Annotated in this window: 43 protein-coding genes and 4 pseudogenes; 21 read left to right on the top strand and 26 right to left on the bottom strand. The window is 74.0% G+C overall.

The features are described from left to right. The coding region (locus MW084_RS02205) for an ATP-binding protein (RefSeq protein ID WP_275563444.1) at window positions 1-2,590 on the top strand (2,590 nt) is incomplete at its 5' end. A 100-nt stretch (window positions 2,591-2,690) separates the two neighbouring features. Here MW084_RS02205 and nucS read toward each other — a convergent pair. Continuing rightward, window positions 2,691-3,362 (bottom strand): endonuclease NucS, encoded by a 672-nt coding sequence (nucS, locus tag MW084_RS02200; protein WP_010474583.1) that lies wholly within the window; start codon window positions 3,360-3,362, stop codon window positions 2,691-2,693. A 220-nt stretch (window positions 3,363-3,582) separates the two neighbouring features. On the opposite strand from nucS, the gene MW084_RS02195 reads away from it, so the two are divergent. Then, a complete protein-coding gene (locus MW084_RS02195; RefSeq protein ID WP_010474584.1) occupies window positions 3,583-3,975 on the top strand; it encodes an SCO5389 family protein in 393 nt (130 codons plus the stop codon). 110 nt (window positions 3,976-4,085) lie between these two features. Here the strand turns inward: MW084_RS02195 and MW084_RS02190 are convergent, their stop codons facing one another. Beyond that, a complete protein-coding gene (locus MW084_RS02190) occupies window positions 4,086-5,120 on the bottom strand; it encodes an LLM class flavin-dependent oxidoreductase (protein WP_255129310.1) in 1,035 nt (344 codons plus the stop codon). A 231-nt stretch (window positions 5,121-5,351) separates the two neighbouring features. Between MW084_RS02190 and MW084_RS02185 the strand changes: the two genes are divergently transcribed. Further along, window positions 5,352-5,684, top strand: coding sequence for a hypothetical protein (locus MW084_RS02185; protein WP_010476678.1), 333 nt, complete (start codon window positions 5,352-5,354; stop codon window positions 5,682-5,684). A 13-nt stretch (window positions 5,685-5,697) separates the two neighbouring features. Here the strand turns inward: MW084_RS02185 and MW084_RS02180 are convergent, their stop codons facing one another. From MW084_RS02180 to mce, 7 genes are all read right to left on the bottom strand, one after another. Continuing rightward, a complete protein-coding gene (locus tag MW084_RS02180) occupies window positions 5,698-6,513 on the bottom strand; it encodes an ABC transporter permease subunit (RefSeq protein WP_010476680.1) in 816 nt (271 codons plus the stop codon). 132 nt (window positions 6,514-6,645) lie between these two features. Further along, window positions 6,646-7,671 (bottom strand): ATP-binding cassette domain-containing protein (locus tag MW084_RS02175; RefSeq protein ID WP_275563443.1); only part of this gene is annotated, 1,026 nt, incomplete at its 3' end. Between the two features lie 119 nt (window positions 7,672-7,790). Then, window positions 7,791-8,570, bottom strand: coding sequence for an ABC transporter permease (locus tag MW084_RS02170; RefSeq protein WP_010472442.1), 780 nt, complete (start codon window positions 8,568-8,570; stop codon window positions 7,791-7,793). Between the two features lie 3 nt (window positions 8,571-8,573). Continuing rightward, window positions 8,574-9,518 carry an ABC transporter ATP-binding protein gene (locus MW084_RS02165; RefSeq protein WP_010472443.1) on the bottom strand — a complete coding sequence of 315 codons (945 nt, stop codon included), beginning with the start codon at window positions 9,516-9,518 and terminating at the stop codon, window positions 8,574-8,576. A gap of 146 nt (window positions 9,519-9,664) precedes the next feature. Further along, window positions 9,665-10,600 carry a coiled-coil domain-containing protein gene (locus MW084_RS02160; RefSeq protein WP_010472445.1) on the bottom strand — a complete coding sequence of 312 codons (936 nt, stop codon included), beginning with the start codon at window positions 10,598-10,600 and terminating at the stop codon, window positions 9,665-9,667. Window positions 10,601-10,715: 115 nt separating this feature from the next. Then, entirely contained in the window at window positions 10,716-14,681 is a 3,966-nt protein-coding gene (scy, locus tag MW084_RS02155) for a polarized growth protein Scy (RefSeq protein ID WP_010472448.1), read from the bottom strand. A 175-nt stretch (window positions 14,682-14,856) separates the two neighbouring features. Next, window positions 14,857-15,297 (bottom strand): methylmalonyl-CoA epimerase, encoded by a 441-nt coding sequence (gene mce, locus MW084_RS02150; protein WP_010472449.1) that lies wholly within the window; start codon window positions 15,295-15,297, stop codon window positions 14,857-14,859. A gap of 149 nt (window positions 15,298-15,446) precedes the next feature. On the opposite strand from mce, the gene MW084_RS02145 reads away from it, so the two are divergent. Continuing rightward, window positions 15,447-16,658: an acetyl-CoA C-acetyltransferase gene (locus MW084_RS02145; protein WP_010472450.1), complete on the top strand. Its 1,212-nt coding sequence runs from the start codon at window positions 15,447-15,449 to the stop codon at window positions 16,656-16,658. A 15-nt stretch (window positions 16,659-16,673) separates the two neighbouring features. Further along, window positions 16,674-17,630, top strand: coding sequence for a methylmalonyl Co-A mutase-associated GTPase MeaB (gene meaB / locus MW084_RS02140; RefSeq protein ID WP_010472452.1), 957 nt, complete (start codon window positions 16,674-16,676; stop codon window positions 17,628-17,630). Between the two features lie 115 nt (window positions 17,631-17,745). On the opposite strand, the gene MW084_RS02135 is transcribed toward meaB, so the two are convergent. From MW084_RS02135 to MW084_RS02120, 5 genes and pseudogenes are all read right to left on the bottom strand, one after another. Next, window positions 17,746-18,222 (bottom strand): MarR family winged helix-turn-helix transcriptional regulator, encoded by a 477-nt coding sequence (locus MW084_RS02135; RefSeq protein ID WP_010472453.1) that lies wholly within the window; start codon window positions 18,220-18,222, stop codon window positions 17,746-17,748. A gap of 133 nt (window positions 18,223-18,355) precedes the next feature. Beyond that, window positions 18,356-18,457 (bottom strand): annotated as a pseudogene (locus tag MW084_RS24440) (AIM24 family protein); the annotation flags it as partial. 1 nt (window position 18,458) lies between these two features. Then, window positions 18,459-19,149 (bottom strand): AIM24 family protein (locus MW084_RS02130; RefSeq protein WP_275563442.1); only part of this gene is annotated, 691 nt, incomplete at its 3' end. Continuing rightward, window positions 19,146-19,796, bottom strand: coding sequence for an AIM24 family protein (locus MW084_RS02125; protein ID WP_010472458.1), 651 nt, complete (start codon window positions 19,794-19,796; stop codon window positions 19,146-19,148). The genes MW084_RS02125 and MW084_RS02130, both read right to left, overlap by 4 nt. After that, a complete protein-coding gene (locus MW084_RS02120; protein WP_010472460.1) occupies window positions 19,796-20,434 on the bottom strand; it encodes an AIM24 family protein in 639 nt (212 codons plus the stop codon). The genes MW084_RS02125 and MW084_RS02120 overlap by 1 nt, the downstream gene beginning before the upstream one ends. 152 nt (window positions 20,435-20,586) lie before the next feature. Between MW084_RS02120 and MW084_RS02115 the strand changes: the two genes are divergently transcribed. The 5 genes from MW084_RS02115 (at window position 20,587) to MW084_RS24690 (ending at window position 25,679) form a co-directional block, all read left to right on the top strand. Continuing rightward, window positions 20,587-20,931, top strand: a complete 345-nt coding sequence (locus MW084_RS02115; protein ID WP_010472462.1) for a DUF3817 domain-containing protein — start codon at window positions 20,587-20,589, stop codon at window positions 20,929-20,931. Continuing rightward, window positions 20,928-21,218: an MTH1187 family thiamine-binding protein gene (locus MW084_RS02110; protein ID WP_010472465.1), complete on the top strand. Its 291-nt coding sequence runs from the start codon at window positions 20,928-20,930 to the stop codon at window positions 21,216-21,218. The genes MW084_RS02115 and MW084_RS02110 overlap by 4 nt, the downstream gene beginning before the upstream one ends. Window positions 21,219-21,350: 132 nt before the next feature. Continuing rightward, a complete protein-coding gene (locus tag MW084_RS02105) occupies window positions 21,351-23,150 on the top strand; it encodes a glycosyltransferase family 2 protein (protein ID WP_010472466.1) in 1,800 nt (599 codons plus the stop codon). 4 nt (window positions 23,151-23,154) lie between these two features. Continuing rightward, window positions 23,155-25,134 (top strand): radical copper oxidase GlxA, encoded by a 1,980-nt coding sequence (glxA, locus tag MW084_RS02100; RefSeq protein ID WP_010472468.1) that lies wholly within the window; start codon window positions 23,155-23,157, stop codon window positions 25,132-25,134. 362 nt (window positions 25,135-25,496) lie between these two features. Further along, window positions 25,497-25,679: a hypothetical protein gene (locus MW084_RS24690; RefSeq protein WP_476718366.1), complete on the top strand. Its 183-nt coding sequence runs from the start codon at window positions 25,497-25,499 to the stop codon at window positions 25,677-25,679. On the opposite strand, the pseudogene MW084_RS02090 reads toward MW084_RS24690, so the two are convergent. From MW084_RS02090 to MW084_RS02060, 7 genes and pseudogenes are all read right to left on the bottom strand, one after another. Continuing rightward, window positions 25,663-25,911 (bottom strand): annotated as a pseudogene (locus MW084_RS02090) (IS110 family transposase); the annotation flags it as partial. The gene MW084_RS24690 and the pseudogene MW084_RS02090 overlap by 17 nt on opposite strands. Before the next feature lie 43 nt (window positions 25,912-25,954). Next, window positions 25,955-27,154, bottom strand: a complete 1,200-nt coding sequence (locus MW084_RS02085; protein ID WP_106428095.1) for an aminotransferase class I/II-fold pyridoxal phosphate-dependent enzyme — start codon at window positions 27,152-27,154, stop codon at window positions 25,955-25,957. Further along, window positions 27,144-27,881 carry an alanyl-tRNA editing protein gene (locus MW084_RS02080; RefSeq protein WP_010472475.1) on the bottom strand — a complete coding sequence of 246 codons (738 nt, stop codon included), beginning with the start codon at window positions 27,879-27,881 and terminating at the stop codon, window positions 27,144-27,146. Before MW084_RS02080 ends, MW084_RS02085 begins: the two co-directional genes overlap by 11 nt. Next, on the bottom strand, window positions 27,874-28,857 hold the full coding sequence (locus MW084_RS02075) for a pyridoxal-phosphate dependent enzyme (RefSeq protein WP_010472477.1): 984 nt from the start codon (window positions 28,855-28,857) through the stop codon (window positions 27,874-27,876). The genes MW084_RS02080 and MW084_RS02075 overlap by 8 nt, the downstream gene beginning before the upstream one ends. Then, a complete protein-coding gene (locus MW084_RS02070; RefSeq protein ID WP_010472479.1) occupies window positions 28,854-29,858 on the bottom strand; it encodes a DMT family transporter in 1,005 nt (334 codons plus the stop codon). The genes MW084_RS02075 and MW084_RS02070 overlap by 4 nt, the downstream gene beginning before the upstream one ends. Beyond that, a complete protein-coding gene (locus tag MW084_RS02065) occupies window positions 29,855-30,754 on the bottom strand; it encodes a GHMP family kinase ATP-binding protein (protein WP_010472480.1) in 900 nt (299 codons plus the stop codon). The genes MW084_RS02070 and MW084_RS02065 overlap by 4 nt, the downstream gene beginning before the upstream one ends. A 238-nt stretch (window positions 30,755-30,992) precedes the next feature. After that, window positions 30,993-32,084, bottom strand: coding sequence for a glycoside hydrolase family 6 protein (locus MW084_RS02060; protein ID WP_010472482.1), 1,092 nt, complete (start codon window positions 32,082-32,084; stop codon window positions 30,993-30,995). Window positions 32,085-32,299: 215 nt separating this feature from the next. Between MW084_RS02060 and MW084_RS02055 the strand changes: the two genes are divergently transcribed. The 5 genes and pseudogenes from MW084_RS02055 (at window position 32,300) to MW084_RS02035 (ending at window position 36,386) form a co-directional block, all read left to right on the top strand. Continuing rightward, window positions 32,300-32,788: a hypothetical protein gene (locus tag MW084_RS02055; RefSeq protein ID WP_029553637.1), complete on the top strand. Its 489-nt coding sequence runs from the start codon at window positions 32,300-32,302 to the stop codon at window positions 32,786-32,788. Window positions 32,789-33,059: 271 nt separating this feature from the next. Beyond that, window positions 33,060-33,565: pseudogene (locus MW084_RS02050) on the top strand (MarR family winged helix-turn-helix transcriptional regulator); the annotation flags it as partial. Between the two features lie 59 nt (window positions 33,566-33,624). Next, entirely contained in the window at window positions 33,625-33,957 is a 333-nt protein-coding gene (locus MW084_RS02045) for a DUF3817 domain-containing protein (protein ID WP_078571879.1), read from the top strand. A 173-nt stretch (window positions 33,958-34,130) separates the two neighbouring features. Next, window positions 34,131-35,831: a coenzyme B12-dependent isobutyryl-CoA mutase large subunit gene (locus tag MW084_RS02040; protein ID WP_275563440.1), complete on the top strand. Its 1,701-nt coding sequence runs from the start codon at window positions 34,131-34,133 to the stop codon at window positions 35,829-35,831. 48 nt (window positions 35,832-35,879) lie between these two features. After that, window positions 35,880-36,386: a GNAT family N-acetyltransferase gene (locus MW084_RS02035; protein WP_255114381.1), complete on the top strand. Its 507-nt coding sequence runs from the start codon at window positions 35,880-35,882 to the stop codon at window positions 36,384-36,386. Between the two features lie 63 nt (window positions 36,387-36,449). Here the strand turns inward: MW084_RS02035 and MW084_RS02030 are convergent, their stop codons facing one another. Further along, window positions 36,450-37,088, bottom strand: coding sequence for a TetR/AcrR family transcriptional regulator (locus MW084_RS02030; RefSeq protein WP_029553940.1), 639 nt, complete (start codon window positions 37,086-37,088; stop codon window positions 36,450-36,452). A 228-nt stretch (window positions 37,089-37,316) separates the two neighbouring features. On the opposite strand from MW084_RS02030, the gene MW084_RS02025 reads away from it, so the two are divergent. The 4 genes from MW084_RS02025 to MW084_RS02010 all read left to right on the top strand — a co-directional run bounded on the left by MW084_RS02025 (window position 37,317) and on the right by MW084_RS02010 (window position 41,573). Continuing rightward, entirely contained in the window at window positions 37,317-38,288 is a 972-nt protein-coding gene (locus tag MW084_RS02025) for a tetratricopeptide repeat protein (protein ID WP_010476363.1), read from the top strand. Between the two features lie 597 nt (window positions 38,289-38,885). Beyond that, window positions 38,886-39,566 carry a DUF6230 family protein gene (locus MW084_RS02020; RefSeq protein WP_010476361.1) on the top strand — a complete coding sequence of 227 codons (681 nt, stop codon included), beginning with the start codon at window positions 38,886-38,888 and terminating at the stop codon, window positions 39,564-39,566. 95 nt (window positions 39,567-39,661) lie between these two features. Beyond that, the gene (locus MW084_RS02015; RefSeq protein WP_010476359.1) at window positions 39,662-40,168 is read left to right on the top strand and encodes a DUF6114 domain-containing protein; all 507 of its coding nucleotides are present in this window, start codon (window positions 39,662-39,664) and stop codon (window positions 40,166-40,168) included. After that, window positions 40,158-41,573, top strand: coding sequence for a hypothetical protein (locus MW084_RS02010; RefSeq protein ID WP_010476357.1), 1,416 nt, complete (start codon window positions 40,158-40,160; stop codon window positions 41,571-41,573). Before MW084_RS02015 ends, MW084_RS02010 begins: the two co-directional genes overlap by 11 nt. A 63-nt stretch (window positions 41,574-41,636) precedes the next feature. Here the strand turns inward: MW084_RS02010 and pyk are convergent, their stop codons facing one another. From pyk to pta, 3 genes are all read right to left on the bottom strand, one after another. After that, window positions 41,637-43,067 carry a pyruvate kinase gene (gene pyk, locus MW084_RS02005; RefSeq protein WP_010475553.1) on the bottom strand — a complete coding sequence of 477 codons (1,431 nt, stop codon included), beginning with the start codon at window positions 43,065-43,067 and terminating at the stop codon, window positions 41,637-41,639. 115 nt (window positions 43,068-43,182) lie between these two features. Then, window positions 43,183-44,385, bottom strand: a complete 1,203-nt coding sequence (locus MW084_RS02000) for an acetate kinase (RefSeq protein ID WP_010475554.1) — start codon at window positions 44,383-44,385, stop codon at window positions 43,183-43,185. A 72-nt stretch (window positions 44,386-44,457) separates the two neighbouring features. Further along, window positions 44,458-46,542 (bottom strand): phosphate acetyltransferase, encoded by a 2,085-nt coding sequence (pta, locus tag MW084_RS01995; protein WP_010475555.1) that lies wholly within the window; start codon window positions 46,540-46,542, stop codon window positions 44,458-44,460. A 294-nt stretch (window positions 46,543-46,836) separates the two neighbouring features. Here pta and MW084_RS01990 point away from each other — a divergent pair, with 294 nt between their 5' ends. After that, window positions 46,837-47,862, top strand: a complete 1,026-nt coding sequence (locus MW084_RS01990) for an ATP-dependent 6-phosphofructokinase (protein ID WP_010475556.1) — start codon at window positions 46,837-46,839, stop codon at window positions 47,860-47,862. 180 nt (window positions 47,863-48,042) lie between these two features. Further along, window positions 48,043-49,346: pseudogene (locus MW084_RS01985) on the top strand (cation:dicarboxylate symporter family transporter); the annotation flags it as partial. A 177-nt stretch (window positions 49,347-49,523) separates the two neighbouring features. Here the strand turns inward: MW084_RS01985 and glgB are convergent. After that, window positions 49,524-51,801: 1,4-alpha-glucan branching enzyme (gene glgB / locus MW084_RS01980; RefSeq protein ID WP_275563439.1), on the bottom strand; the 2,278-nt coding region annotated here is incomplete at its 5' end.

The raw sequence follows: 51,801 nt of genomic DNA, 5'->3' as shown, positions 1-51,801 counted from the left end.
CCGCACCCCCGAGCAGCGCGCCGAGCGCGAGCGCGCCGCCGCCCCGCCCGTCCCGGCCGGGCCCGCCCTGCTCCCGCCGCTCCTGAACCGCGCCGAACAGCGCGAGCGGCTCGTCCAGTTCCTCTCCCGCGGCCGCTCCGTGCGCCTCACCGGCCCCGCCGGCTCCGGCCGCACCCGGCTCCTCGACGCCGTCGCCGCCGACTGCGCCGACCTCGCGCCCGACGGCGTGATCCGCCTCTCCGGCCACCGCCACACCGTGGGCGACCTCCTGTACGACCTCTTCGCCGCCGTCCACCAGGCGCGCGACCACCGCCCCGACCGCGCCGGGCTGCTCGCCCTCGTCCGCGAGATCGGCGCCGTCGTCCTCCTCGACGACCTCGAGTTCGGCGGCGCGGCCCTCGACGAGCTCCTCGACGCCGCACCCGAGTGCGCGTTCCTCCTCGCGGCCGGCCCGGACACGCCCGCACCCTCCCCGGACGCCTCCGTGGAGGAGATGGCCCTCACCGGCCTCGACCGGTCCACCACCCTCGAACTCCTCGAACACGCCGTCGACCGGCCCCTCACCGACGAGGAGGCCAACTGGGCGGGCGACCTCTGGTTCGAGTCCGAGGGCCTGCCCCTGCGCTTCGTCCAGGCCGGCGCCCTGCTCCAGCAGCGCGACGCCCTGCGCGCCCCCGCCCCGGAGGACGGCGACCGGGACCCGGACGACGCCGCCGGCGCCGACGCCCACGACGCGCCCCTGCCCAGCGTCGGCGAAGCCGCCGCCCCCGCCGCGCTGCTGGCGTCCCGGCTCTCCGAGGCCGCCCGCGAGACCCTCCGCTTCGCCGTCGCCCTCGGCGGGGAGGTCCCCCACCAGGCGCACCTGCCCGCCCTCATCGGGGACACCCACGCCGACGCCGCGCTCGGCGAACTCCTCCGCTGCGGTCTGCTCACCCCCGTCGGCCCGCGTCACCGCCTGGCCCCCGGCGTCGCCGAGCAGCTCGCCGAGGACGGCTACGGCGAGGGCGCCCCGGCCCGCGCCCACACCGCCGCCCAGCACTACGCCTGGTGGGTGGGCCACCCGTCGGTCGCCCCCGAGCGGGTCGCCGCCGAGGCGGACGCGGTGCTCGCCGCGCTGCACGCCCTCGCCTCCAGCCAGGAGGCCGGGCACGCCAGCACCGCCGTCCTCCTCGCCCGCAGCGCGGCGCCCGTCCTCGCGGCCGGCCTGCGCTGGGGCGCCTGGGAGCGGGCCCTGCGCTCCGGCCAGGCCGCCGCGCGGCTCGCCGGCGAGGTCGCCGAAGAGGCGTACTTCCACCACGAGCTGGGCGTCCTCGCCCTGTGCCGGGGCAACCTCGAACGGGCGCGCGCCGAGCTGGAGGCGTCCATCGCGCTGCGCGGGGCCCTCGCCGACAAGCGCGGCACGGTCGCCGGCCGCCGCGCCCTCGCCCTGGTGGCCGACTGCGAGCGGGGCGCCCGGCAGTCCTCCCCGTACGACGTCCCGGCCGTGCTGCCGCCCGGCGGCCTCCGCGCGGGCGGGGCGAGCCGCACGGCCCCCGTTCCGGGCCCCGGGCGCGCGGAGGCCGCCGGTACGAGGCCGGCCGCCGCGACCGGCGCGGACGCGGACACCGGCCCGGACCCCGCCCCGGGCGGGCACGCCTCCCCGGCCGTGACCGGCGGACGGGCGGGCGGCACCGGCCTCGGGACCGGGGCCGCGGGACTCGGCGCGGCCTTCGGCATCGGACCGGGCGCCCCCGGCGGCCCCGGGGCGGACTTCGACGCCACGTACGGCGCCGTCGGCGCGGGCACGGGGACCGGCGCGGGCACGGGGGCGTACGCGTACCCCGGCCGGGAGCGGCCCGCCCGGAAGGGGACCCGGAGCCTGCTGCTCGCCGGCACCCGGCGCAACCTCGTCGCGGCCGGCGCGGGCGCCGTCCTCGCGGCGGTGCTCGGTACGGTCGTCACCCTCGGCGCGACCTCCGGCGACGGCACGGGCGGCCCGGCCGGCGACAAGGTCGTCACCGAGCGCTCGTCCGAGGCCGGCGGCACCGGGGGCTCCGACGGCGGCTCCGACGGCGGGACCCCCGACTCCGGCGGCGCCACCACCGGCACCTCCGGCGGCGGCGACGCGGACGACCCCGCCGGCGGACCGACGGACGACGGCCCCGGCCCGTCCGAGCGGCCCGGTTCGCCCGACCCCACGGAGGAGGTCCCCACCGGCCCGGCGACCGGCCCGTCGACACCGGGCGGCGGCGCGGACGCCGGCGGTACCGACACCGGCGGCACCAGCGGCGGCACGTCCGGCGGCACCACCGGCGGTACGTCCGGCGGCACGGCGCCCGGGGACTCCACCACCTCCCCGGGCACCACGGGCTCCCCGACCTCGGGCGGCTCGACCACCACCGGCCCCGGCCCCTCGGGGTCCACGACGACCGACCCGTCGCCCACGGAGACGTCGACCGAGCCGCCCACGGAGACCCCCGACCCGGGCGGCGCCGCGGGAGGCGCCACCGGCGACAGCAGCAGCGGCGGCTCCACCGCGGGCGGCACGTCGTCCAGCGCCAGCGGCGCCCTCGTGCCCGGCGAGCCGTCCCCGGCCGGTTCGGCCGCCTGAGCCGGGCCGGGCCCACCCGGGCCCGCGCCCGCACACCACGACGGCCCCGGGCCTGCCGCCCGGGGCCGTACGCGTGGGATCCGGTGGAGCCGGCGGACCGTCAGAAGAGGCGCAGCTTGTCGTCCTCGATGCCGCGCAGCGCGTCGTAGTCCAGCACCACGCAGTCGATGCCCCGGTCCGTCGCCAGCACCCGCGCCTGCGGCTTGATCTCCTGCGCGGCGAACACGCCCCTCACCGGCGCCAGGTGCGGGTCCCGGTTCAACAGGTCGAGGTAGCGCGTCAGCTGCTCCACGCCGTCGATCTCCCCGCGCCGCTTGATCTCGACGGCGACCGTGCCGCCGTCGGCGTCCCGGCACAGGATGTCGACCGGGCCGATCGCCGTGGGGTACTCGCGGCGGATCAGCGTGTACCCCCCACCCAGTGTCTCGATCCGGTCGGCGAGCAGCTCCTGCAGGTGCGCTTCCACGCCGTCCTTGACGAGACCGGGGTCCACGCCCAGTTCGTGGGACGAGTCGTGGAGTATCTCCTCCATCGTGATGATCAGTTTCTCGCCCGCCTTGTTGACGACCGTCCAGACGCCGGAGGACCCGCCCTCGCCCTCCCTGAGGGTGCACGGCGGAGACATCCAGTTGAGGGGCTTGTACGCCCGGTCGTCGGCGTGGATCGAGACGCTGCCGTCGGCCTTGACCATGATCAGGCGGGGGGCGGAGGGCAGGTGGGCCGTGAGCCGGCCCGCGTAGTCCACGGAGCAGCGGGCGATGACGAGACGCATGGTCGGCAACGCTACTCGACACACGAGGTTCCGCGCGATTCGGTGCCAAACGGCCGTGAACACATGGCCTGTTGTGGGTCAATCTCCTGGTGCCGCCGGGGCGGCGCCCCTACCGTGGAAGCGGGAGGTCGTCACTCGTGCACACAGCGTGTGCGCACGGGGGCTCCTCCTTCCCTGCCCGTAGGACCCCGCTCCCGGCGGGGTCACGAGAGGAGAACCCATGTCGCTCGACGTCTCACCGGCCCTGTTGGAACAGGCCGAGCGAGGCGAGGTCGACGAAGCGGCCTTCGTCGACTGCGTCCGGACCTCCCTGCCCTTCGCATGGGAGATGATCAGTTCTCTGGTGGCACGGCTGAGGGAGGACGGGGGAGCCTTCGCCGACAACCAGACGCCTCCGCCGGACGAGCAGGCGCGCGGACAGCTGCTGCGCGCGCTGGCGAGTGACGCGATACGGGGGGCGCTGGAGCGCCACTTCGGCGTCCGGCTGGCCTTCCAGAACTGCCACCGCGTGGCGGTGTTCCCCCTGGACCCGTCGGCCGACGAGCGGCTGGCCCGCTTCACCTCCGTACGGGCCCAGCTCCTCAACCAGTCGCCGGTGCTGCGCGACTGCTGACGCCGTGCGTGTTGCCGCCCCGGAACCGCCGCCGAGGCACGGCGGACGCAGGGGCGGCAGCAGGCCGGACGGGACCCGGCCCCGCGCCGCCGGACCGGCGCCCGTACGCCTCACCGCAGCAGCGGCAGGACCTCCGCGCCCAGCCGGCGCAGGTTCTCCTCCGTCGCCCCGACCTGACCCGACCCCTCGGCCAGCAGCGCGAACCGCCGGATGCCCGTCCGCTCCGCGGTGGCGGCCAGCCGGTCCGCGGCCAGCCGGGGCGTCCCCACCGGGTGCAGCCGGCACAGCAGTTCCGTGTACGCGTACGGGTCCCGCATCGACCGGTGCCGGCCGTCCACCGTCACATGGGCGTCGAGCCCCTGCCGCAGCCAGCCGGGCATCGTCTTCAGCAGCGTCTCCGCCGCGTCCGCGGTGTGGTCGGCGATCTGCACGACGCCCGCCGACACGTGCCGCCCGGCGATCCTCGCCACCTCGTCCGGGGCGTGCCCGGCGGCGAGGGCCTCACGCCGCCACAGGGCGGTGACCTCCGCCTTCTCCTCGTCGCCGCAGTGCATCCCGAGCAGCATCGGCAGGGCGCGCTCCGCGGCGAGCCGGACGGTCCCCGGCGAGGTGCAGGCGAGGACCGTCTCCGGCGCGGACGCCCCGTCGACCAGTTCGTCCGGCCGGGGCACCACCGCGACCTCCCGGAAGCGGTGCCGCTCGCCGTCCGCCGCGACGCGGTCCTCGCGCAGCCAGCGCAGCAGCACGTCCAGCGACTCGGGGAAGTGCCGCTCGTACGCCTCCAGGCCCGTGCCGAACACCTCCAGGTCGACCCAGGGGCCGCCGCGTCCCACTCCGAGCGTGAACCTCCCGCCCGACGCGATGTGCAGCAGCGACGCCTGCTCGCCCAGCGCGACCGGATGGGCCGTCGGCAGCACGCTCACCGCCGTGCCGACCCGGATGCGGCGCGTCCGGCCCAGCAGCAGCGCGGCCAGCGTGACGGCGGAGGGGCACACCCCGTAGGGGACGAAGTGGTGCTCCGCGAGCCACACCGAGTCCAGCCCGGCCTCCTCGGCGACCTCGGCCGAGCGCACCGCGCGGTGCAGCGCCTCGCTGTGCCCCTGGCCGGGGAACCCCGCCGCCAGCACGAAAGTCCCCACACGCATCGCCCTGTGCCTCCTCGACCGCCGACGCCGCTCTCCCCCCACGCCGACAACGCCCGACCCGTGGCGGAGGCAACGGCGCACGGCCGGGTTCTTGCGATTTTCGGCCGACCGCCCCCGGACGGGGGGCGGATCGCACGGGTGCCCGAGGGCGGGCNGGGGTGTGCCGGAGGCCGTCGCGGGGCCCTTACGCTGGACGGGACATCCGCCCCGTCCGCCCTGTGAGGTGCTCCCGTGTCCCCGCGCCGCAACCGGCCCCACAAGAGGGGCGGAGACAAGTCCCCCGAGACCGGCGACGGCGGCGGTCGCTACGGCGGGTTCCAGCGGACGGAGGCGTGGCGGGGCGAGGACTGGGCCGTACGGGACGTGACGGGCGCGAGCGCGGCGGGCAAGCGGTACCGCTGCCCCGGCTGCGACCAGGAGATCCCCTCCGGCGTCCCGCACGTGGTGGCCTGGCCCCAGCACGGCGACGTGGACGACCGGCGGCACTGGCACCGGGGGTGCTGGAACGCCAGGGACCGCCGCACCACCCGGACGCAGCGGTCCCGCAGCGCCCCGCGCCACTAGGGCGCGGACCGGCTCAGGCGTCCCGCCGGCCGAACGCCGCGTACGCCCCGCCCAGGGCCGCGGCGGCCAGGCCCGCCATGATCCACAGCGCCTCCCAGCCGGACGGCCCCGACATGCCGCCGGTGGGGTCGCCGGTGTAGAGGGTGCCGAGCAGGACCGGCAGGGAGTACTCGACGAGCGCGTTCCGCAGTCCCTCCAGTTCCTCGGCGTACAGGCCGATCATCAGCACGTACGGCAGCAGCACCAGGCCGATCACCGTGGTGATCGACCCCGCCGAGTGGCGCAGCAGGGCGCCCACGGCGAGGGACAGCAGTCCCAGGCACGCCATGAAGAGGCCCACGCCGACCGTCGCCCGCGCCCACTGGTCGGCGGTCGCCCCGTCCGTCGTCCCGAGGATCGCGCACTGCGCGGCCGTGGTGAGCGCCGCGACCAGGGTCGTCGTCGTGAAGACCAGCCCGGAGAAGACGAGCGCCTTGGCGGTCAGCACCCGGCCGCGGCTCGGGCACGCCGTCAGCGTGGTGCGGATCAGGCCCGTGCCGAACTCCGAGGTGATCGTGAGCGCGCCCAGCGTGATCACGCACACCGTGGCGAGCAGCGTCCCCGGCAGGCTCAGGAGGAGGACGGCCCCCTCGCCCCGCTGCTCGCCCGCCAGGGGCTCGCCGACCACGAACGCCAGCACCACTCCGAGCCCGGCGACGAGCGCGACCATCACCCCCAGCGTCCAGACCGTCGACCGCAGCGACCGCATCTTGGTCCACTCGGAGGCGACGGCGTCGCCGAGGTGGGCGCGGCGCACGGGGATGGGGGAGGTGTACGGGGTGGTGGTCATCGGGCGTCCTCGGTGCTGCTCTCGTGCGTACGGCTCTGCTGCGGGCCCCCTCCGCCGCCGGCGCGGTCCCCGTCCGCCGGCCCGGCGGGCGNGGGTCCGGCGGCGNCGGNCGGGGCGGGCGCGGGGACCTGNCGCGGCGGGGGACCGGGCCGGCGGCGGGGGCGGGTACCAGCCCTCCAGCGGCACGTCGGGGACGCCGGGGGGCCGTTCGGGCACCGGCCCCAGCTCCGCGAGCCGGTCGTCCGTGGAGCGGTGGTCCACGGACGACTGCGTCAGCCGCATGTACGCCTCCTCCAGCGACGCCTGGTGCGGGGACAGCTCCCACAGCCGGACCCCGGCGTCGTGCGCCAGGTCGCTGATGCGGGGGAGGGGCAGCCCGGTCACGCGCAGGGCGCCGTCCGGCTCCGGCAGGACGAAGCCGCCGGCCCCGGTCAGGGCGGCGACCAGCTTCCCGCGCTGCTCCGGTTCGGTCGCCGGGGTCCGCACGCGCGCGAAGCCGGCGGAGTTGGCGGCGATGAAGTCGCGGACGCTCATGTCGGCGAGCAGCCGCCCCCGGCCGATGACGATCAGGTGGTCGGCGGTCAGGGCCATCTCGCTCATCAGGTGCGAGGAGACGAAGACCGTGCGGCCCTCGGCGGCCAGCGCCCTCATCAGGTTCCGCACCCAGAGGATGCCCTCCGGGTCCAGGCCGTTGACCGGCTCGTCGAAGAGGAGCACCTGCGGGTCGCCCAGGAGCGCCGCCGCGATGCCGAGCCGCTGGCCCATGCCGAGCGAGAACCCGCCGGACCGCTTGTGCGCCACGTCCCGCAGGCCGACGACGCCCAGGACCTCGTCCACGCGCCGCGCGGGGATGCCGGCGAGCCGGGCGAGGGCGAGGAGGTGGGCGCGGGCCGTACGGCCGCCGTGCACCGCCCGCGCGTCGAGCAGGGCACCGACCTGGCGGGGGGCGTTGGGCAGCTCGCGGAAGGGGTGGCCGTCGATCGTGGCCTGTCCGGAGGTGGGCCGGTCCAGCCCGAGGATCATGCGCATCGTGGTCGACTTGCCGGAGCCGTTGGGCCCCAGGAACCCGGTGACGACACCGGGCCGCACGCGGAACGACAGGTCGTCCACGGCGGTCTTGGCGCCGTAGCGCTTGGTCAGGCGGACTGCCTCGATCATTCTCCAGCCCCACAGCTCGGTCCGACGGCGGGCGGCGCCGCGCACCCGCACGCCGCAGGCCGCCCGTAGGAGGTAAGAGGAGGGCGAGGGCCCTGACGGTTCCGCCCCCCACCGGAAACCTACGCGTCGCGGCGCCTGAGCACCACGTAGCCCCCGGCCAGCGCCGCCGCCACCCACAGCAGCATGATGCCGAGCCCGCCCCACGGCCCGTACGGGACGGGGTCCTGGCCCATCGCGTTCGGCACCACCTGCATGATCTTCGAGCCGGCCTGGTCGGGGAAGTACCGGGCCACCTCCTTCGCGCCGGGGACGGCCGACAGGATCTGCGACACGAGGAAGAAGAACGGCACGAGGATGCCGAGCGAGAGCATCGACGAGCGCAGCATCGCCGCCACGCCCATCGAGAGGACCGCGATCAGGCCCATGTACAGGCCGCTGCCGATCACCGCGCGCAGCACGTTCTCCTCGCCGATCGACGTCCGGTGCTCCCCGAGCAGCGCCTGGCTGACGAAGAACGACGCGAAGCCGGTGGCGAGGCCCACGGCCAGCGCCAGCAGCCCCGCCACCGCGACCTTGGCGAAGAGGAACGTCCCCCGGCGCGGCACCGCCGCCAGTGACACGCGGATCATGCCGGAGCCGTACTCCGTGCCGACCACCAGGACGCCGAAGGCGACCATCGCCAGCTGGCCCAGCATCATGCCGGAGAAGCCGACCAGGGTCGGGTCGAAGGCGGCCCGCTCGAACGCGGGGAGGTCCTCGAACCGCGCCCGCGTCAGGGCGCTGAGGCCCGCCCCCGTCGCGACCGTCACCACCAGGGCGCAGGCCAGGGTCCACGTCGTCGACGCGACCGTGCGGATCTTGGTCCACTCCGACCGGAGGACCGCGGGTACCGACGCCATCGCTCAGGCCCCCCTCACGCCCGCGCCCCACCGGGGGGCGTCGCCGCGGTGCGCCTGGTACTCGACCGCCCCCGCGGTCATCCGCATGAACGCCTCCTCCAGGGAGGCCCGCTGGGCGCTCAGCTCGTGGAGGACGACGCGGTGCTCCGCGAGGAGTTCGCCGATCCGCTCCGTCGACGCCCCGTCGACCTCCAGGGCCCCGTCCCCGGCGTCCACCGCCGTCAGGCCGGCCGCGGCCAGGGCGTCCCGGGCGGGTTCCCGCTGCGGCGTCCGCAGGCGCACGTAGCTGCGCGAGTTCTCCCGGATGAAATCGGCCATCGGCATGTCGGCGAGCAGCTTTCCCTGTCCGATGACGATCAAGTGGTCGGCCGTCAGGGCCATTTCACTCATCAGATGACTGGAAACGAAGACCGTTCTGCCCTCCGCCGCGAGGTGTTTCATCAGGTTTCGGATCCAGTGAATTCCCTCCGGGTCGAGCCCGTTGGCGGGTTCGTCGAACATCAGAATCCGGGGATCGCCCAGGAGCGCGGCGGCGATTCCCAATCGCTGCCCCATGCCCATCGAAAAATTCTTCGATTTCCTGCGCGCCACCGCCGTCAGGCCGACCAGATCGAGGACCTCCCCGACCCGCTGTTCGGGAATGCGGTTCGACTGCGCCAGGCACAGCAGGTTGTGGTACGCCGTACGGCCCCCGTGCAGCGCCTGGGAGTCCAGCAGGGCGCCGATGTGCCTCAGCGGCTCGTCCAGCTCGCGGTAGCGCCGGCCGTCGATCCGGACCGTGCCGCTCGTCGGGGCGTCCAGGTCCAGCACCATGCGCATGGTCGTCGACTTGCCCGCCCCGTTCGGCCCGAGGAACCCCGTCACCATCCCCGGGCGGACCGTGAAGGAGAGGTGGTCGACGGCCGTCTTCGCACCGAAACGCTTGGTCAGGCCCGCTGCTTCGATCATGCGCCCACGCTACGAAAGCGCACGGCCCCCCGCCACCGGGGTGGCGGGGGGCCGTACGGAGCACACGACTCCGGTCCCCACGGGGGAGCGGGACCGGCGTGCGGACCCGCCGTCCGGGCCGGCCCGGCGGATCGCGTGCCGACGGGTCAGCGGGACTGCTGCGTCGGCAGGCTGCGGCCGGCCGGCTCGTCGTCCGGGACGTTCGCCGCCGCGACCGCGGCACCGGTCAGCGTGGCCAGCATCTCGCGGACGTTGGTCAGCTGGGCGTTGATCGAGTCCCTGCGGTTCGTCAGCGCCGCCAGCTCGCGCTCCGACTCGCTGCGGATGCGGTCCGCCTTCGCGTTGGCGTCGGCCACGATGTCCTCGGCCTGGCGCTGCGCCGTCTCCACCGTCTGGCGGGCCCGGCGCTCCGCGTCCGTGCGCAGCTTCTCCGCCTCCAGGCGCAGCTGCTCCGCGCGGTGCTCGATCTCCGCGAGCCGCTTCTCCGCCTTCGCCTGGCGCGAGGCCAGGTCCCGCTCCGACTGCTCGCGCCGCTTGGCGAGGTTCGTCTCGAAGTCCGCGGCGGCCTGGGCGGCCTTGGCGCGCGTCTCCTCGAACAGCGCGTCGGCCTCCTCGCGCTTCGACTGCGCGTCCTTCTGCGCCTCCGCCCGCAGCGTGCTCGCCTCGGACTGCGCCTTCTCGACGATGCGGGCGCCCTCGTCCTCGGCCTTCGCCTTGCGCTCCGCCGCGTACGCCTCCGCGTCGTTGCGCACCTGCTGGGCCGCCGACTCGGCCAGCTCGCGGTGCTGCTCGGCGGCGCGGCGGGCGTCCTCGCGGAGCTCCTTGGCCTCCTCCTCGGCGAGGCGGAGGATCTTCTCGACGCGGGCACCCAGACCGGCGTACGACGGCTCGGAGTCACCCGCCTGGATCTGGGCGTTCTGGGTTTCGAGGTGGAGCTCCTCGATGCGCTTTTCCAGGGCGGTGATTCGGGCCAGGGCGCTGTCACGGTCGGCGACGAGCTTGGTAATGCGGTCGTCCACCTGACCGCGGTCGTAACCACGCCGCACGAGCTCGAAGCCGAAGGGGGAGGAAGTGTCGCTCATGGGGTTCCTGTCGAATGAGACCGGTGAGGTGTCAGAGGGAATCCTAGGCGCCCGAGCGGCGTGTCATCGAGCGGATGGCCGTTTGGCGTGGAGAATGTGCGGCCTTTCCGGCCCCTCAATCGGTGTTTGACTTGCCGGTGGAACGGGTACCGGCCGCCGCGCCCGCCTTCGCCCCGCCGTCCTTGGCGCTCCCGGACGGCGCCTCGAACGACTCCAGCGCCTCCAGCACGGCCTGGACGCGGGAGATCTCGCCCTTGATGTCCTTCTGGCGCCGCTCCAGGACCTCCAGCTCCCGCCGGGCCTCCTCCACGAGGCGCGCGGCCTCCGCCGCCGCCTCCTCCTTGGCCTTCTGCGCCTCGCGGGCCGCGTCGGCCTTCTTCTGGTTGGCCTCCTTCAGCAGGCCCTCGGCCTTCTTCACCGCGGCGATGCGGACGCTGCTCGCCTCCGAGTCGGCCTCCGACAGCAGCCTCTCGGCCTTCGCCTCCGCCTCGGCCAGATGCTGCTCCGCGGTCCGCACCAGCTTGTCGGCCCGCTCACCGGCGACCCGCATCTGCTCGGCGCTCTCCCGGCGGGCCCGCTCGTGCAGCTCCTCGATCTCCGCCTCGGTCCGTACGCGCAGCTCCTCCATCCGCTCCCTTATGGCGTTGGCGTCGCTGCGGGCGCCGACCAGCAGCTCGTCCGCGTCCGTACGGGCCTTCTCCACCAGGCCGTTGCCCTCGATGGTGGCCTCGGAGACGATCCGCTCGGCCTCCTCGCGGGCCGCGCCGACCATCGTGTCCGCCCGCGCCTCGGCCTCCGTGGTGGTGAGCAGCGCCTCCTCCTGCGCCTTCGCCATCAGCTGGTCGGCCTGCTCGGCGGCGTCCGCCCGGCGCCTGGCCGCGGCCTCTCTCGCCTCGTCGAGGACCCGGTCCGCCTCCGCGCGGGCCTCCGCGCGCAGCCGCTCGGCCTCCTCCTCGGTCCTCCCGAGGTGCTGCTCGGCCTCCCGGCGGATCCGCTCGGCAGCCTGCTGCGCCGAAGCGACCGCCTCCGCGGCCTCGGCGCGCAGCCGCTCCGCCTCGCCGCCGGCCTCCGCGAGGAGCCTGTCGGCCTGCTCCGCCGCGCCCGAGCGCCGCTTGTCGGCCTCCTTGCGGGCCTCCTCCCGCAACCGGGCGGCCTCGGCCTGCGCCTCGTCGAGGACCTCGACGGCCTCGGTGGCGAGCCGGTCGGCCTCCTCGGCCGCCCGGGCCGTGACGCGCTCCGCCTCACCGGTCGCGTCGCCGACGATCCGCTCCGCCTCCGCCGTGGCGTCGCCGACCAGCTTCTCCGCCTCGGCCGACGCCTCCGTGACCAGCCGGTCCGCCTGGGCGGCCGCCTCGGAGCGGATGCGGTTGGCGTCGCCGCGGGCCTCCGCGCGCGTGCGGGCCGCGTCCTGCTCGGCCGAGGCGAGCGAGTCCGACGCCTCCGTCCGCACCCGCTGCGCGTACTCGGCGCTGTCCGCCTTGAGCCGTTCGGCCTCCGCCAGCGCCTCCCGGACGGCGCGCTCGGCCAGCGCCTTCGCCGCCTCGGACTCCTCCTGGGCGCGGCCGCGGACCCGCGCCGCGTCCTCGGCGGCCCGCTCCCGCTCCTGGTAGGCGTCGGTCCGGACCCGGTCGGCCTCCTCCTGCGCCTCGGTGCGCGTCCGCTCCGCGGCGTGCTCGGCCGCCGAACGGAGCCCGGCGATCTCCTCCTCGGCGGCCTCCTGGAGCCCGGCGACCGAGTCCCGCACCTGCTGCGCGGTCTGCTCGGCCGCGGAGACCAGCTCCGCGGCCCGCCGGTCGGCCTCCTCGACCAGCCGCTGCGCCTCCGCCTGCGCCTCCTCGACCCGCCTGCGGGCCGAGGCCAGCAACTCCTCGCTCTGCTCGCGGGCGCGGGCGCGCTCCCGGTCGGCCTCGGCACGCGCGGTGTCCAGCGTCTCCTCGGCCTCCCGGCGGCGCCGGTTGGCCTCCTCCTGCGCGACCGCCAGCTCCTCGGCGGCCTCCGTCTCCAGCCGCTCGGCCGCGCCCTGCGCCTCGGCGCGCACCCGGGCGGCGGTCTCGTGCGCCTCCGCCCTGAGCCGCTCCGCCTCCGCGGCGGCCTCCGCCCGGAGCCGTACGGCGGTGTTCTCCGCCTCGGCGCGCGAACGCGACACGTCCGCCGCGGCCTCGGTGCGCAGCCGCTCGGCCTCCTGCTCGGCCTGCTCGTGGAGCGCGCGCCGCCGCTCGGCGGCCTCGGTGCGCAGCCGTTCCGTCTCCTCGGCGGCCTCCCGGCGCAGCCGTTCCGACTCGGCGCGGGCGTCGGCCAGGGACTGCTCGGCGGCGGCGAGCCGGGCCTCGGCCTCCTGGTGGAGCCGCGCCAGCTCCTCGGCGGCCTCCGCCTGCCGGGCCGCGACGGTCCGCTCCGCCTCCTCGCGCAGCTCGGCGGCGGCGGCCTCGGCGGCCCCCCGCACCGACTCGGCCTGCTCGTCGGCGTCCGCGCGCAGCCGCTCGGTCTCCGCGCGGGTGCGCTCCAGGACCTCCTCGGCCTGGGCGCGCAGGGCGGCCGCCCGCTCGGCCGCCTCCGCGCGGACCCGCTCGCTCTCGGCGGTCGCCGCCGTGCGCAGCTCGTCCGCGTCCGCCTTCGCCTTGACCAGCAGCTCCTCGGCGGTCCTGGCCGCCTCCTCGATCTGCTGGACGGACTCGCGCCGGGCCTCGGCGCGGATCCGCTCGCCCTCCGCGACCGCCTCGGACCGCAGCTGCTCGGCCTCCCCGCGCAGCCGCCGCGCCTCCTCCTGGAGCTCGGCCGTCTTGGCGCGGTACTCCTTGGTGTCGTCCTTCGCGGCGCCGCGGAGCTGCTCGGCCGTGTCGGCGGCCTCGCCGACGAGCCGGTCGGCCTCGGCCTCGGCCTCGCGGCGGATCCGCTCGGCCTCCTCGGCCGCCTTGCGGGTGGTCGCCTGGGCGTCCTCGGACGCCTTGCCGAGCATCTCCTCGGCGGCCCGGGCGGCGTTGGCGAGCTGGGCGGCGGAGTCCTCGGCGGCCTTCGTACGGGCCTTCTCGGCGGCCTGCGCGACCAGCTTCTCGGCCTCGGCGCGGGCGTCCGCGAGTGCCTGCTCGGCGTCGGCGCGCAGCGCCTCCGCCTCCTTGGTGGCCTCGCCGACCAGGCGGGCGATCTCGTTCTTCGCGGTACGGGTGCGCTGCTCGTTGGCGGACTCGGCGGCGGCGACGCGCTTGGCGGCGTCCTCGGTGGCGGCGGCGACGACCTTGTCGGCCTCGGCGCGGGCCAGCCGCAGCCGCTCCTCCGCCTCCTGCATCCGCTGCTCGGCGGTCCGGCCGAGTTCCGCGGCCTCCCGGCGGGCCTGCTCGGCCTCGGCGGCGGTGGCCGTGCGGAGCCGCTCGGCGTGGCCGGTGGCCTCCTGGGCCTGGGCGGCGGCGGCGTCGAGGAGGCGCTCGGCGTCCTTGCGGGCGCGCAGCAGGAGGGCCTCGGCCTCGGCGCGGGCGGCCTCCGACTCGGCGGCCAGCCGCCGGCGGGCCTCCTCGGCGACGCGGGCCGCCTCGGCGCGGGCGGCGGCCAGGGCCTGCTCGGCCTCGGCGCGGGACTCCTCCATCAGGCGCCGCGCCTGGGCCTCGGTACGGGCGCGCAACTGCTCCGCCCAGGCGACGTTCTCGTTGACGTGCGCCTCGACGGTCCGGCGGCGCTCGGCGAGTTCCTGGTCGAGCTGCTGGCGCCGCTGCACCGCCTCCTCGTGCAACTCCGCCTGGAGGCGGGCCTGGTGCTCGGCGTGCTCCTGGAGGATGCGCTGGGTCTGGGCCCGGGCCTCGCGCAGCTCGCGCTCCGCGTCGGAGCGCATCTGCTCGGCCTGCACCTGGGCGTTGCGCAGCATCTGCTCGGCCTGGTAGCCGACGTCGGCGCTGTCGTAGGCGGGCCGGGACGCGATGGCGCGCCGCGCCTCGTGGAGCTTGGCGCGCAAGACCTCGACCTGGTAACCGAGGTCCTCGGCGTGCTGGACGGCCTTCTCCCGCTCGGTCTTCAGCCGGTCCATCTCGGCCTCGAACCGCGAAAGGTGGTCGTCGTCAGCCCGGTGGCTCTCCTGGCGTTCGTAGCCCCGCACTGCGCGGTCCCATCCGTCCCCTGGTCGCGAACTCTCTTCGTACGGGCACCGCTCGCCGGCGAACGGCCCCCCGGGGAATGGTGTCAGATCCACGCTTCCGACGACGACGCCGCGGGCGGCGCCGACCCGGCCCCGGCCCGGCGCCGCCCACTCTACCGGGCCTGGAAGCGTCGGTTCAGTGCTCGGCTGAGGAGGGCTCAGCCGACGTGACCAGTTCGGTGAGCACGCCGTGGCAGTCCTTGGGGTGCAGGAACGTGATCCGGGACCCCATGGAGCCGCGCCGGGGCTCGTCGTAGAGGACCCGCACGCCCTTGGCGCGGACGGCCTCGGCGTCGCCGTCCACGTCGGCGGTGCCGAAGGCGATGTGGTGCACGCCCTCGCCGTTCTTCGCCAGCCACTTGGCGACGGTGGAGTCCTCGCGGACGGGTTCCAGGAGCTGGATGTAGGAGGCGCCGCCGTCGGAGGTGCCGTTGATCCGGAGCATGGCCTCGCGGACCCCCTGCTCCTCGTTGACCTCCGTGTGGAAGACCTCGAAGCCGTACGTCGAGCGGTAGAACTCGACGGTCTCGTCCAGGTTGAAGCAGGCGATCCCGATGTGGTCGATTCTCGTGAGCATGCGAACAGTGCAGCTTCCTACCGGCCGGTTACGCAACGTGCTCGCCGTCACATCGGCCGCCGGGTGACCCGGGGTGGTACCGCTCAGTACATTGGCGGTAAACCCTCGTTCACTCCGCAGCCCCTCCGGGCTGGAAGGGGATCGTCCTCATGTCTGGAACGACCGGTACCACCTCCGTCATCGTCGCGGGCGCCCGCACGCCCATGGGCAAGCTGTTGGGCTCGCTCAAGTCCTTCTCCGCCGCCGACCTCGGCGGCTTCGCCATCAAGGCCGCGCTGGAGCGGGCGGGCATCGGCGGCGAGCAGGTGCAGTACGTGATCATGGGGCAGGTGCTCCAGGCGGGTGCCGGGCAGATCCCCGCGCGGCAGGCCGCCGTCAAGGCCGGCATCCCGATGAACGTCCCGGCGCTGACGATCAACAAGGTCTGCCTCTCCGGCCTCGACGCCATCGCGCTCGCCGACCAGCTGATCCGCGCGGGCGAGTTCGACATCGTCGTCGCCGGCGGCCAGGAGTCCATGACCAACGCGCCGCACCTGCTCCCGAAGTCCCGCGAGGGCTACAAGTACGGTGCGATCGAGATGCTCGACGCGATGGCCCACGACGGCCTCACCGACCCGTTCGACCAGATCGCCATGGGCGCGTCCACCGAGCGGCACAACACCCGCCTGGGCATCGGCCGCGCCGAGCAGGACGAGGTCGCCGCCCTGTCGCACCAGCGCGCGGCGGCCGCCCAGAAGAACGGCCTGTTCGACGCCGAGATCACCCCGGTGGAGGTCCCGCAGCGCAAGGGCGACCCGGTGGTCTTCGCCGCCGACGAGGGTGTCCGCCCGGACACGACGGTCGAGACGCTCGCCAGGCTCCGCCCGGCGTTCGACAAGGACGGCACGATCACGGCCGGCTCGTCCTCGCCGATCTCCGACGGCGCCGCGGCCGTCGTGGTGATGAGCAAGGCCAAGGCCGAGGAGCTGGGCCTGGAGTGGATCGCCGAGATCGGCGCCCACGGCAACGTCGCCGGCCCGGACAACAGCCTGCACTCCCAGCCGTCCAACGCGATCCGGCACGCCCTGGACAAGGAGGGCATCGGCGTCGAGGACCTGGACCTGATCGAGATCAACGAGGCGTTCGGCGCCGTCCTGGTCCAGTCGCTCAAGGACCTGGGCGTGTCCCACGAAAAGGTGAACGTCAACGGTGGCGCGATCGCCCTGGGCCACCCCATCGGCATGTCCGGCGCCCGCGTGGTGCTGCACCTGGCGCTGGAGCTCGGGCGGCGCGGCGGCGGCGTCGGCGCGGCGGCCCTGTGCGGCGGCGGCGGCCAGGGCGACGCGCTGATCATCCGTGTCCCGGGCGCCTCGGCGAAGTAAGGAGCTCTGTACGTGATGGTGGACGTCCCCGCACTGGTCGCCCAGGCACGGGAGGGCCGGCCGCGGGCCGTGGCCCGGTTGATCTCGCTCGTGGAGGGGGCGTCCCCGCAGCTCCGTGAGGTGATGGCGGCGCTGGCCCCGCTGACGGGCGGGGCGTACGTGGTGGGCCTGACGGGCTCGCCGGGCGTCGGCAAGTCCACGTCGACGTCGGCACTGGTCTCCGCGTACCGCAGGGCCGGCAAGCGGGTCGGCGTCCTGGCGGTGGACCCGTCGTCGCCGTTCTCCGGGGGCGCCCTGCTGGGCGACCGGGTGCGGATGTCCGACCACGCCTCGGACCCGGGCGTCTACATCCGCTCCATGGCCACCCGCGGCCACCTGGGCGGGCTCGCCTGGGCGGCGCCGCAGGCGATCCGGGTGCTGGACGCGGCCGGCTGCGACGTGGTGCTGGTGGAGACGGTCGGCGTCGGCCAGTCCGAGGTGGAGATCGCCTCGCAGGCCGACACGTCCGTGGTGCTGCTGGCGCCGGGCATGGGCGACGGGATCCAGGCGGCGAAGGCCGGCATCCTGGAGATCGGCGACGTGTACGTGGTGAACAAGGCGGACCGGGACGGCGCGGACGCCACGGCCCGCGAGCTCAACCACATGCTGGGCCTCGGCGAGGCCCGGGCGCCGGGCGACTGGCGGCCGCCGATCGTCAAGACGGTCGCCGCGCGCGGGGAGGGCGTCGACGAGGTCGTGGAGGCCCTGGAGAAGCACCGCGCGTGGATGGAGGAGCACGGCGTCCTCGCGGAGCGCCGCCGGGCCCGCGCCGCGCACGAGGTGGAGACCATCGCGGTCACCGCGCTGCGCGAGCGGATCGGCGACCTGCACGGGGACCGGCGCCTCGGAGCGCTCGCCGAGCGGATCACGGCGGGCGAGCTCGATCCGTACGCGGCCGCCGACGAACTGGTGGCGGGCCTCACGGGCCGCTGACGCGGCGGTGGTGGACGGCCCCGCTCCCCGGCCGGGGGGCGGGGCCGTCCGCGTGCCNNCCGGACCGCCGGCGCGGCGCCCGCCCGGGGGCGCCCNGCGGGGCCGCACGGCCCCGCTAGGGCCTGCCGCGCAGTCCGCGCAGGTGCTCCGCGACGGGCTGCAGGGAGGAGTGGAGGCCGGTCAGCGCCTCGGGGGAGAGCCGGTCGACGAAGTGCCTGCGCACCGACTCCACGTGGTGCGGCGCCACCTTCCGCATGGTCTCCATGCCCTGGTCGGTGAGGACGGCGTACAGCCCGCGCCGGTCCGACTCGCAGTTCTCGCGGCGGACCAGCCCGGCGTTCTCCATGCGGGTGATCTGGTGCGAGAGCCGGCTTTTGGACTGGAGGGTGGCGGAGGCGAGGTCGCTCATCCGCATGCGCCGTTCGGGGGCCTCCGAGAGGTTCACGAGGATCTCGTAGTCGTTGTACGTCAGGCCGAACGGCTGGAGGTCGCGCTCCAACTGGTGCGTGAGGAGTCGATTGACGTCCAGGTAGGTACGCCAGGCGCACTGCTCGCTGTCGGTGAGCCACGGGGTGGCCGCCTCGGTCTCCATGTATGGACTCTACCTAAGAGGTTGAATATCGGACGAAGTAAGGTGACGCCGTTCCGCTTTCCCACCCCCCCCGTCCCCGAAGTCCCCGCACGGGCGCAGACGTTCGAGAGCGTCACGGTCCGCAGACTACCGCTCACAGCCCGAAGCGGCGCCGGAGGTCTCCCAGCTGGCCGGGAAGCCCCGGTGCCGCCCCGCGGGGGTCCTGGCCGAAACCCTGCCCCGGCCCGGAGGCCCCNCCCCGGGGACGCCCGGCCTGCCCGGCACCGTACCGGTGCCCCGCTCCGGCACCAGTGCCTCCGACGACTGGAGCAGCACCGTCCCCGCCCCGACGAACTCGAACTGGTGCTCCTCGCCCGACGCCCCGCCGATCCCCGTCAGCGCCCGCAGGCCGCCCAGCACCCCGCTCAGGTACGCGTGGTCGTAGTGGTGGCACGGCGACGGGCAGTCCGCCCAGCCCACCAGCGCCTGCGGGTCCACCCGGATCGGCGGCTCCATGAACACCACCGGCCCGTTGGACGCCGCCACGAACCTGCCCGTCCCGAGCAGCGTCAGAAAGCCCGGCACGATCGACTGCTTCAGCGACAGCGACGGCTCGAACGCCAGCAGGTTCCCGGCCCGGATCGTCAGGTTGCCCTCGTCCAGGTCGTACGAGTTCACGTCGAACGCCCGGTCCGCGAGCAGCATCTTCCCGCTGCCCTCCGCGACCACCCAGTCCCCGGCGTGCAGCGGAGAGTGGAAGCTCGTCCGCACCAGCCGGTCCAGCGCGCCGTGCCCGACGCCCTCGAAGGCGATCTCCCCGTAGTACGCGATCATCTTGCCCTTCTGCAGGAACCACCGGGACCCCTTGAGATCCACGCAGAAGGCGTACGGGTTGACGTTGTCGCCGCTCGGCAGGGTCGACGGGTCGAACACCCCGGACGTGCTCACAGCTTCTCCTCCGACGCCTGGACGTACACCGCACCGCTGCCGCTCAGCTCCAGCCGGAACGCCTCGCCCGAGCCGCGCCCCACCACATCGCGCCAGCCCAGCGCGGCGGACAGCCTGTTCCGCACGTCGCCGTGGTGCGCGACGTACGCCTGCGGGTCCACGTGGACCGGCCGCCCCGGCGCGATCGGCAGCTCGATCACCCCGCCGTGCGCCATCACCGCGACCGAGCCGTGCCCCCGCAGGGTCGTGGTGAACAGGCCCTGGCCCGTCACCTGGCCGCGCACCACGCCCATCACCCCTCCCTGCGCCCCCATGAACATCGTCCCCTGCTCCAGGGTCCCGTCGAAGGCCAGCAGCCGGTCCGCCTCGACGTACAGCGTGTCCCCGGAGAGCGTGATCACCTGCACATGGTGGCCGCCGTGCCCGAACAGCACCGTGCCGTCCCCCTCGGCCGTCATCAGCGGCACCGCCTCGCCCGCCGCGCGCCGGCCCAGCATCGCCGTCACGCCGCCCCGGCCGCCGGCCGAGTTCGGCGTGAAAACGACCTCCCCCCGGTACGCGAGCATCGCCCCGCGCTGGCTGAACACCCGCTGCCCCGGGGCGACCACGGCCTCGACCATCTTGGAGTTGACCTCCCGGAACGGCATCAGACGTCGCCTCCCACGGTGGTGCGCTCGCTCGGCTGCACGTACACCAGCCCCTCGCCCTCGAACCGGATCTGGAACGCCTCGCCGCCGCCCTCGCCGAGGAACGTGCGGAACGTGGCGCCGGACCGGAGGTCCTGCCGGAGGTCCCCCCGGTGCGCCACGTACGCCCCGGGGTCCACCGTCAGCGGGTGCCGCGGCGTCACGCGCAGCACCACGGCCGGCCCGTCCGACACGACCGCCACCCGGCCGGAGCCCTCGACCGTCGTGGTGAACAGCCCCGTGCCGGAGGCGCCGCCGCGCAGCCCGGTGAACGTCGTCCCGGTGCGCAGGGCGCCCTCGGTGCACAGCAGGTTGCCCGCCTCGACGCACAGCCGGTCGCCGTGCAGCTCCAGCACGGTGACGTCGGAGGCCCGGTCCGCGAAGTAGCAGGTGCCCCGCCCGGTCACCTCCATGACCTCCATCTGCTCGCCGGTGAGCCGCCGGGTGACCATGCCGCGCAGGCCCTCGCCGCCGCCGCTCGTCCTCTTGAAGGACATCTCGCCCTCGTACGCGACCATCGAGCCGTTCTTCGCCCTGACCGCGTCGCCGTCCATGTCGACGGCCAGGACCTTGCTGCCTTGGAGCCGGAAGGTTGCCACAGGCCGACGGTAACCGGCCGGGGCGCGGCGGGACAGCACCGGCGGATCGATCCGGACCCCGCGGCGCCCGCGGTACGGCCGCCTGACACAATGCGGGAAAGCTTGTGCACCCTTTCACAAGACCGACCCCCGCGCAGAAGGTGCCTGTTCCCGTGGACATCAAGACCGCATCCGCCCTCCACCGCCTCCGTCTCGTCTCGGGCCCCGAGGCGGTCTCCTTCCTCGTGCTGCTCGTCTGCTCGGTCCTCAAGCGCACGACGGAGTTCAACGCCGTCCCCTTCATGGGCGCCGTCCACGGCCTCCTCTTCGTGCTGTACGTGGTCTTCTGGCTGGACGCCTGGAAGAACGCGAAGTGGGACGTGAAGACCGGCGTGCTGTACTTCGTCCTCGCCGTGGTGCCCTTCGGCGGCTTCTACGCCGACCGCAGGCTCCGGCGCGCCGCCGACGCCGCCGTGATCGCCTCCCGCGCCCGGCGCGAGGGGACGGTGGACGCGTGATCGTCGCGTTCTCCGTCACCCCGCTGGGCGTCGGCGAGGAGGTCGGCGAGTACGTCGCCGAGGCCGTGCGCGTCGTCCGCGAGTCCGGCCTGCCGAACCGCACCGACGCGATGTTCACCAGCGTCGAAGGGGAGTGGGACGAGGTGATGGACGTCGTCCGCCGCGCGGTGGAGGCCGTCGAGGCCCGCGCCCCGCGCGTCTCCCTCGTCCTGAAGGCCGACATCCGCCCCGGCGTGACCGACGGCCTCACCGCCAAGGTCGCCGCGGTGGAGCGCCGCCTGGCCTGACCCCGCCGCCCGCTCGCGAAGGCCCCCGACCCGGACGCGCCGTACGCCCGGTCGGGGGCCTTCGGATCGACACGCACCGGCCCGTCCCCTTTCGTGGGGGTAAGCGACCCCGCTCGACAGGCTGGAGGCCCCGTGCTGAGGTCGGAGGGCAGCGGTGCCGACGGCGGCGCCGGGGCGGCCCCCGGCGGCTACGACTACGACGCGTACAGCCGCCTCGCCGGCCCCCTGACGGACCCGGGACCGGGGCCGTACACCGTCGCGTACCGCAGCCTGCTCGGACGCGAGCCGCACCGGGTGCGGGCCGTGCTGCTCATGACCCTCGCCCCGGTGCTCTCCGCGGCCCTCCTGGCCTACCTGGTCTGGCCCGCCCACTGGACCCGCCGGGAGGGCGGCGAGCGGTGGCTGGTCGTGCTCGACGCGGTGATGCTCGTGTCGATCGGCCTCATCTGCCTGTTCATGCTGGTCAACGTGGTGTCGATCGCGCACGCCACCCTGGTCGCCCGCGACCCGGTCCCCGTCCCGCCCGAGCCGGGCACCCGCGTCGCCTTCCTCACCACCTACGTCCCCGGCAAGGAGACGCCGGCCATGCTCCGGGCCACCCTGGAGGGCGCCGTCCGCGTCCGCCACCAGGGCGTCCTGGACGTCTGGCTGCTCGACGAGGGCGACGACGAGCAGGCCCGCGCCCTCTGCGCGGAGCTGGGCGTGCACCACTTCACCCGCAGGGGCGTCCCCGAGTGGAACCGCCGCTCCGGCACCCACAAGGCGAGGACCAAGCACGGCAACTACAACGCCTGGCTCGCCGCGCACGGCGAGGCGTACGACTTCTTCGCGTCCGTCGACACCGACCACGTCCCGCTGCCGAACTTCCTGGAGCGGATGCTCGGCTACCTCCGCGACCCCGACGTCGCCTTCGTCGTCGGCCCGCAGGTGTACGGCAACTACCGCTCCGCCGTCACCAAGGCCGCCGAGTCCCAGCAGTTCCTCTTCCACGCCCTGATCCAGCGCGCCGGCAACCGCTACCGCGCCCCGATGTTCGTCGGCACCAACAACGTCGTGCGGATTTCCGCCGTCCTCCAGGTCGGCGGGCTGTACGACTCCGTCACGGAGGACATGGCCACCGGCTTCGAACTGCACCGCCGCAGGAACCCCGCCACCGGCCGGTACTGGAGGTCCGTCTACACGCCCGACGTGCTCGCCGTCGGCGAGGGCCCCGCCTCCTGGACCGACTTCTTCACCCAGCAGATCCGCTGGTCGCGCGGCACGTACGAGACCCTGCTCGGGCAGTACTGGAAGGCACCCTTCCGGATGCCGCCGGGGCGGTTCCTCCACTACACCCTGATGCTCGGCTACTACCCGACGACCGCCGTCAACTGGTTCCTCGGCGTCCTGAGCTGCACCCTCCACCTCTGGTTCGGCGCCTCCGGGACCCAGGTCTCCTCCTCCGTCTGGCTGATGCTCTACAGCGACGCCGCGGCCCTCCAGGTCGGCCTCTACCTGTGGAACCGCCGCCACAACGTCTCCCCCCACGAACCCCGGGGCTCCGGCGGCCTCGCCGGCATGGCCATGTCCGCCCTCTGCGCCCCCGTGTACCTGAAGTCCCTCGCCTCCGCCGTCCTGCGCACCAGCGGCCGGTTCGTCGTCACCCCCAAGGGCGGGGCGGCCAGCCCCGACCGGCCGGCCGCCTTCCGCATCCACCTGGGCTGGGCCGCCGTCCTCACCGCCGGGCTCCTGGCCTCCGTCCGCTTCGGCCACACCCACGCGGCCATGCGCACCTGGGCCCTCCTCGCCCTGGCCGTCTGCCTCGCACCCGTCGCCGTCCGGGCCCGGTCCGCCCTCGGGGAGCGCCGCGCCGTCCGCGCCGCCGCGTACCGGGCCGCCGGGCGCGGCGAGGAACCCGAGGCCGTCCTCGCCCCCACCACCGGAGGGAACTGAAGCCATGGCCCACCGGCCGTCCGAGAAGTTCAGGAGGACCCTGATCGGCGGCGGCGCCGTCGTCGTCCTCGCCGCCCTCAACGCCCCGGCCGCGCTCTCCTTCGCCGAGGAGCAGTACCACGCCTACAGGATCTCCCGGCCCGGCTACAAGGCGAAGTACGGCTCCTGGGAGGAGGTCCGCGTCCCCGGCGAGCACCGCCTCAACGCCATCCACGCCGCCCTGCTCCGCAGCGGCAAGGTCCTCCTGGTCGCCGGCTCCGGCAACAACCAGGAGAACTTCGACGCCGGGACGTTCGAGACGATCCTCTGGGACCCCGCCGCCGGCACCTTCCAGGCCGTCGGCACCCCCGAGGACTTCTTCTGCGCCGGCCACAGCCAGCTCCCCGACGGCCGCCTCCTCGTCGCCGGCGGCACGGCCCGGTACGAGGTCCTCGACGGCGAGGTGAAGCGCGCCGGCGGCACCATGCGCGTCAAGAACGAGAGCCCCGACAAGGCGGTCACCCTGAGGAAGGGCACCGTCTTCCGCTCGCCGAAGGGCGTCGAGTACGTCTCCACGCAGACCGTCACGGTCCCCAGGGTGAAACGCGAGTTCAAGGTCACGTACTTCGCCGGCGGCGGGATGAAGCCCTGGGAGACCAAGGTCACCGCCGCCGAGGCCCGCGTCTTCGTCGAGGCGCGCGAGGAGGGCCCCGAGGGGCTGACCACCCAGGCCGCCCAGTACCGGATCCTCGGCCTGAAGGGCGAGGACACCCGCAACGTCTACGGCATCGCCGAACGCCTCAGCACCGCCAAGCAGGACTTCCAGGGCATCAGGTCCGCCTACGAGTTCGACCCGGACGCCGAGCGGTACGTGCCCGTCGCCCCGATGGAGGAGGCCCGCTGGTACCCCACCCTCGTCACCCTCCAGGACGGCAGGGTCCTCGCCGTCTCCGGCCTCAACGACGTGGGCGACGTCGTCCCCGGCGACAACGAGGTCTACGACCCGCGGACGAGGAAGTGGACCCCGGGGCCCTTCCGCTACTTCCCCACCTACCCGGCGCTCTTCCTCACCCAGGGCGGCAAGCTCTTCTACACCGGCTCCAACGCCGGCTACGGCCCCGCCGACAAGGGCCGCGTCCCCGGCCTGTGGGACCTGCGCAGGAACGTCTTCCAGGAGATCCGCGGCATCGGCGACCCCGACCGGCTGGAGACCTCCGCCTCCCTGATCCTCCCGCCCGTCCAGGACCAGCGGCTGATGGTCCTCGGGGGCGGCGGCGTCGGCGAGTCCGCCCTGTCCACGCCCCGCACCGCCCTCATCGACCTCAAGGAGCGGAGCCCCGTCTTCCGCACCGGCCCCGCCCTCCCGCAGAGCACCCGCTACCTCAGCGCGGTCCTCCTGCCCGACGACACGGTCTTCACCACCGGCGGCTCCCGCGACTACCGGGGCCGCGGCGCCAGCGACATCCTCAAGGCCCAGTTCTACGAGCCGCGCTCCAACGCCTTCCGCCCCGCCGCCGATCCGACCGTCGGCCGCAACTACCACTCCGAGGCGCTGCTGCTGCCCGACGGGCGTGTCGCGACCTTCGGCTCCGACCCGCTCTTCGCCGACCGGGACAACACCAGGATCGGCACGTTCGAGCAGCGCGTCGAGGTGTTCACGCCGCCCTACCTCCAGGGCGACGCCGCGCGCAAGCGCCCCGTCCTCGGCGACGGTCCGCGCGCGTTCGACCGCAACGGCCGCGCCACCTTTACGACGAAGGACGCCGCCCGCATCACCAGGGCCCGCCTGATGCGCCCCAGCGCCGTCACCCACACCACCGACGTGGAGCAGCGGTCCGTGGAGCTGGGCCTCACCCGCACCGGGGACTCCGTCACCGTCGAGGCGCCCCTCGACCCGACGCTGGTGCCGCCCGGCTGGTACATGCTGTTCGCCCTCGACGCCGAGGGCCGCCCGTCCGTCGCCGAGTGGATCCAGGTCAGGCCGCAGGGGGAGGCTTCCCGATAGAGAGGTCAAGATCGGGATCCGTCCTGGACACAGGCCGTGCAGCTGCTTCGTCATGGCAAGCTTCCTCGTCGAAGGAAGGGGGAGCGCTGATGCGGCTCGATCGAGGAGCGACGGGGTTCTGCGGTCCAGGTGGCGAACCGGCGAACGAGACAGACCTGACGCTCTTTCGAAGTGCCTGCTGGGAAGCCGCAAGACGGATCGGTGGCCGTGTCGGCGAGTTGCCCCCAGCGGGGGCCTCCAGCTTCCATTCGGCCGCCATCACCAGCCGTGCGGAGGAGCTTGTCGTTCTGTGCCATGCTCACTTGCCGGTCGTCGCGTTCACCGAGCCACGCCCCGTGCCAGGGCAGCCGCTGACGCGCTTCGTGAACCCACCACCGTGGGCGGATGCCTTCACGGCGTTCGGTTTCCGCTGCCTCCAGGTCGAAGACCTGAGCCTGCCGATGTCCACGGTGGACGTGGCCGAGCTGGCTGAAGCGGAACTGACTCAGATCCGCTACTGGCGTCCCCAGTCATTGGGTGACCTGGTGTTCAACTGGTGGGACTGATGACCGCTGGGGGTGTGACCTCGGAGAGGCGACGGTCACGCATCAGTGCCCGTAGGACGTTGGCGCGTCTGCGTGCCAGGGCGATGACGGCCTGGGTGTGGCGCTTTCCCTCAGCACGTTTTCGGTCGTAGAACCGGCGCGAGTTCGAGTCGGAACGGATGCTGAGCAGCGCGGAAGTGCAGAAGACGCGTTGCAGTCGCCTCTGGTGGCCCCGCGGGCGGTGCCTCACCCCGCGGTACGGGCGGCGCTCCGGCGCCCCCCCGGGCCGCCGCCGGTCACAGCGCGGCCCTGACGCGGTCGAACGCCTCGCCCAGGACCGCCGGATGGGCGGCGGCGTTGAACCGGAAGAACCCGGTGTAGGCGTCGCCGCCGAAGGCGGGTCCGGGGGAGACGTGGACCCGGGCGGTGGCGAGCGCGTCGGCGAATCGTTTCGCCTCCTCCGGCTCGGGCACCTCCGCCCACAGCAGGTAGGTGGCCTCGGGCACGGCGGCGTCGACGCGCAGGGGGAGCCGGGAGAGCTCCGCGCGAACCAGCTCCACCCGCTCGGCCAGGACGGCGCGCAGCGCGGCCAGCCACGCCGTCCCCTGCTCGTAGCAGGCGACGGTGGCGATGGCGCCGAGGCTTCCGGGCCGCCCGAGCAGCCCCTGCGGAAGCGCGGCGAGCGCCGCGGCCGTCCTGTCGGAGGCGTAGACCGTGGCGCTCTTCAACCCGGGGACGTTGAACGCCTTGGACGCCGAGGTGAGGCCGAGGACCCGGGCCCGGTGCACGGCCGGGTCGGAGAAGACGGACCGCGTCCGGCCCCCGAGGCCGAGTGGCATGTGCACCTCGTTGGCGAGGAGCAGCAGGTCGTGCCGCCGGACGAGGTCGAGCGCCTCGGCGATCTCCGTGTCGTTCCAGGCCCGTCCCACCGGGTTGTGCGGCTGGCTCAGGATCCAGGCCGCCGCACCCGCCGCCGCGGCGGCGTCGAGCGCGGCGTGGTCGCGCCGGTAGCCGGACGCGTCCCGCAGCAGGGGCACGGCCACCGGCCGCATGCCGGCCTCCTCCACGACGGTGGGGAGGTCGCCGTAGACGGGCGTCTCGACGATGACCCCGCTGCCGGGCGGCAGCCGGTCCCGCAGGAGCGTCCGCAGTCCGGCCAGGATGTCGGTGGTGCAGCGCAGCCCGGCCGTGGAGGCGTGGTGCTCCTCGGCCAGGTAGCGTGCGCAGGCCCGTTCCTGCTCGCCGGTGAGGCCGTACCCCGTCTCACCGTCCCGCACGGCGCGCGCGAGGACGGCGTGGAGGAACTCCGGCGTCTCCAGGTCCATCTCGGCGATGCCCAGGCATATTCGCTCCGGGTCCGGAGCTCCCTCCTGCCACTTGAGGGTCCGGCGGGCCCGCAGGGCGCCGGCGTCCGCGACGAACCTCGGATCCTCCGCCGGAGGGCCGTCGGCGGCGCCGTGCGGGGTGCCCGTGGACATGGAGCCGTCAGTCGGCATCGCGGTCCAGTTCGATGTAGAGGCGGGTGCCGCCCTTCCCCTTGGTCCGGCGGCGCACGGTGACGGCGCCCCGGATCTCCTTGGGATGCGACACGTGGGTGCCCCCGCAGGGGATCTCGATCTCCCCCGAGCGCCAGACGAACACGTCGTCGGCCCCCGGCAGCGGGGTCACGACCGCCTCGCCGGCGGACCCGAGGAGGGAGTCGACGCGGCCTTGGATCTCCGGCACCGCCTCCGGGGGGATGGCGCAGCCGAAGTCGAAGCGGGCGGCGCTGTCGCTGATGTGGCAGCCGCGCGTGGAGCGCGTCTGGCCGTGCGCCGAGAGGTACTCGCCGGTGGCGTGGAACAGGAAGTGCGCCAGGGTGTGCATCTGCATGTTGCGGAAGCGGCGCTCCCAGTCGATCTCCATCGTCACCTCCGCCCCCACGGCGAGGGGGCAGGGCTCCTCGAACACGTGGCAGAACACCGCCCCGACCGTGGCGACCTCCCCGTTGGGCAGCTGGAAGGGCCGGCCCCCCGCCTTCTGCACGTCCACCACGCGCAGCCCGTCGACGGTCCCCTGGTCGGCGACCTGGCCGCCGGATTCGGCGTAGAAGATCGACCGGTCGAAGACGGCGTGGACCCCCTCGACGGCGAGGACGGTGGCGGTCGCCGTCGTCGCGTACGGGTCGTGGTGGTAGAGCTGGACCGTGGCGGGAGCCTTGCTCCACAGAGCGGGGCTAATCATCGACCCGTCCTCCGTTCAACAGGGTGGTTCCGTACAGTTCGCCGCGATCGGCGAAGAAGGTGAGTATCTCGCCTTCGGCCGACGGGCCCAAGTCGGCGGCGAGTTGGCGCGCCCCCATGAAGCAGACGCCGGACGACCCGCCGACGCTCAGCCCCCGGGACGCCAACTCCCGCACCCCGTCGCAGGCCTGGGCGTCGGAGACCCGGTAGACGCCGCTGACCCTGGCCCGGGCCGCGTCGATCACGGCGGGGATGCGGTTCTGGTTGCCGGTACCGCGCAGGATGCTCCGGGCCGGCGAGCCGCCGAAGGTGATCGAACCCTCGCGGTCCGCCACGTAGGAGGGGATGCCCTTGGCCTCCAGCATCGACGACAGGGCGGCGAAGTGGCCGCCGCTGCCCACGCAGAAGATGCCGGCGGTGATGCGCGAGAAGTCCAGGACGTCCGTCAGGTGCGGTACCACCCAGCGGGTGTAGACCTCCGGGTTGAGCGGGCTGTCGTTCTGGTTGGTCCAGTAGTAGTCGGGGTGCTCCGACAGGATGGACCGCAGCAGGTCGTCGCGGGCCTGCTGGCTGCCGAGGACCGGGTGCGGCGTCTCGGCGATGTGCACCACTCCGCCGAGCAGCTCGATCTTCCGCCGGGTGATGTCCGGGATGCCGGGGTCGGAGACCAGCTGCACGGGGTGTCCGAGCAGCCGGCCGGCCGCCGTCAGGCCGAGCCCGAGGGACCCCGAGGTGGACTCGATGACGGTCTGGCCCTCGGCGAGCAGCCCCTTCTCCCGGGCCAGCAGGAGCAGTCCGAGACCGAGGATCGCCTTGAAGCTGGACTCGGTGGTCGGGCTGCCGTGTATCGCGCGGAGCCGTAACCGCCCCGTCTCGAAGCCGCCGCAGTCCACGGTGCTCAGCCGGCTGTACTCCTCGATGACGTCGTAGGGGTCGGGTCGGTGCTGCGGGTTCCGCGGGAGTACGGACCGGTTCATTTTCGTCCCTCCAAGAGGTTCTTGGCCCAGAAGATCGAAACGAGCAGGACGCCGATGCCCGCCAACTGCACCGGACTGAGGCGCTGGTCGAAGAAGACCAGCCCGTAGACGGCCGCGGCCACCGGCTGCAGCAGCACGAAGAGGGCGGCGAGCTGGAGCGGCAGGAACTTCACGGCGTGGGCCATCAGGGTCTGGCCGAGCAGCTGCGAGGTCACCGCGAGAGCGATCAGCACCAGCCAGCCCTTGAGGCTGGTGGGCCACAGGGTCTCGCCGAGCAGGGCGGCCACCGCGAAGCAGACGGCACCGCAGACGAGGCTGAGGGTGGCCATGATGCGGGTGGCCTCGTGGCGCTCGCGCAGTCCCTTGGCCACCACGAGGAACAGCGCGTAGAACACCGCGGTGGCCAGGGCGAGGAGGTCGCCCTTGAGGTGGTCGGGGTCCAGGCCGGTGCCGAGGACGACCAGGAGGTACAGGCCGCCCAGCGCGAGGAGTGCGGGCAGCGCGAGCTGCCACGGCAGCCGGTCGCCGAAGAGCAGGAAGCACAGCGGGGCGATGATGAACGGCACCAGGTTGGCCAGCAGGTTCGCCTCGGCGAGCGAGGTGTAGAGGAACGAGATGTGCCACAGGCACAGGTCCGCGGCGAGGAACGCCCCGCCCAGCACGATGAGGAGCCGGTCCCGCTTCCCGATCGGCGCGGCCGCCCGGTGCGGGGAGCCGTCGGAGGCGCGGGAGCGGCGGGCGGTCGCCATCGCCATGCCCAGCAGCATGGGCGCGGCGAGGAGCGAGCGGTACGCTCCGGTGCTCACCGGGCCCACCTCGCTGATCCGGACGAAGACGCCGCCGAGGGCCAGGCAGCAGACCGCCAGCAGCACCATCAGCTGGGACCGGACGCGGCGGCTGCCGATCCCTCCCTCCGCCGGGGACGCGGGCCCGTCCGGGGCGGGACCGGGAAGCCCGGCTCCCCGCTCCGCCGCCGTGTCCGGTGTGTCAGCGAGGCTCATGAGGGCACCGACTCCTTCAGGGTGTAGAGGCTGCTGTCGTAGCCGAGGGACCGCAGCGCCCGCCGGGACCCGGCGACCCGCAGGTCGTGATCGGTCTGGTGCTTCGAGAAGATGAGGCCGGCCAGCGTTCCGCTGTGCGCCACGCACACACCGAGAGCCCCCCACTCCTCCTTGACCGTCATGAGGTGGACCAGGGATTTCTTGGGGAGCCGGTCGTTGTGCAGTTCGCTGCTGTGCGTCGCTATCTCGGCCGCGGTCCTCCCGTCGTTCGCGAGGAGCGCCGCGTCGAGTTCTCCGAACAGCCGCTCGTAGACACGGGCCTTTCCCGGGTCCTCGGGCAGCTCGCGGTGGAAGGCCTCCGTGTCCACGCGGCCGCCCTCGTCCACTCCGACGATGCTCCACCGCAAATCCGTGTGGTATTTCCTGATCAAGGTCTGCGACCGTTGGGCGCAGGCCGCGATTCCGGGATGCAGCAGGTAGTCGCCGTATTCGAGGCGGCGGGCCACGGACAGGGCGAGTGCGTGGACCATCGGGGGCGGCGCCTCCGGATATCCGTCCCGGATGCAGAGCAGCGCGACGGCCAGTATGTCGGCGGTCGAACTCGCGTGGCCCTTGGCCACGGGTATGTTGGACACGATGTCGATGGTGGCGTCGGTATGGGAGAGGCCCAACTCGGCGCTGAGCGACCGGAAGGCGGCGAGGGCCTTGGTGCGGTCGGGCGGGGTGATCGAGGGCCCCCGCGCGGCGGATTCTTCCCTTTTGAGCCGTGCGGAGCACCGTAATTCCTCGACCGGTGCGGTGAAAAGGAAATGTTCGAACCCCTGCGCCCCCGCAGTATATCCTTGCAGGATTTCCCCGAACGTGCCATGGACGATGCTCGCTTTGTTCTTGTGCATATGGTCGTTCTTACGCGCTGCCGCAGGCGTACGGCAACCACCGTAAACTGTCTCCCGGGCGCGGGCAAGGCGGGTTCCCGGCCGTCCGCCCCCCGGCATTCGGCGAGGAGTCGCATGGATTGTCCTGGTGGCCCCTCACTTCGCATGGCGCCCCCCTTATCGACACCGCAAGGAATCCTTATGGACGCGCCTTTCGGTGCCCGAGGCTAAAAAGTCGGCAAAACCGCCTCGGCATCACTCATTCGGCCAGCTTCTGGCTTGAAACGATGTGTCGGCGGGCGGTGGCCCGACCATCCGACCGGCGCGCCAGGTCCAGCGCGTACTCCGGCCACCAGGTGCCCGCCGCGGGGCCGCCCCGGCAGGTGCCGTCCGACTCGCCGGGCCGCTTCACCCACAGGTACGCGTCGACCAGCCGGTCCCCGGTCCGCAGCGTCGGCGGGGCGCCCAGCTTCCGGCCGGGCGGGTTGCACCAGGACTCCTCGCCGCCGCCCGGCAGCGGTCCGGCCCCGTTGCGGCTGGTGTCGACGACGAAGTGCACCCCGTCCAGCAGTTCCGACAGCTTTGTGCCGAACGCCCGGACGGCCTCGTCGGTGTGGAAGTTCGCCACGTTCAGCGCGAAGCCGTCCGCCCGCCCGACACCCGCCCGGCGCAGCGGCTCCACCAGCCTGCCCGGCTCCCCGAGCCATCCCGGGTTCCCCGCGTCCAGGTACACCCTGGTGTTCGGCTGCCGCTTCAGCCGGTCCACGGCGTACGCCAGCAGCCCGTACCGCTCCTCCGCCCGCGCGCCGGTCGTGCACCCGTCCACCGTGTGCGGCACGGCGTCCGGCTCCACGACGACCACGGCCCGGGCGTCCCCGACGGCGCCGGCGAACGCGTCGATCCACCGCCGGTACGCCTCCCCGTCCGGAGCGCCGCCCGCCGAGTACCGGCCGCAGTCCCGGTGCGGGACGTTGTACGCGACGAGGACGGCCGTGCGGCCCTCGCCGGCCGCCCCGCGCACCGCCCGCGCCACGTCCGGCACGGGGTCGTCGCCGGACGGCCACACCGCCGCCGGCTGGTCCGCGATCCGCCGCAGCAGCCGCGCGTCCTCGGTGCGCCCGGCCGCCTCGTACTCCTTCACCTGCCGCGCCGCCGCGCTGTCCGGGTCCACCCAGAACGGGGAGCCCGACGAGGGCGCGGCGGCCTCCCCCCGCCTGACCGAAGGGCTGGACGGCGGTTCCCCGGCGGTGCCCGCGCCGCGTCCGGAGCCGGACGAGCAGGCGGAGGCGAGGAGGACCGCGGTGAGCGCCAGGACGAGCGGGGCGCGGGAGGACGACCGGTTGCCGAACATCGAGATCCTCCGGATCGCTGCGGGCGGACCCGGCCATCGTGACACGACGGTCACGGAGGATGGCGGTGTGACACCCGAGGGTGACTCTCCGTCGCGCGGGCGCGCCGATCGCCCGGCCGCCCGCCACCCCGTCGCGGCGACCGGGTGTGACGGTCTTCTCGCGCACCGCGTTCGCCCGTAGGGTCGGGCGAGTCGACGGGAAGGAAACCGACGAGATGCCCCACGACCTGACCGAGCTGGCGCGTGTCGGCCGCGTACTGGAGGAGGCGCACTCCCTGCTGGAGGGCGAACGGACCCGCCTGGAGCGGCACTACGGGCGGACACGGCGCACCGATGTCGCCGCCGGCAGCCCCGCGCAGACGCTGCAGGGCGTCGCGAGCCTGGCCGACGCCCTGGCCCAGGCGCTCAAGTGGGTCGCCCTGGCCGCCGGCTACCGCGTCCTCGGCCTGGACCGCAGAGCCGACCACGCGCTCGGAATGGCGCGGAGGGAACCGGTGTCCTTCCCGTCCGGCGCGGACCGCATGGCGCGTCCGCTCGGCGAGGCCACCGTACGGGCGATGGAACTGGTCCGGGACCTCGGCTTCTTCGAGGACGAGGTCGCGATCGCGATCGACGTGGCCCTCGCCGCCCCGCAGGCGACGTACCCGCCGGCCGACTGGAGCGCGTACACGCGCGAGACGATGTGGCGCGCCCGGTTCGAATGACACCGGCCCCCGTGGGGACGGGGCCGGGGACGGGGCCGGTACGCCCGGCCGCCCCCTGGACGGCCGGCCCCGGACGGGCACCCGGCCCCCGGCCGTCCGGGGNNGANNNCCATCTGGCCGTTGGACGGCGCGGTGGCCGGGCGCTCGCCGGCGGGGCGGTCCGTGCCGCCGGTCCCGCCGCTGCCCCGGGGGCGTCCGCACCGGCCGCCCCCGGGCGACCGGTGCGTGAGATCCGGACGACCGCGATGTGGCCAGTCGGTAAGGTCAGGACGTGCCGAAGCCGCTCCGCCTCCCCTTCGATCCCATCGCCCGCGCCGACGAGCTCTGGCGGCAGCGCTGGGGGCCGGTCCCCTCGATGGCCGCCATCACCTCGATCATGCGGGCCCACCAGATCCTGCTGGCCGAGGTGGACGCGGTGCTCAAGCCGTACGGGCTGACGTTCGCGCGGTACGAGGCGCTGGTGCTGCTCACCTTCTCCAAGGCGGGGGAGCTGCCCATGTCGAAGATCGGCGAGCGGCTGATGGTCCACCCCACGTCCGTGACGAACACCGTGGACCGGCTGGTGCGCTCCGGTCTGGTGGCCAAGCGGCCGAACCCCAACGACGGGCGGGGCACCCTCGCCTCCATCACGGAGAAGGGCCGCGAGGTGGTCGAGGCGGCCACGGCGGACCTGATGGCCATGGACTTCGGCCTCGGCCCGTACGACGCGGAGGGGTGCGCGGAGATCTTCTCGGTGCTCCGGCCGCTGCGGGTGGCCGCGGGGGACTTCCGGGAGGGNTAGGGGAGGCGCGGGGGCGTGCGAGGGACGCCCGGCACGGGTGGTTACGCTCGATGGCATGAAACCCAGCGTGCTGACCCGCTACCGGGTAATGGCCTACGTCACCGCCGTCATGCTGCTGATCCTGTCGACCTGCATGGTCTTCAAGTACGGGTTCGGTACGGGCGAGGACCTGACCTTCGTGGTGTCCCAGACCCACGGCGTCCTCTACATCGTCTACCTCGTCGTCGCCTTCGACCTGGGCTCCAAGGCGCGCTGGCCGCTCGGCAAGCTGGCCTGGATCCTGCTCAGCGGCACGATCCCGTTCGCCGCCTTCTTCGTCGAGCGCAGGGTCGTCCGCGAGGTCCGGCCGCTGATCGCCGGCTCCGCGCCCGCGCCCGCCGGGGTCTGACCGCCGTAAAACCGCGGGGGCCCGCCGACGCGCGCGAGGGCCCGCCGGGGTCCGGCGGCGCCCCGGCCGCCCCGGACCGCCGGGCCCGCCGAGGACCCCCGCCGCCGGGTGTGACGCTCCCCCCGGCGGCCTGCCATCGACATTTACTTGGACGTCCTAGTAAATTCGAGGGTATGGACGCTGACGCCATCGAGGAAGGCCGCCGACGCTGGCAGGCCCGTTACGACGCCGCCAAGAAGCGCGACGCCGACTTCACCACGCTCTCCGGGGACCCCGTGGAGCCCGTGTACGGGCCGCGGCCCGGCGACACCTACGACGGCTTCGAGCGGATCGGCTGGCCCGGTGAGTACCCCTTCACCCGCGGCCTGTACCCGACCGGCTACCGCGGCCGCACCTGGACCATCCGCCAGTTCGCGGGCTTCGGCAACGCCGAGCAGACGAACGAGCGGTACAAGATGATCCTGGCCGCCGGCGGTGGCGGCCTGTCCGTGGCCTTCGACATGCCCACGCTCATGGGCCGCGACTCCGACGACCCCCGCTCGCTCGGCGAGGTCGGCCACTGCGGCGTCGCCATCGACTCCGCCGCCGACATGGAGGTCCTCTTCAAGGACATCCCGCTCGGCGACGTCACCACGTCGATGACCATCAGCGGCCCCGCCGTCCCGGTCTTCTGCATGTACCTCGTCGCCGCCGAGCGCCAGGGCGTCGACCCGTCCGTCCTCAACGGCACGCTCCAGACGGACATCTTCAAGGAGTACATCGCCCAGAAGGAGTGGCTGTTCGAGCCGGAGCCCCACCTGCGCCTCATCGGCGACCTGATGGAGCACTGCGCCCGGGGCATCCCCGCGTACAAGCCGCTGTCCGTCTCCGGCTACCACATCCGCGAGGCCGGCGCGACGGCCGCGCAGGAGCTGGCGTACACCCTCGCCGACGGCTTCGGCTACGTCGAGCTGGGCCTCTCGCGCGGCCTGGACGTGGACGTCTTCGCCCCCGGCCTGTCGTTCTTCTTCGACGCGCACCTCGACTTCTTCGAGGAGATCGCCAAGTTCCGCGCCGCCCGCCGCATCTGGGCCCGCTGGATGAAGGAGGTCTACGGCGCCACGACCGACAAGGCGCAGTGGCTCCGCTTCCACACCCAGACCGCCGGTGTCTCGCTGACCGCGCAGCAGCCGTACAACAACGTCGTGCGCACCGCCGTCGAGGCGCTCGCCGCGGTGCTCGGCGGCACCAACTCGCTGCACACCAACGCCCTCGACGAGACCCTCGCCCTGCCCTCCGAGCAGGCCGCCGAGATCGCCCTGCGCACGCAGCAGGTGCTGATGGAGGAGACCGGCGTCGCCAACGTCGCGGACCCGCTGGGCGGCGCCTGGTACGTCGAGCAGCTCACCGACCGCATCGAGGCCGACGCCGAGAAGATCTTCGACCAGATCAAGGAGCGCGGCCTGCGCGCCCACCCGGACGGGCAGCACCCCATCGGTCCGATCACCTCCGGCATCCTGCGCGGGATCGAGGACGGCTGGTTCACCGGCGAGATCGCCGAGTCCGCCTTCCGCTACCAGCAGTCCCTGGAGAAGGGCGACAAGAAGGTCGTCGGCGTCAACTGCCACACCGGCTCCGTCACCGGCGACCTGGAGATCCTGCGGGTCAGCCACGAGGTGGAGCGCGAGCAGGTGCGGGTCCTCGCCGACCGCAAGGCCCGCCGCGACGACGCGAAGGTCCGCTCCTCGCTCGACGCCATGCTGGCCGCCGCCCGCGACGGCTCCAACATGATCGGGCCCATGCTCGACGCCGTACGGGCCGAGGCCACGCTCGGGGAGATCTGCGACGCCCTGCGCGACGAGTGGGGCACCTACACCGAGCCCGCCGGGTTCTGAGCGGCCCGCCGCACGGAAACCCCTCGCCTCCGGAGGATCCCGGTGTGCATGCTGAAGGGCATGCACACCGGGATCCGCGAGGCCACCGCCGCCGACTGGCCGGCCATCTGGCCCTTCTTCCACCAGATCGTCGCCGCCGGCGACACCTTCACCTTCCCGACCGACCTCGACGCCGAGGAGGGGCGCGGCTGGTGGCTCCTGGAGCCGCCCAGCCGCACGGTCGTCGCCGTCGACGAGGCCGGCACGGTCGTCGGTACGGCCAAGATGAACCGCAACCAGGCGGGCAACGGCTCCCACGTCGCCAGCGCCAGCTACATGGTCGACCCGGCGCACGGCGGGCGCGGCATCGGCCGGGCGCTCGTGGAGTACAGCCTCCGGTGGGCGAAGGAGGCCGGCTTCCGGGGGATGCAGTTCAACGCGGTCGCCCAGACCAACACCCACGCGGTGCGGCTCTACGAGGACCTGGGCTTCCGGATCGTCGGCACCGTCCCGGACGCCTTCCGCCACCCGACGCGGGGCTACACCGGACTGCACGTGATGTACCGCCCGCTCTGACCCCCGCCGGGACCGGCGGGGCCGCCCCGCCGTCCGGGACCGCCCGGAGCCGCCCCGGGACGCTCAGTCGCGCACGGCGGCGCCGAGACCGCCGAGCAGCAGCGTCGTGAGCCGCCGGACCCACTCCTCGTCGACGGGCAGCCCGCTGACCAGGGCCCGGTGGACCACGGTGCCCGCGATGACGTCGAAGATCAGGTCGTCGGCCGGATCCGGCGCGCCGGCGCGGTCCTCCTCGGGCGCGGGCAGTTCGCCGCGGGCCTGGGCGCGGGCCCGGCCCTGCAGGACCAGCCGCTTCTGCCGGTCGACGATGGAGACGCGGATCCGTTCGCGCAGCGGCTCGTCACGGGTGGCCTCGGCGACGACGGCCATCAGCGCGGTCCTGGCCTCGGGCCGTTCGAGCAGCGCGGCGAACTGGCGCACCACGCTCTCGACGTCCGCGGCGAGACTGCCGAGGTCGGGCAGTTCCAGTTCGTCGAAGAGGACCGCGACGGCGTCCACGACCAGCTCGTTCTTGCCGGGCCAGCGCCGGTACAGGGTGGTCTTGGCGACGCCCGCGCGGGCCGCCACGTCGCCCATCGACAGCCCGGACCAGCCCAGCTCGACCAGGGCGGCGCGGGTCGCCTCCAGGATCGCGGCGTCCGCCGCGGCGCTGCGCGGGCGCCCGGGGCGCCCGGCGGCGGGAGGAGCGTGGCGTCGGCGCATGACGGCGACCATACCGGCGGGTAGCCGGAGTGCCCCGCCGCCGCGCGTGTGAGCCAGTTCACCCGTCCGCGTGGTCCGCGCCCCCGGTGGCGCGGTTACGCTACGACCCGTAGCGGAAGGTCTGTTCGACCCGCAGCGACAACCACGGGCACCGGGTGGGGACCCGGTGCCGCCGCGGCCCGTGCCGTGGCGTACCGGTCACACGCGCGGAAGGGGGAGGATGTACCCATGCAGCCTAGGAACATGTCCATGAGCGGCGTCGTCGACCTCGCCGCGGTGAAGGCGGCCGGAGAGGCCAAGGCCAAGGCGGAGCGGGCGCGCGCCCAGGCGGCCCGGCAGGGCGGCGCCGGATCCGTCCCCCCGTCCGCGCTGGTGATCGACGTCGACGAGGCCGGCTTCGACCGCGACGTCGTGCAGCGCTCCGCCGAGGTGCCGGTCGTCATCGACTTCTGGGCCGAGTGGTGCCAGCCGTGCAAGCAGCTCGGTCCCCTGCTGGAGCGGCTGGCCGTCGAGTACGGCGGCCGCTTCGTCCTGGCGAAGATCGACGTCGACGCCAACCAGATGCTGATGCAGCAGTTCGGGATCCAGGGGATCCCGGCGGTGTTCGCGGTGGTGGCCGGCCAGGCCCTGCCGCTCTTCCAGGGCGCGGCGCCCGAGCCGCAGATCCGCGAGACCCTGGACCAGCTCGTCCAGGTCGCCGAGCAGCGCTTCGGTCTGACCGGCCTGACCGTGGACGCGGACGGCGAGGCCCCCGCCGCGGGCGCCGGGCCGGTGCCGGCCGGCCCGTACGACGCGCTGCTGGAGGCGGCGGTGCGGGCGCTGGACTCCGGCGACATCCCCGGCGCGGTCCAGGCGTACAAGAACGTCCTGGTCGACGACCCGGACAACACCGAGGCCAAGCTGGGCCTCGCCCAGGCCGAACTGCTCGGCCGGGTGCGGGGGGCGGACCCGCAGCAGGTCCGCAAGGACGCCGCCGACGACCCGGCGGACGTGCCGGCGCAGCTCGCCGCCGCCGACCTCGACCTGGTCGGCGGCCATGTGGAGGACGCCTTCGGGCGGCTCGTCGAGACCGTGCGCCGCACGGCCGGCGAGGACCGGAACGCGGCGCGGGTGCGGCTGCTGGAGCTGTTCGAGGTCGTCGGCCCCGACGACCCGCGGGTGGTCAAGGCCCGCGGCGACCTGGCGCGCGTGCTGTTCTGACCCGGTCCCCGGGTGGCCGCCCTTCCCCTGCGGGGCGGCGCGGCCACCCGGGGCTTCGCGTATCGCGTTTTGCCAAACTTTGACCGGGGCGACTGCTGTTACTTCCAGTAAGTCGAGGTCGGTCCCATATCCGCCTATCGGCGTCGAAGTCGCCTTTCGCCGAACCGGGCGGTAGCACCGTGAGTGCCCGGGCGACGGCGGGCCGTCGTGAGGTGTTCACCGGGCCGCTACCCGTCGGTAACGAGCCCCCTTGTGCCCCGGCCCCGAATGCACCACGATCGGCCACGCCCGGTCCGGTACCGCGGCGGCCGGTGAACGGCCGCGCCGCGGGGCCGGTTCCCCACCGGGCCGGCCGGGGCGTTCGCACCGGCCGCGGACAGGGGGGTCCCCGCCATCCCGCGGGGCCTGTCCGAACGGGCCGCGCGGACTCCTGCGCCGGGCGGCCGGTGGTTGTCGCTCGGGGGTGATCGCCGGTGTTCCGGACGCGGTTCGCGCCCGATCCGCGGGCGCTTCCCTCCCCGAGGACGTAGCGCTTCTCCATCCCGGACGGACCCGGCGGGTCCGCTCCGGAGATGCACGTCCGAGAAGGAGGAACCTATGGAGTCCCAGATTCGCGGTGGGACCAGATGGAAGCGGTTCGCCGTCGTCATGGTGCCCAGCGTGGCCGCGACGGCCGCGATCGGCGTCGGCCTGGCGCAGGGCGCGCTCGCCGCGTCGTTCGCCGTGTCCGGCCAGGAGTTCAAGGTCAAGGCGGCCCACCTGGAGGGCACCGGCTTCGCCCAGTACGGCGGTGTCGACATGGGCTACGCCGAGATCAAGGAAGGCGACAGGGTCGTTCCGCGCCCGGTGGCGATCTCGACCTTCCGGAAGGCCACGATCACCAAGATGTGCCAGTCGGTGGTCACGCCGAACGTCCCGGTGCTCGGCAAGGTCACGCTGAGGCTGGAGGCCGGCCCGGGCCCCGAGGAGAGCCGGAAGGTCCAGGCGACCAACCTGTACCTCGACGTCACCGAGTTGGACGCCGACGCCACGTTCACGAACATCGACATCGGCATGGCGGCCAAGGACACCGACAGCACCGTCAACCCGAAGCTCGGCAAGGGCCCGGCGGTCAAGGACACGAACATCAACCGGAACGGCTTCGCCCAGCAGGCGGAGTCGGCGGTCCTCACCAATGTGGAGCAGAAGGCGTGGGCGACCACGGCCGGCACGTTCAGGCTGAGCGGTCTGAGCATGGGCCTGCACCGGGGCGACGGCCCCGGGGTCGAGTGCTACTGACCGGATGATCCGTGCGGGCGGGCGCGGGGCCCGCGAGGCGATCGCGCCCGCCCGTCTCCCTCCTCACACGGCAACACCAGTTCCAGGGAGCTTCCATGAGCGCCGAGTCGCCGGAGCAGAACGAGCACCACGTCCGCGCCCTCAGGCGGCGGTTCCGCGACTGGCGGGGCACCCGGCCGTTCTGGGCGGGCCTGTTCACCCTGCTGGGCGGAATCCCCATCGTCTACTTCCCGTACGCCAGCCTCAAGTTGGGGCAGATGACCCTCTCGATGGCGACGACCACGGGCTCCGGGGCGCTGATCATCGGCGTCCTGCTGATCACCCTGGGCCTGACCATGTGGTTCCAGCAGGCCGTACGGGTCTTCGCCGGGGTCGCGGCGATCCTGCTCGCCCTGGTGTCCATCCCCGTGGCGAACCTGGGAGGCTTCGCCATCGGCTTCCTGATGGCCCTGGTCGGCGGGGCGCTCTCGGTCTCGTGGGCGCCCGGGCGCCCGGAGGACGGGTCGGCCGCCGCGGACCGCTCCCCGGAGCCCGCCGCCGCGTTCGCCCACCCCACCGCGACGACGGCCGTCGCCGACGGCGGGGGCAACCGTGCGGGATGACGAGACGCAGCGGGCGGCGGCCGGCGGAGCCGCGCGCGGGCGGCGGGGACCGCGCCACGCGGCCCCCCGCAGGTCGCTGCTGACCAGGCTCCAGGCACCGGCGGGCAAGGCGCTGGCCCTGGCCGCGATGCCCACGGCCGTCCTCGTCGGCATGAGCCTCACACCGCGGCCCGCGCTGGCGGACGACAAGGACGTCCCCTTCGCGCCGGGCCCGTGCGTGACGCGGTCGGACGATCCGGCGGAGTCGCCGGAACCGGAGCCGAGCGGATCCCCCTCGGGCACGCCCTCGGCGTCGCCCTCGGCCTCGGCGTCGCCGTCCGCGTCGCCGTCCGCTTCGGCGGGCGGTGGGCGGGAGACCGGGAAGCCGCCGGAGAGGCAGTACGGGAGGACCCCGGCGGACGGGGCGGCCGAGCCGGCGGCGACGCCGGCCGGGGAGCCGCGGACGGACGCCTCCCCGGCCCCCGCCCCGGAGGCGGCGCCCGAGCCCACCGCGTCCTACGACCCGCTGGACCCGCTGGGAGTGGGGAAGGCGGTCGGGGGCCTCCTCGACGGGCTGACGGGGACGCGGGAGCCGGTGGGAACCGCGACTCCGGCCCCGGCTCCGACTCCGGCCGTCCCGGCCCCGGCTCCGACTCCGGCCGTCCCGGCCCCGGCTCCGACTCCGGCCGTCCCGGCCCCGACGGTCACCGCCCCGACGGCCACCGCCCCGGTGGCGACCGGCCCGGCGGAGGGCCCCGGCGGGAAGCCGGCCGGGCGGCCCGCACTCCCGGAGGAGCCGCCGGCCGGAGCGCCGGACGGGATCGAGGAGGCCATCAGGGAGGCCGCCGGCGAGGTCGGCGCCGAGGTCGGGGAACTGCCCGAGGAGGTCAGGGGCCCGGGCCCGAAGGAGGACCGGGACGTCCCGGACGGCGCCAAGCCCCGCTTCCCGTGCCCGACCCCGGACCCGCGGGCGCTCGCGGAGGCCGAACCGGAGACCGGCATCCCGCACGTGGCGGACGAGCCGTGGCGGCTGGAGAGCACCCGGCTCACGCTGCGCGGGCTGAAGTACCACGGCATCGTCGAGGTCCGGACGGGCAGCGGCACGCTCAAGAAGGTCCTGAAGTTCACCGCGTCCGAGGTGGACATCAAGGACCTGCACCAGATCACCGTCCACAGCGCGGGCCGCACGGGCCACGTCTCCTCGCGGCCGGGTTCGACGTCCACGATCCGCGGCGGCACGGTGACGATGTACACGGAGGAGCTGAAGGGCGACCTCTTCGGCATCGTCCCGATCACGTTCAGCCCCCGGACCCCGCCCCCGCTGGACGTCCCCTTCGCCTTCTTCACCCGGGTGGAGGTCACCCAGGCGGCCCAGTTCGGCGGCACCCTCACCGTGCCGGGCCTGCGCAACCACGTCGAGGGCTGACACCGCGGCGGGGGCGGCGCCCCGGAGCACCGGGGCGCCGCCCCGCCGCCGTACGGGGCGGCGTCAGTCCCTCTCGCCGCCGCCCAGGTGGTGCACGCGGACCATGTTGGTGGTGCCGGGGACGCCGGGCGGGGAGCCGGCGGTGATGATCATGATGTCGCCCGGGTGGTAGCGCTGGAGCTTCAGGAGCTCCGCGTCGACCAGGTCCACCATCGCGTCGGTGTTGTCGACGTGGGGCACGACGTACGACTCGACGCCCCAGCTCAGCGTGAGCTGGTTGCAGGTGGACACCTCGGTGGTGAACGCCAGGATCGGCTGCGCCGCGCGGTAGCGGGACAGCCGGCGCGCCGTGTCGCCGGACTTGGTGAAGGCGATCAGCGCCTTGCCGTGCAGGAAGTCCGCGATCTCCGCGGCCGCGCGGGCCACCGAGCCGCCCTGGGTGCGCGGCTTCTTGCCGGGGACCAGCGGCTGGAGGCCCTTGGAGAGCAGCTCCTCCTCCGCCGCCACGACGATCTTCGACATCGTCCTGACCGTCTCGATCGGGTACGCCCCCACCGACGACTCCGCGGACAGCATGACCGCGTCGGCGCCGTCCAGGATCGCGTTCGCCACGTCGGACGCCTCGGCGCGCGTGGGGCGCGAGTTGGTGATCATCGACTCCATCATCTGGGTCGCGACGATCACCGGCTTGGCGTTGCGGCGGCACAGCTCGACGAGCCGCTTCTGCACCATCGGGACCCGTTCCAGCGGGTACTCGACGGCCAGGTCGCCGCGCGCCACCATCACCCCGTCGAACGCCATCACGACGTCCTGCATGTTGGCCACGGCCTGCGGCTTCTCCACCTTGGCGATGACCGGGACCCGGCGGCCCACCTCGTCCATCACCCGGTGGACGTCCTTGACGTCGTCGGCGTCGCGCACGAAGGAGAGCGCGACCATGTCGCAGCCCATCCGCAGCGCGAAGCGCAGGTCCTCCACGTCCTTGCCGGAGAGCGCCGGCACGTTCACCGCCGCACCCGGCAGGTTGATCCCCTTGTGGTCCGAGACCACGCCGCCCTCGACGACGATCGTGCGCACCCGGACGCCGTCCACCTCCAGCACCCTCAGCTCGACGTTGCCGTCGTTGATCAGGATCTGGTCGCCCTGGTCGACGTCGCCGGGGAGGCCCTTGTACGTGGTGCCGCAGATCGTCCTGTCGCCGGGGACGTCCTCGGTGGTGATGGTGAACTCGTCCCCGCGGACCAGCTCCACCGGGCCGTCGGCGAAGGTCTCCAGCCGGATCTTCGGGCCTTGGAGGTCGGCGAGCACGCCGACGGCGCGGCCGGTGTCCTCGGAGGCCCTGCGGAGGCGGTGGTACCGCTCCTCGTGCTCGGTGTGGCTTCCATGGCTCATGTTGAAGCGGGCCACGTTCATGCCGGCCTCGATGAGCGCTTTGAGCTGCTCGTAGGAGTCGACGGCGGGGCCCAGCGTGCAGACGATCTTGGAACGGCGCATGAGGCGGATCCTATCCGTTGGTCTCTGTACGAAATATCCCGAACGGCGGGATATACGGGGTGCGGTGCCACCGGGCCGGGCTCCCGGCCGGGACGGCGGCACCGCCCTTCCGGTGTCAGCCGCCCACCAGTGAGTAGGCCTGCCGGGCGATCTCCAGCTCCTCGTCGGTCGGGACCACCGCGACCGCCACCCGCGCGTCCGCGGGCGAGATCAGGCGCGCCTCCCCGGACCGCACGGCGTTGAGGCCGGGGTCCACCGCCAGGCCCAGCCCCTCCAGGCCCGCCACGGCGGCCTCCCGCACCGGGGCCGCGTTCTCGCCGACACCCGCCGTGAACGCCACCGCGTCCACCCGGCCGAGCACCGCGTAGTACGCCCCGACGTACTTCTTCAGCCGGTGGACGTAGACGTCGAACGCGAGCCGGGCCCGCTCGTCGCCCTCGTCGATCCTGCGGCGGATCTCCCGCATGTCGTTGTCGCCGCACAGTCCCACCAGGCCGCTCCTCCTGTTCAGCAGCTCGTCCACCTCGTCGACCGACATCCCGGCCACCCGCCGCAGGTGGAACGTGACCGCCGGGTCGACGTCACCGGAGCGCGTACCCATCACCAGGCCCTCCAGCGGCGTCAGGCCCATCGAGGTGTCCACGCAGCGCCCGCCGGCCACCGCCGAGGCGGACGCGCCGTTGCCCAGGTGCAGCACGATCACGTTCACCTCGGACGGGTCCCGGCCCAGCAGCCGCGCCGTCTCCCGGGAGACGTAGGCGTGGGAGGTGCCGTGGAAGCCGTAGCGGCGGATGCGGTGCGCGTCGGCGGTCTCCGTGTCGATCGCGTACCGGGCGGCGTACTCCGGCATCGTCGTGTGGAACGCCGTGTCGAAGACCGCCACCTGCGGCAGGTCCGGGCGCAGCGCCCGCGCCGTGCGGATACCCGCGATGTTCGCCGGGTTGTGCAGCGGGGCGACCGGGACCAGCCGCTCCACCTCCGCCAGCACCTCGTCGGTGACCACCGTCGGCTCGGTGAACCGCAGGCCGCCGTGGACGACCCGGTGGCCGATCGCCGCCAGCTCCGGCGAGTCCAGGCCCAGGCCGTCCGCGGCCAGCTCCCCGGCGACCGCCCGCAGCGCCGCCTCGTGACCGGGCACCGGGGCGGTGCGCTCGCGCCGCTCGCCCCCCGCCGGCGTGTGGACCAGGCGCGCGGCGTCCTCGCCGATCCGCTCCACGAGGCCGACGGCGAGGCGGGAGCCGTCCCGCATGTCGAGCAGCTGGTACTTCACCGACGAGGAGCCGGAGTTCAGGACGAGGACGCGGGTCGCGCTGGTCACGGATGCGGTGCTTTCTGTCGCCGGACGGACGGACGGGGTGGGCGGACGGAGCGGGTCGGGGGAGCGGGCGCGTCACGCGGGGCCGCGCGGCGCGGCCTGCGCCTGGATGGCGGTGATGGCCACCGTGTTCACGATGTCGCTGACGAGCGCGCCGCGCGACAGGTCGTTCACCGGCTTGCGCAGGCCCTGCAGCACCGGGCCCACGGCCACGGCGCCCGCCGAGCGCTGCACCGCCTTGTAGGTGTTGTTGCCCGTGTTCAGGTCGGGGAAGACCAGCACGGTGGCCCGGCCCGCCACCTCCGACCCGGGCAGCTTGGTCGCCGCGACGGACGGCTCCACGGCGGCGTCGTACTGGATCGGGCCCTCGACGCTCAGCTCCGGGTGCGCCGCGCGGACCAGCTTCGTCGCCTCCCGCACCTTGTCCACGTCCGCGCCCGACCCCGACGTGCCGGTGGAGTACGACAGCATCGCGATCCGCGGCTCCACGCCGAACCGGGCGGCCGTGGCGGCCGACTGGACGGCGATGTCGGCGAGCTGCTCGGCGTCCGGGTCCGGGTTGACCGCGCAGTCGCCGTACACGAGCACCTCGTCGGCCAGGCACATGAAGAACACCGACGACACGATGGAGGCGTCCGGCTTGGTCTTGATGATCTCGAACGCGGGCCGGATCGTCGCCGCCGTCGAGTGCACCGACCCCGACACCATGCCGTCCGCCAGGCCCTCCTGCACCATCAGCGTGCCGAAGTAGTTGACGTCCGACACGATGTCGTACGCCAGCTCCACCGAGACGCCCCTGTGGGCCCGCAGCGCCGCGTACCGCTCGGCGAAACGCTGCCGCAGCTCGGACGCCACCGGGTCGACGAGCTGCGCGGCGGACAGGTCCACGCCCAGGTCGGCGGCCTTCTTGCGGATCACGTCCGGGTCGCCGAGCAGCGTCAGGTCGCACACGTCGCGGCGGATCAGCACGTCGGCGGCGCGCAGCACCCGCTCCTCCGCGCCCTCCGGCAGGACCACCCGGCGGCGGTCGGCGCGGGCCTGCTCCAGCAGCTCGTGCTCGAACATCATCGGGGTGACGCGGCCGCTGCGTGCCACGGACATCCGCTTCAGCAGGTCGGCCGTGTCGACGTGCCGCTCGAACAGGCCCAGCGCGGTCTCCGCCTTGCGCGGGGTGCCCGCGGTCATCCGGCCCTCCAGCGCGAACAGCTCCTGCGCGGTGGGGAAGCTGTTGCCGCTGACCGCGATCACCGGCGTGCCGGGGGCCAGGCGGGAGGCGAGGGCGAGGACCTCGTCGCCGGGCTGCTCGTTCAGGGTGAGCAGGACGCCCGCGATGGGCGGCGTGCCGGCCGAGTGCGCGGCCAGCGCGCCCACCACCAGGTCGGCGCGGTCGCCGGGGGTGACGACCAGGCAGCCGGGGGTCAGGGCGTTGAGGAAGTTCGGCAGCGTCGCGCCGCCGAAGACGAAGTCCAGGGCGTCGCGCGCCAGCCCCGAGTCGTCGCCGAGCACGACGCGGGCGCCCAGCGCGTGGGCGATCTGCGCGACCGTCGGGGCGGACAGCGCCGGCTGGTCGGGCAGGACGTAGCAGGGGACGGGGAGGCGGGCCGCGAGCCGTTCGGCTATCGCGTCCCGGTCCTCGGCCGCGACCCGGTTCACGGCCATCGCCAGGACGTCGCAGCCCAGCCCGGCGTACGCGCGGAACGCGTTGCGGGCCTCGGCGCGCACCGCGTCGGCGGGCCGGCCCTTGGCGCCGACGACGGGGATGACGGAGGCGCCGAACTCGTTGGCCAGGCGCGCGTTGAGCGCCAGCTCGTCGGGGAGCTGCGTCGCGGCGAAGTCCGTGCCGAGGACGAGGACGACGTCGTACTCGCGCGTCACCGCGTGGAACCGGTCCACCAGGTGCGCGACGAGCGCGTCGGTGCCCTGCTCGGCCTGGAGCGCCGCCGCCCGCGCGTAGTCCGTCCCGTACGCCGTCGCCGGGTCCTGCGGCAGCCGGTACCGGGCCCGCAGCAGGTCGAACAGGCGGTCCGGCCCGTCGTGCACCAGCGGGCGGAACACCCCCACCCGGTCCACCTGGCGCGTGAGGAGCTCCATCACCCCCAGCTCGACGACCTGGCGGCCGTCCCCGCGCTCGATCCCGGTCACGTACACGCTGCGCGTCACGCCGTGGTCTCCCCTCCGTCAAAGGAGTGTTCGACTGGTACTCCGTATCGGCGAAAAAACACCTCTGGAGGGACAGCCTTCCCCTCTTGACAGTACCTGTGCGGGTAAGTACCGCGCCTGCCGGGTGTGACCTGGGACACCGGGGGCCGCGAGGGGTTCCCGGCCCGCTCCGGGGGCCTTCGCGCGGGCTCCCCGCCCGAGTGCCGGTCGGGCGGGGAGCGTGCGGCACATGGGACAATTCGGGTGATCCCCATACGGCACGGCGACTCCCTACCGAGCAGGAGAGACAGCACGATGCGCATCGGAGTCCTCACCGCAGGCGGCGACTGCCCCGGCCTGAACGCCGTGATCCGCTCGGTCGTGCACCGCGCGCTCACCGGCCACGGGGACGAGGTCATCGGCTTCGAGGACGGGTTCAAGGGCCTCCTCGACGGCCACTACCGGCCACTGGACCTGAACGCCGTCAGCGGCATCCTCGCCCGCGGCGGCACCATCCTCGGCTCGGCCCGGCTGGAGCGCTCCCGGTTGCGGGAGGCCGCCGAGAACTGCGGCGAGCTGCAGCGCCGGTACGGCCTCGACGTGCTCATCCCGATCGGCGGCGAGGGGACGCTGACGGCGGCCCGCATGCTGTCCGACGCGGGCATGCCGGTGGTCGGCGTCCCCAAGACCATCGACAACGACATCTCGTCCACGGACCGCACCTTCGGCTTCGACACGGCGGTGATGGTCGCCACCGAGGCCATGGACCGCCTGAAGACCACCGCCGAGTCGCACCAGCGCGTGATGGTGGTCGAGGTGATGGGGCGTCACGCCGGGTGGATCGCCCTGGAGTCCGGCATGGCGGGCGGCGCCCACGGCATCTGCCTGCCGGAGCGGCCCTTCCAGGTGGACGACCTGGTCAAGATGGTCGAGGAGCGGTTCGCGCGCGGCAAGAAGTTCGCGGTGATCTGCGTCGCGGAGGGGGCGCGCCCGGCGGAGGGCTCCATGGAGTACCGCAAGGGCGAGATCGACCAGTACGGGCACGAGCGCTTCACGGGCATCGGCACCCGGCTCGCCGCGGAACTGGAGAAGCGCCTCGGCAAGGAGGCCCGGCCCGTGATCCTCGGCCACGTCCAGCGCGGGGGCACGCCGACCGCGTACGACCGGGTGCTCGCGACCCGCTTCGGCTGGCACGCGGTGGAGGCCGCGCACCGGGGCGACTTCGGGAGGATGACGGCGCTGCGGGGGACGGCCGTCACGACGGCGCCGCTCGCCGACGCGACGACCCGGCTGAAGACGGTGCCGGAGGGCCGGATGCTGGAGGCGGAGTCCGTCTTCTGAGACCGGGGCCGGGGCCCCGGCGTCCCTCCGGGGCCCCGGCGCCGGGAGGGCGGGCGCGGCGGCCCGGACCGTCCGAAAACGCGCGGGCGGAGCGCACGCGGCGCTGCCCGGGAGCGCGGTCGTGGGGGATGGTGGCGGGGACCCACCGGGACGCGCAGCGCACTCGTCGAAGGAGGACCCGTGACCGCACGGCGCGAACGGACCCACTGGCTCTACCCGGCCGTCGTCGCGGCGGTCGCGCTCGGCGTCGCCCTGGGCCTCGCCGCACCGGGCTTCGCACAGGACCTCAAGCCGCTGGGCACCGGCTTCGTCGACCTCATCACGATGATGATCTCGCCGGTGATCTTCTGCACGATCGTGCTGGGTGTGGGCTCGGTGCGCAGGGCCGCGAAGGTGGGCGCCGTCGGCGGCCTGGCCCTCGCCTACTTCACGGCCATGTCCACCGTCGCCCTCGCGATCGGCCTGGTCGTCGGCAACCTGCTGGAGCCCGGCGCCGGACTGCGCGTCACCGACGAGGCCCGCGCGGCGGGCGAGCGGCACGCCGAGGGGGCGGGCGGGGGCACCGCCGACTTCCTCCTGGGGATCGTCCCCGAGACCCTGGTGTCGGCGTTCACCGAGGGCGAGGTGCTCCAGACGCTGCTGGTCGCCCTGCTCACGGGCTTCGCGCTGCAGGCGATGGGCGCGGCGGGCGAGCCGGTGCTGCGCGGCGTCGGCCACCTGCAGCGGCTGGTCTTCCGGATCCTGGCGATGATCATGTGGGTGGCGCCGGTCGGCGCGTTCGGCGCGATCGCCGCGGTGGTCGGCTCGACCGGCGTGGACGCGCTGAAGTCGCTCGCCGTCCTCATGCTCGGCTTCTACGCCACCTGCCTGGTCTTCGTCCTCGTCGTCCTCGGCGCGCTGCTGCGGCTGGTGGCGGGGATCGGCGTGCTCGCGCTGCTGCGGTACCTGGCGCGGGAGTTCCTGCTGATCCTGTCCACCTCGTCGTCCGAGTCGGCGCTGCCCCGGCTGATCGCGAAGATGGAGCACCTGGGCGTCAGCCGGCCGGTCGTCGGCATCACCGTGCCGACCGGCTACTCCTTCAACCTGGACGGCACCGCCATCTACCTGACGATGGCCTCGCTGTTCGCCGCCGAGGCGCTGGGGCAGCCGCTGGCGGTCGGTGAGCAGGTCTCGCTCCTGGTCTTCATGGTCGTCGCGTCGAAGGGCGCGGCCGGCGTCACCGGCGCCGGGCTCGCGACCCTCGCGGGCGGCCTCCAGTCGCACAAGCCGGCGCTCGTCGACGGCGTGGGCCTGATCGTCGGCATCGACCGGTTCATGAGCGAGGCGCGGGCCCTGACCAACTTCGCGGGCAACGCGGTCGCGACCGTGCTGATCGGCACCTGGACGAAGGAGTTCGACCGGGAGCGCGCGGCGGAGGTCCTCGCCGGCCGGGCGCCGTTCGACGAGACGGCCCCGCCGGACGGCACCCCCGCCCCGGACGGTTCNCNCACACTGGACGCCGCCGGCACCCGGGCGGCACTCCGGGCGCCGGCACCCCGGACCGGCCCGCCGGGACGGGGGAGCCCTCCCGGGCGTGACCCCGACGCGGCCCCGGCNGGCCGCCCGGCGCCGGCCCGCCGGGGCGCCGGCCCGCGCGGCCCGGGACCCCGGGCCCGTACGGCTCAGGCGGGCCTGAGCCAGACCGTCGCCAGCGGCGGCAGCGTCATGCGGATGCCGTCGGCCCCGCGCTTCAGCGGGCCCTCGTTGCGGACGCCGCCGCCGCCGTACCGCGCGGCGTCCGTGTTGAGGACCTCCACCCAGGCCGGTACGGACTCCGGCGCCCACAGCCGGTAGTCGTGCCGCACCACGGGGGAGAAGTTGCTCACCGCCAGCAGCGGGGAGCCCAGCGCGTCGTACCGCACGAAGGCGAACACGTTGTCGTCGGCGGCGTCGCCCAGCGCCCACCGGAAGCCCTCCGGGGCGGTGTCCCGCTCCCACAGCGCGGGGGTCGCCGTGTAGAGCGCGTTCAGGTCGCGCACCAGGTCCCGCACGCCCCGGTGGTCGCCCGCCGAGTGGTAGTCGTCGGCCAGCAGCCACCACTCCGGCCCGTGCTCCTCCGACCACTCGGCGCCCTGCGCGAACTCCTGCCCCATGAACAGCAGCTGCTTGCCCGGATGGGCCCACATGAAGCCCAGGTACGCGCGGTGGTTGGCGCGCCGCTGCCACCAGTCGCCCGGCATCTTCGACACCAGCGCCTGCTTGCCGTGCACCACCTCGTCGTGGGAGATCGGCAGCACGTAGTTCTCGCTGTAGGCGTACACCATCGAGAACGTCATCTCATTGTGGTGGTACTTGCGGTGCACCGGCTCCTTGGAGACGTACACCAGCGAGTCGTGCATCCAGCCCATGTTCCACTTCAGGCCGAAACCGAGGCCGCCCTGGTCGGTGGGGCGGGTCACGCCCTCCCAGGCGGTGGACTCCTCGGCGACCGTCACCACGCCGGGGCAGCGGCGGTAGACGGTCGCGTTCATCTCCTGCAGGAAGCGGACCGCGTCGAAGTTCTCCCGCCCGCCGTGCTCGTTGGGCACCCATTCGCCGTGCTCGCGGGAGTAGTCCAGGTACAGCATCGAGGCGACCGCGTCGACCCGCAGGCCGTCGATGTGGAACTCCTCGCACCAGTACACGGCGTTCGCCACCAGGAAGTTGCGCACCTCGGTGCGCCCGTAGTCGAACTCCAGCGTCCCCCAGTCGGGGTGCTCGGCGCGGCGCGGGTCGGGGTGCTCGTACAGCGGGGTCCCGTCGAAGCGGGCCAGCGCCCAGTCGTCCTTGGGGAAGTGCGCCGGGACCCAGTCGACGAGGACGCCGATGCCCTCCTGGTGCAGCCGGTCCACCAGGTACCTGAAGTCGTCCGGCGTCCCCAGCCGGGCCGTCGGCGCGTAGTACGAGGTGACCTGGTAGCCCCACGACGGGCTGTAGGGGTGCTCGGCGACCGGCATCAGCTCCACGTGGGTGAACCCGAGGTCCTTCACGTACGCCGGCAGCGCCTCGGCCAGCTCGCGGTACGACAACCCGGGCCGCCACGACGGCAGGTGCACCTCGTACACGGAGAACGGCGCCTCGTGGACCGGGCGTTCGCCCCGGCGGGCCATCCACTCCCCGTCCCGCCACTCGTGGTGCGAGGCGGTGACGACGGAGGCGGTCTCCGGCGGGCACTGGGTGCGCCGCGCCATCGGGTCGGCGCGCAGCGAGCGGTGCCCGTCCGGGCCGACCACCTCGAACTTGTACAGCGTGCCCTCGCCGACGCCGGGCACGAACAGCTCCCACACCCCGCTGGCGCCCAGCGACCGCATCGGCAGGCCGGTGCCGTCCCAGAACGTCCAGTCCCCGGCGAGCCGCACCCCGCGGGCGTTGGGCGCCCACACCGTGAAGCGGGTGCCGGTCACGCCCTGGTGGGTCGTCACATGGGCGCCGAGCGCCGTCCACAGCTCCTCGTGCCGGCCCTCCCGGATCAGGTGCAGGTCCAGCTCGCCCAGCGCGGGCAGGAACCGGTACGGGTCGTGGACGTCCAGCTCGGCCCCGTCGTACGACACGAGCAGCCGGTAGCCGTCCGGCACCCCGGGCAGCGGCAGGACGCCCGAGAACAGGCCGTCCCCGTCGTCGTGCAGCGCGTGCCGGGCCCCGTCGGGGAGGAGGACGGCGACCCCCCGGGCGTGCGGGCGCAGCGCCCGGAACGCGATCCCCTCCGGTACCGGGTGGGCGCCCAGCAGCCCGTGCGGGTCGTGGTGCTCGCCGACGAGCAGCCGTGCCCGGTCGGCGCCCGCTAGGGGGTGCGGCGGCACCCCGTCGTTCCCCTTCCGGGGGCGGGGCGGCGCGGTGGCGGACGGGGCTCCCGCGCCCGCCGCTCCCGCTCCCGCGCCCGCCGCGGTCCGGGCGGCCGGCTCCTCCCGGGCGCCCCCGGCG

It is taken from the genome of Streptomyces sudanensis, from assembly GCF_023614315.1.
In the GTDB taxonomy this organism is placed as follows: domain Bacteria; phylum Actinomycetota; class Actinomycetes; order Streptomycetales; family Streptomycetaceae; genus Streptomyces; species Streptomyces sudanensis.
This window is presented reverse-complemented; position numbering and strand designations above follow the sequence as displayed.

Bases quoted from the DNA above. Each gene is read 5' to 3' on its own strand.
- MW084_RS02045 (WP_078571879.1), top strand. From the start codon at position 33,625: ATGAAACCCAGCGTGCTGACCCGCTACCGGGTAATGGCCTACGTCACC.
- MW084_RS02085 (WP_106428095.1), bottom strand. From the start codon at position 27,154: ATGCCGACTGACGGCTCCATGTCCACGGGCACCCCGCACGGCGCCGCC.
- MW084_RS02195 (WP_010474584.1), top strand. From the start codon at position 3,583: ATGTCGCTCGACGTCTCACCGGCCCTGTTGGAACAGGCCGAGCGAGGC.
- MW084_RS02080 (WP_010472475.1), bottom strand. From the start codon at position 27,881: ATGATTAGCCCCGCTCTGTGGAGCAAGGCTCCCGCCACGGTCCAGCTC.
- MW084_RS02190 (WP_255129310.1), bottom strand. From the start codon at position 5,120: ATGCGTGTGGGGACTTTCGTGCTGGCGGCGGGGTTCCCCGGCCAGGGG.
- nucS (WP_010474583.1), bottom strand. From the start codon at position 3,362: ATGCGTCTCGTCATCGCCCGCTGCTCCGTGGACTACGCGGGCCGGCTC.
- MW084_RS01990 (WP_010475556.1), top strand. From the start codon at position 46,837: ATGCGCATCGGAGTCCTCACCGCAGGCGGCGACTGCCCCGGCCTGAAC.
- MW084_RS02015 (WP_010476359.1), top strand. From the start codon at position 39,662: ATGAGCGCCGAGTCGCCGGAGCAGAACGAGCACCACGTCCGCGCCCTC.
- MW084_RS02160 (WP_010472445.1), bottom strand. From the start codon at position 10,600: ATGAGCGACACTTCCTCCCCCTTCGGCTTCGAGCTCGTGCGGCGTGGT.
- MW084_RS02125 (WP_010472458.1), bottom strand. From the start codon at position 19,796: ATGCCGTTCCGGGAGGTCAACTCCAAGATGGTCGAGGCCGTGGTCGCC.
- glxA (WP_010472468.1), top strand. From the start codon at position 23,155: ATGGCCCACCGGCCGTCCGAGAAGTTCAGGAGGACCCTGATCGGCGGC.
- mce (WP_010472449.1), bottom strand. From the start codon at position 15,297: ATGCTCACGAGAATCGACCACATCGGGATCGCCTGCTTCAACCTGGAC.
- MW084_RS02180 (WP_010476680.1), bottom strand. From the start codon at position 6,513: ATGACCACCACCCCGTACACCTCCCCCATCCCCGTGCGCCGCGCCCAC.
- MW084_RS02030 (WP_029553940.1), bottom strand. From the start codon at position 37,088: ATGCGCCGACGCCACGCTCCTCCCGCCGCCGGGCGCCCCGGGCGCCCG.
- MW084_RS02035 (WP_255114381.1), top strand. From the start codon at position 35,880: ATGCTGAAGGGCATGCACACCGGGATCCGCGAGGCCACCGCCGCCGAC.
- pyk (WP_010475553.1), bottom strand. From the start codon at position 43,067: ATGCGCCGTTCCAAGATCGTCTGCACGCTGGGCCCCGCCGTCGACTCC.
- MW084_RS02040 (WP_275563440.1), top strand. From the start codon at position 34,131: ATGGACGCTGACGCCATCGAGGAAGGCCGCCGACGCTGGCAGGCCCGT.
- meaB (WP_010472452.1), top strand. From the start codon at position 16,674: ATGGTGGACGTCCCCGCACTGGTCGCCCAGGCACGGGAGGGCCGGCCG.
- MW084_RS02145 (WP_010472450.1), top strand. From the start codon at position 15,447: ATGTCTGGAACGACCGGTACCACCTCCGTCATCGTCGCGGGCGCCCGC.
- MW084_RS02020 (WP_010476361.1), top strand. From the start codon at position 38,886: ATGGAGTCCCAGATTCGCGGTGGGACCAGATGGAAGCGGTTCGCCGTC.
- MW084_RS02060 (WP_010472482.1), bottom strand. From the start codon at position 32,084: ATGTTCGGCAACCGGTCGTCCTCCCGCGCCCCGCTCGTCCTGGCGCTC.
- MW084_RS02070 (WP_010472479.1), bottom strand. From the start codon at position 29,858: ATGAGCCTCGCTGACACACCGGACACGGCGGCGGAGCGGGGAGCCGGG.
- MW084_RS02135 (WP_010472453.1), bottom strand. From the start codon at position 18,222: ATGGAGACCGAGGCGGCCACCCCGTGGCTCACCGACAGCGAGCAGTGC.
- MW084_RS02075 (WP_010472477.1), bottom strand. From the start codon at position 28,857: ATGAACCGGTCCGTACTCCCGCGGAACCCGCAGCACCGACCCGACCCC.
- MW084_RS02055 (WP_029553637.1), top strand. From the start codon at position 32,300: ATGCCCCACGACCTGACCGAGCTGGCGCGTGTCGGCCGCGTACTGGAG.
- MW084_RS02025 (WP_010476363.1), top strand. From the start codon at position 37,317: ATGCAGCCTAGGAACATGTCCATGAGCGGCGTCGTCGACCTCGCCGCG.
- MW084_RS02065 (WP_010472480.1), bottom strand. From the start codon at position 30,754: ATGCACAAGAACAAAGCGAGCATCGTCCATGGCACGTTCGGGGAAATC.
- MW084_RS02170 (WP_010472442.1), bottom strand. From the start codon at position 8,570: ATGGCGTCGGTACCCGCGGTCCTCCGGTCGGAGTGGACCAAGATCCGC.
- MW084_RS02165 (WP_010472443.1), bottom strand. From the start codon at position 9,518: ATGATCGAAGCAGCGGGCCTGACCAAGCGTTTCGGTGCGAAGACGGCC.